At 73.6% G+C, this 56,409-nt stretch carries 51 protein-coding genes and 2 pseudogenes (1 of these 53 only partly in view); 22 read left to right on the forward strand and 31 right to left on the reverse strand.

The window, feature by feature from the left end; all coding sequences use genetic code 11:
- Together BSL84_RS33700 and BSL84_RS33705 are read left to right on the forward strand one after the other, a co-directional pair.
- Positions 1–165: the end of a DUF2267 domain-containing protein gene (locus BSL84_RS33700; protein ID WP_030032941.1), read on the forward strand. Its footprint begins 231 nt before the window's first position; only the last 165 of its 396 coding nucleotides appear in the window; the start codon falls outside the window, past its left edge; it ends in the stop codon at positions 163–165.
- Between the two features lie 68 nt (positions 166–233).
- The gene (locus BSL84_RS33705; protein WP_030032943.1) at positions 234–680 is read left to right on the forward strand and encodes a DUF2267 domain-containing protein; all 447 of its coding nucleotides are present in this window, start codon (positions 234–236) and stop codon (positions 678–680) included.
- 86 nt (positions 681–766) lie between these two features.
- On the opposite strand, the gene BSL84_RS33710 is transcribed toward BSL84_RS33705, so the two are convergent.
- From BSL84_RS33710 to BSL84_RS33720, 3 genes are all read right to left on the reverse strand, one after another.
- Complete coding sequence (locus BSL84_RS33710) at positions 767–2,218, reverse strand: amino acid permease (RefSeq protein ID WP_075969557.1); 1,452 nt, start codon at positions 2,216–2,218, stop codon at positions 767–769.
- Positions 2,219–2,404: 186 nt separating this feature from the next.
- Positions 2,405–3,145: a ferritin-like domain-containing protein gene (locus tag BSL84_RS33715; RefSeq protein WP_075969556.1), complete on the reverse strand. Its 741-nt coding sequence runs from the start codon at positions 3,143–3,145 to the stop codon at positions 2,405–2,407.
- Positions 3,146–3,243: 98 nt separating this feature from the next.
- Complete coding sequence (locus tag BSL84_RS33720) at positions 3,244–3,918, reverse strand: deoxynucleoside kinase (protein WP_030033220.1); 675 nt, start codon at positions 3,916–3,918, stop codon at positions 3,244–3,246.
- A gap of 731 nt (positions 3,919–4,649) precedes the next feature.
- Between BSL84_RS33720 and BSL84_RS33725 the strand changes: the two genes are divergently transcribed.
- Both BSL84_RS33725 and BSL84_RS33730 read left to right on the forward strand, forming a co-directional pair.
- On the forward strand, positions 4,650–4,874 hold the full coding sequence (locus BSL84_RS33725; protein WP_045324216.1) for a hypothetical protein: 225 nt from the start codon (positions 4,650–4,652) through the stop codon (positions 4,872–4,874).
- Between the two features lie 410 nt (positions 4,875–5,284).
- Positions 5,285–5,791, forward strand: a complete 507-nt coding sequence (locus BSL84_RS33730) for a hypothetical protein (protein WP_030034426.1) — start codon at positions 5,285–5,287, stop codon at positions 5,789–5,791.
- Positions 5,792–6,020: 229 nt separating this feature from the next.
- Here BSL84_RS33730 and BSL84_RS33735 read toward each other — a convergent pair whose 3' ends face one another.
- Complete coding sequence (locus BSL84_RS33735; protein WP_159393492.1) at positions 6,021–6,842, reverse strand: rhomboid-like protein; 822 nt, start codon at positions 6,840–6,842, stop codon at positions 6,021–6,023.
- Positions 6,843–7,207: 365 nt separating this feature from the next.
- Here BSL84_RS33735 and BSL84_RS33740 point away from each other — a divergent pair, with 365 nt between their 5' ends.
- Together BSL84_RS33740 and BSL84_RS33745 are read left to right on the forward strand one after the other, a co-directional pair.
- Positions 7,208–8,098: a C40 family peptidase gene (locus BSL84_RS33740; RefSeq protein ID WP_075969554.1), complete on the forward strand. Its 891-nt coding sequence runs from the start codon at positions 7,208–7,210 to the stop codon at positions 8,096–8,098.
- Positions 8,099–8,853: 755 nt separating this feature from the next.
- Positions 8,854–10,356, forward strand: coding sequence for a tyrosinase family protein (locus tag BSL84_RS33745; protein WP_075969553.1), 1,503 nt, complete (start codon positions 8,854–8,856; stop codon positions 10,354–10,356).
- Here BSL84_RS33745 and BSL84_RS33750 read toward each other — a convergent pair.
- The gene (locus tag BSL84_RS33750) at positions 10,325–10,669 is read right to left on the reverse strand and encodes a hypothetical protein (RefSeq protein ID WP_045324218.1); all 345 of its coding nucleotides are present in this window, start codon (positions 10,667–10,669) and stop codon (positions 10,325–10,327) included. The two genes, BSL84_RS33745 and BSL84_RS33750, sit on opposite strands and share 32 nt — an antisense overlap.
- Here BSL84_RS33750 and BSL84_RS37875 point away from each other — a divergent pair.
- On the forward strand, positions 10,641–11,105 hold the full coding sequence (locus tag BSL84_RS37875) for a zinc ribbon domain-containing protein (protein WP_420718773.1): 465 nt from the start codon (positions 10,641–10,643) through the stop codon (positions 11,103–11,105). The genes BSL84_RS33750 and BSL84_RS37875 overlap by 29 nt on opposite strands.
- Positions 11,106–11,152: 47 nt before the next feature.
- Here BSL84_RS37875 and BSL84_RS33760 read toward each other — a convergent pair whose 3' ends face one another.
- The 3 genes from BSL84_RS33760 to BSL84_RS33770 all read right to left on the reverse strand — a co-directional run bounded on the left by BSL84_RS33760 (position 11,153) and on the right by BSL84_RS33770 (position 16,306).
- Entirely contained in the window at positions 11,153–12,775 is a 1,623-nt protein-coding gene (locus tag BSL84_RS33760) for a sigma-70 family RNA polymerase sigma factor (RefSeq protein WP_075969552.1), read from the reverse strand.
- Between the two features lie 451 nt (positions 12,776–13,226).
- Positions 13,227–14,222: a TAXI family TRAP transporter solute-binding subunit gene (locus tag BSL84_RS33765; RefSeq protein ID WP_045323325.1), complete on the reverse strand. Its 996-nt coding sequence runs from the start codon at positions 14,220–14,222 to the stop codon at positions 13,227–13,229.
- The gene (locus BSL84_RS33770) at positions 14,219–16,306 is read right to left on the reverse strand and encodes a TRAP transporter permease (protein WP_107484882.1); all 2,088 of its coding nucleotides are present in this window, start codon (positions 16,304–16,306) and stop codon (positions 14,219–14,221) included. The genes BSL84_RS33765 and BSL84_RS33770 overlap by 4 nt, the downstream gene beginning before the upstream one ends.
- Positions 16,307–16,516: 210 nt before the next feature.
- Between BSL84_RS33770 and BSL84_RS33775 the strand changes: the two genes are divergently transcribed.
- Together BSL84_RS33775 and BSL84_RS33780 are read left to right on the forward strand one after the other, a co-directional pair.
- Complete coding sequence (locus BSL84_RS33775; protein WP_199816283.1) at positions 16,517–17,251, forward strand: response regulator transcription factor; 735 nt, start codon at positions 16,517–16,519, stop codon at positions 17,249–17,251.
- A gap of 16 nt (positions 17,252–17,267) precedes the next feature.
- On the forward strand, positions 17,268–18,692 hold the full coding sequence (locus BSL84_RS33780; RefSeq protein WP_075969551.1) for a sensor histidine kinase: 1,425 nt from the start codon (positions 17,268–17,270) through the stop codon (positions 18,690–18,692).
- 52 nt (positions 18,693–18,744) lie between these two features.
- Here BSL84_RS33780 and BSL84_RS33785 read toward each other — a convergent pair whose 3' ends face one another.
- The 3 genes from BSL84_RS33785 to BSL84_RS33795 form a co-directional block, all read right to left on the reverse strand.
- On the reverse strand, positions 18,745–19,701 hold the full coding sequence (locus tag BSL84_RS33785) for a TAXI family TRAP transporter solute-binding subunit (RefSeq protein ID WP_075969550.1): 957 nt from the start codon (positions 19,699–19,701) through the stop codon (positions 18,745–18,747).
- A gap of 120 nt (positions 19,702–19,821) precedes the next feature.
- Positions 19,822–20,805: a DUF1648 domain-containing protein gene (locus BSL84_RS33790; protein WP_075969549.1), complete on the reverse strand. Its 984-nt coding sequence runs from the start codon at positions 20,803–20,805 to the stop codon at positions 19,822–19,824.
- Positions 20,802–21,149, reverse strand: coding sequence for a GntR family transcriptional regulator (locus tag BSL84_RS33795; RefSeq protein WP_030033226.1), 348 nt, complete (start codon positions 21,147–21,149; stop codon positions 20,802–20,804). The genes BSL84_RS33790 and BSL84_RS33795 overlap by 4 nt, the downstream gene beginning before the upstream one ends.
- 103 nt (positions 21,150–21,252) lie before the next feature.
- Between BSL84_RS33795 and BSL84_RS36730 the strand changes: the two genes are divergently transcribed.
- Positions 21,253–21,426 (forward strand): hypothetical protein, encoded by a 174-nt coding sequence (locus BSL84_RS36730; protein WP_199816285.1) that lies wholly within the window; start codon positions 21,253–21,255, stop codon positions 21,424–21,426.
- A 117-nt stretch (positions 21,427–21,543) separates the two neighbouring features.
- On the forward strand, positions 21,544–21,696 hold the full coding sequence (locus BSL84_RS36735) for a DUF6126 family protein (protein WP_199816287.1): 153 nt from the start codon (positions 21,544–21,546) through the stop codon (positions 21,694–21,696).
- A 401-nt stretch (positions 21,697–22,097) separates the two neighbouring features.
- Here BSL84_RS36735 and BSL84_RS33800 read toward each other — a convergent pair whose 3' ends face one another.
- The 7 genes and pseudogenes from BSL84_RS33800 to BSL84_RS33830 form a co-directional block, all read right to left on the reverse strand.
- Positions 22,098–23,618, reverse strand: coding sequence for a potassium/proton antiporter (locus tag BSL84_RS33800; RefSeq protein WP_045323330.1), 1,521 nt, complete (start codon positions 23,616–23,618; stop codon positions 22,098–22,100).
- A 317-nt stretch (positions 23,619–23,935) separates the two neighbouring features.
- Positions 23,936–24,311: pseudogene (locus BSL84_RS33805) on the reverse strand (SLC13 family permease); the annotation flags it as partial.
- Positions 24,312–24,578: 267 nt separating this feature from the next.
- A complete protein-coding gene (locus tag BSL84_RS33810; RefSeq protein WP_030033541.1) occupies positions 24,579–24,938 on the reverse strand; it encodes an ArsR/SmtB family transcription factor in 360 nt (119 codons plus the stop codon).
- A 168-nt stretch (positions 24,939–25,106) separates the two neighbouring features.
- Positions 25,107–25,538: an STAS domain-containing protein gene (locus tag BSL84_RS33815; protein ID WP_045323331.1), complete on the reverse strand. Its 432-nt coding sequence runs from the start codon at positions 25,536–25,538 to the stop codon at positions 25,107–25,109.
- Positions 25,539–25,620: 82 nt separating this feature from the next.
- Positions 25,621–26,046 carry a pyridoxamine 5'-phosphate oxidase family protein gene (locus BSL84_RS33820; RefSeq protein WP_030029796.1) on the reverse strand — a complete coding sequence of 142 codons (426 nt, stop codon included), beginning with the start codon at positions 26,044–26,046 and terminating at the stop codon, positions 25,621–25,623.
- On the reverse strand, positions 26,043–27,704 hold the full coding sequence (locus BSL84_RS33825) for a SulP family inorganic anion transporter (protein ID WP_079273402.1): 1,662 nt from the start codon (positions 27,702–27,704) through the stop codon (positions 26,043–26,045). Before BSL84_RS33825 ends, BSL84_RS33820 begins: the two co-directional genes overlap by 4 nt.
- A gap of 74 nt (positions 27,705–27,778) precedes the next feature.
- Complete coding sequence (locus tag BSL84_RS33830; protein ID WP_030029798.1) at positions 27,779–28,126, reverse strand: ArsR/SmtB family transcription factor; 348 nt, start codon at positions 28,124–28,126, stop codon at positions 27,779–27,781.
- Positions 28,127–28,375: 249 nt separating this feature from the next.
- Between BSL84_RS33830 and BSL84_RS33835 the strand changes: the two genes are divergently transcribed.
- On the forward strand, positions 28,376–30,658 hold the full coding sequence (locus tag BSL84_RS33835) for a catalase (protein WP_075969548.1): 2,283 nt from the start codon (positions 28,376–28,378) through the stop codon (positions 30,656–30,658).
- A 425-nt stretch (positions 30,659–31,083) separates the two neighbouring features.
- Positions 31,084–31,623, forward strand: a complete 540-nt coding sequence (locus tag BSL84_RS33840; protein ID WP_075969547.1) for an RICIN domain-containing protein — start codon at positions 31,084–31,086, stop codon at positions 31,621–31,623.
- 28 nt (positions 31,624–31,651) lie between these two features.
- Here BSL84_RS33840 and BSL84_RS33845 read toward each other — a convergent pair whose 3' ends face one another.
- Together BSL84_RS33845 and BSL84_RS33850 are read right to left on the reverse strand one after the other, a co-directional pair.
- Positions 31,652–32,203, reverse strand: a complete 552-nt coding sequence (locus BSL84_RS33845; protein WP_075969546.1) for an EF-hand domain-containing protein — start codon at positions 32,201–32,203, stop codon at positions 31,652–31,654.
- Between the two features lie 71 nt (positions 32,204–32,274).
- Positions 32,275–34,587, reverse strand: coding sequence for a molybdopterin-dependent oxidoreductase (locus BSL84_RS33850; protein WP_075969545.1), 2,313 nt, complete (start codon positions 34,585–34,587; stop codon positions 32,275–32,277).
- 722 nt (positions 34,588–35,309) lie between these two features.
- Between BSL84_RS33850 and BSL84_RS33855 the strand changes: the two genes are divergently transcribed.
- The 3 genes from BSL84_RS33855 to BSL84_RS33865 all read left to right on the forward strand — a co-directional run bounded on the left by BSL84_RS33855 (position 35,310) and on the right by BSL84_RS33865 (position 38,698).
- Positions 35,310–36,572, forward strand: a complete 1,263-nt coding sequence (locus BSL84_RS33855; protein ID WP_075969544.1) for a protein-glutamine gamma-glutamyltransferase — start codon at positions 35,310–35,312, stop codon at positions 36,570–36,572.
- 164 nt (positions 36,573–36,736) lie between these two features.
- A complete protein-coding gene (locus tag BSL84_RS33860) occupies positions 36,737–37,573 on the forward strand; it encodes a helix-turn-helix transcriptional regulator (RefSeq protein ID WP_075969543.1) in 837 nt (278 codons plus the stop codon).
- A gap of 48 nt (positions 37,574–37,621) precedes the next feature.
- A complete protein-coding gene (locus tag BSL84_RS33865; protein WP_037661330.1) occupies positions 37,622–38,698 on the forward strand; it encodes a methyltransferase in 1,077 nt (358 codons plus the stop codon).
- Positions 38,699–38,771: 73 nt separating this feature from the next.
- Here BSL84_RS33865 and BSL84_RS33870 read toward each other — a convergent pair whose 3' ends face one another.
- Genes BSL84_RS33870 through BSL84_RS33880 form a run of 3 tightly spaced genes read right to left on the reverse strand, consistent with a single transcriptional unit; the run spans position 38,772 to position 41,665 of the window.
- On the reverse strand, positions 38,772–40,046 hold the full coding sequence (locus tag BSL84_RS33870) for a DUF1266 domain-containing protein (protein ID WP_075969542.1): 1,275 nt from the start codon (positions 40,044–40,046) through the stop codon (positions 38,772–38,774).
- A gap of 54 nt (positions 40,047–40,100) precedes the next feature.
- Positions 40,101–40,721 (reverse strand): ferredoxin, encoded by a 621-nt coding sequence (locus tag BSL84_RS33875; protein WP_199838690.1) that lies wholly within the window; start codon positions 40,719–40,721, stop codon positions 40,101–40,103.
- Positions 40,722–40,747: 26 nt separating this feature from the next.
- On the reverse strand, positions 40,748–41,665 hold the full coding sequence (locus BSL84_RS33880; protein ID WP_045323339.1) for a MerR family transcriptional regulator: 918 nt from the start codon (positions 41,663–41,665) through the stop codon (positions 40,748–40,750).
- A gap of 224 nt (positions 41,666–41,889) precedes the next feature.
- On the opposite strand from BSL84_RS33880, the gene BSL84_RS33885 reads away from it, so the two are divergent.
- Positions 41,890–43,599 (forward strand): carboxylesterase/lipase family protein, encoded by a 1,710-nt coding sequence (locus tag BSL84_RS33885; RefSeq protein ID WP_079273062.1) that lies wholly within the window; start codon positions 41,890–41,892, stop codon positions 43,597–43,599.
- A gap of 155 nt (positions 43,600–43,754) precedes the next feature.
- Here BSL84_RS33885 and BSL84_RS33890 read toward each other — a convergent pair whose 3' ends face one another.
- Entirely contained in the window at positions 43,755–44,615 is an 861-nt protein-coding gene (locus BSL84_RS33890) for a class I SAM-dependent methyltransferase (protein WP_075969541.1), read from the reverse strand.
- A 117-nt stretch (positions 44,616–44,732) separates the two neighbouring features.
- Between BSL84_RS33890 and BSL84_RS33895 the strand changes: the two genes are divergently transcribed.
- Positions 44,733–45,320 carry a TetR family transcriptional regulator gene (locus BSL84_RS33895; protein WP_030027604.1) on the forward strand — a complete coding sequence of 196 codons (588 nt, stop codon included), beginning with the start codon at positions 44,733–44,735 and terminating at the stop codon, positions 45,318–45,320.
- Positions 45,321–45,539: 219 nt separating this feature from the next.
- Here the strand turns inward: BSL84_RS33895 and BSL84_RS33900 are convergent, their stop codons facing one another.
- A complete protein-coding gene (locus BSL84_RS33900) occupies positions 45,540–45,914 on the reverse strand; it encodes a DUF6223 family protein (protein WP_075969540.1) in 375 nt (124 codons plus the stop codon).
- A gap of 228 nt (positions 45,915–46,142) precedes the next feature.
- On the opposite strand from BSL84_RS33900, the gene BSL84_RS33905 reads away from it, so the two are divergent.
- On the forward strand, positions 46,143–47,270 hold the full coding sequence (locus BSL84_RS33905) for a sensor histidine kinase (protein ID WP_075969539.1): 1,128 nt from the start codon (positions 46,143–46,145) through the stop codon (positions 47,268–47,270).
- On the forward strand, positions 47,267–47,935 hold the full coding sequence (locus BSL84_RS33910; RefSeq protein ID WP_075969538.1) for a response regulator: 669 nt from the start codon (positions 47,267–47,269) through the stop codon (positions 47,933–47,935). The genes BSL84_RS33905 and BSL84_RS33910 overlap by 4 nt, the downstream gene beginning before the upstream one ends.
- A 100-nt stretch (positions 47,936–48,035) precedes the next feature.
- Here BSL84_RS33910 and BSL84_RS33915 read toward each other — a convergent pair whose 3' ends face one another.
- From BSL84_RS33915 to BSL84_RS33930, 4 genes and pseudogenes are all read right to left on the reverse strand, one after another.
- Positions 48,036–49,397, reverse strand: coding sequence for an FAD-dependent oxidoreductase (locus BSL84_RS33915; RefSeq protein ID WP_075969537.1), 1,362 nt, complete (start codon positions 49,395–49,397; stop codon positions 48,036–48,038).
- Between the two features lie 71 nt (positions 49,398–49,468).
- Positions 49,469–49,678: a hypothetical protein gene (locus BSL84_RS33920; RefSeq protein ID WP_075969536.1), complete on the reverse strand. Its 210-nt coding sequence runs from the start codon at positions 49,676–49,678 to the stop codon at positions 49,469–49,471.
- An 86-nt stretch (positions 49,679–49,764) separates the two neighbouring features.
- Positions 49,765–49,950 (reverse strand): annotated as a pseudogene (locus BSL84_RS37350) (hypothetical protein); the annotation flags it as partial.
- Positions 49,951–50,124: 174 nt separating this feature from the next.
- Positions 50,125–50,865 (reverse strand): phosphate/phosphite/phosphonate ABC transporter substrate-binding protein, encoded by a 741-nt coding sequence (locus BSL84_RS33930; protein ID WP_030035760.1) that lies wholly within the window; start codon positions 50,863–50,865, stop codon positions 50,125–50,127.
- A 411-nt stretch (positions 50,866–51,276) separates the two neighbouring features.
- On the opposite strand from BSL84_RS33930, the gene BSL84_RS33935 reads away from it, so the two are divergent.
- Positions 51,277–51,645 carry an ArsR/SmtB family transcription factor gene (locus tag BSL84_RS33935; RefSeq protein ID WP_030035761.1) on the forward strand — a complete coding sequence of 123 codons (369 nt, stop codon included), beginning with the start codon at positions 51,277–51,279 and terminating at the stop codon, positions 51,643–51,645.
- Positions 51,642–52,139, forward strand: a complete 498-nt coding sequence (locus tag BSL84_RS33940; RefSeq protein WP_030035763.1) for a GNAT family N-acetyltransferase — start codon at positions 51,642–51,644, stop codon at positions 52,137–52,139. Before BSL84_RS33935 ends, BSL84_RS33940 begins: the two co-directional genes overlap by 4 nt.
- A gap of 403 nt (positions 52,140–52,542) precedes the next feature.
- On the opposite strand, the gene BSL84_RS33945 is transcribed toward BSL84_RS33940, so the two are convergent.
- Together BSL84_RS33945 and BSL84_RS33950 are read right to left on the reverse strand one after the other, a co-directional pair.
- Positions 52,543–54,207: a glycoside hydrolase family 64 protein gene (locus tag BSL84_RS33945; RefSeq protein ID WP_075969535.1), complete on the reverse strand. Its 1,665-nt coding sequence runs from the start codon at positions 54,205–54,207 to the stop codon at positions 52,543–52,545.
- 130 nt (positions 54,208–54,337) lie between these two features.
- Positions 54,338–55,612 carry a glycoside hydrolase family 16 protein gene (locus tag BSL84_RS33950; protein WP_075969534.1) on the reverse strand — a complete coding sequence of 425 codons (1,275 nt, stop codon included), beginning with the start codon at positions 55,610–55,612 and terminating at the stop codon, positions 54,338–54,340.
- Positions 55,613–56,409 lie beyond the last annotated feature (797 nt).

A 56,409-nucleotide genomic window follows, 5' to 3' on the forward strand; every position in this document is an offset into this window, starting at 1 on the left:
ACCGCGGCCTGGATCGAAGGCGCCACCGAGAAGACCGCCCTGTGGGACATCGGCGCGGTCCTGTCCACCGTCGCCGACGCGGCCGGCGACACCCTCACCCGCGAGATCCTGCTCCAGCTCCCGGTCGGCTACGACGTCCTCTTCGGCCACCCCCGGCCCACCTGACCGCCCGCCCCGCCCCGTTCCCGCCGTCCCGACGCCGGACCTTCGAAGAGAAAGGCAACCGCAGCACCATGTACGACCAGCCTCGCCCGAACCAGGCGCCGCCCGCCATGACGTTCGACCGGATGCTGGAGCGCGTGCGCTACGAAGGCGCCTACCCCACCGCCGAACGCGCCGAGGAAGCCGTCCGCGCCGTCCTGGCCGCCCTCGGCCGGCAGGTCACCGGAGACGAACGCGTCGACCTCGCCCAGGCCCTGCCCGTCGAGGCCGCCCTCGCCCTGACCGCCCAGATCCCCGGCGTCGAACAGCTCACCGGCTGGGGCTTCGTCAAGGACCTGGCCGCCCGCACCGGCACCACCCCCGCCATCGCCCGCTGGGACACCGGAGCCGTCCTCGCCGTCGTCGCCCGCCTCGCCGGACCCGACCTCCTCGCCCGGATCCTGAACCGGCTCCCCGACGGCTACGCCCTCCTCTTCGGGCAGGCACAGCTGCGCCGGCCCGAGCCCGCCGCCGCCTGACCCCGCCCCTGGCGCCCCGCCCGCCCCCCGGCGCCCCGCCCGCTCCCGGGGCGGCGGCGCCGGCCGCGGCGGGCGGGGCCACGCCGTCAGCTCCCCGTCCCCGCCCGGCCCGCCGGCTCCTCCGGGGCGGCGCCGGCCAGCTTGGAGTGGCGGTAGGAGTAGCCGAAGTAGATGACCAGCCCGAGCAGGAACCACAGCGCGAAGCGGATCCACGTCTCCACCCGCAGGTAGGTGATGAGCCAGACGGAGGCGACCACACCGATGGCCGGGGTGAACGGCATGAGCGGGGTGCGGAAGGTACGCGGCAGGTCGGGGCGCCGGTAGCGCAGCACGATGACCGCCGTACACACGACGGCGAAGGCGAGCAGGATGCCGATGTTCGTCAGCTCCGCCGCCTCCCCGATCGGGACGAGGCCGGCGATGGCCGCGGACGCCACACCGACGATCCACGTCACCCGGGTCGGCACGTGCCGGGTCGGATGCGTCTTGGCGAACCAGCGCGGCAGCAGCCCGTCGCGGCTCATGGAGAACCACACCCGCGTCACACCCAGCATGAACGTGAACATCACCGTGAGGATGCCGATGATCGCCCCGACCGCGATGACGTTCGCGAGCGCGTCCAGCCCGACCGCCTTGAACGCGGTGGAGAAACCGCTCTCCGGGTCGATCTCCGTGTAGTTCTGCATACCCGTCAGGACCAGGCAGGCGAGCACGTACAGGGCCATGGCGATCGCCAGGGAGTACAGGATCGCCCGCGGCATGTGGCGCTGGGCGTCCTTGGACTCCTCCGCCGCCGTGCTCATCGCGTCGTAGCCGAAGACCGCGAAGAAGACCGTCGCCGCACCGGTGAACGCACCCCCCACCCCGTAGGGGAAGAAGGGCGTGTAGTTGGAGGTGTCGATGTGGAAGAAGCCCACGACGATGACCAGGAGGACCACCAGCACCTTCAAGACGACCACCACCGTCTCGAACCGCGCGGCGCTCTTGATCCCCAGATTCAGCAGGTACGCGGTGAACAGGCACAGGACGGCGGCGATCAGGTCGAAGCGGTGGCCCTCACCGGTCCCCGGCGCCCCCAGCATCCAGGTCGGCAGCGCCGCGCCCGTCTCCACCAGCAGGAAGTTGAAGTAGCCCGAGATCCCGATGGCGACGACCGCCACGATGGCGGTGTACTCCAGCAGCAGGTCCCACCCGATGAACCAGCCCACCAGCTCGCCCAGGACGGCGTACCCGTAGGTGTAGGCGGAACCGGCCTTCGGGATCAGCCCGGCGAACTCCGCGTAGGAGAACGCCGCCGCGGCGCTGGCCACACCGGCGATCAGGAAGGAGACCAGCACGGCCGGGCCCGCGACACCGTTGGCGACCGTCCCCGCCAGGGTGAAGATCCCGGCGCCGATGATGCCGCCGACCCCGATCGCGGTGAGCTGCCACAGGCCCAGAGTGCGCGTGAGCTGCTCGCTGAGGGCCCCTTCCGGTTCCTCGATGTGCTCGATCGGTTTGCGGCGCAGCACTCCTTGCCCCGTGCCCAACCTGGCCATGCGCACGTCCTTTCCACAAAGGGGGGTGACGGCACGTCATCATTCCGGCGCGGGCAGCCATACGGAACGAGGCGCCCCGTACGGCGCGGCCGCCGCACGCCGGGCGGCGTCACGGGGGAAAAGTCCCCGCCCCCGGCCGCCCCCGCCGCACGGGCCGCCGCCCGCCCCCCGCCGGCCGGGCCCGGGTCAGACCTGCGCGCCCGCGCCGGCCGGCGCCGGAACCGGGCCGCCCGCCATCGCACGGGCCATCCGGCCCGAGCGGCGCAGGGTCTGCGCGACGAACGCGCCGCGGCCCACCCCCAGCTCCCGCAGGGCCGGGCCGTGGTCCACCGCGACCAGGGCGGCGGCGCCCGCCAGCAGCCCGCACCACCCGGCCGTCACGGCCTGCCGGGCGGGCCGCGGCAGCGCGGCCAGGCCCTCCCGCAGCCGCATGCAGTGGAACGGGACGTGCCGCTCCTCGTCCGCCAGGATCCGCCCCGCGACCTCGCGGACCAGAGCGTCGGCGGTCCCGTCGCGCAGGGCCCGGTAGTACCCCAGCGCCACCGCCTCGGCGACCATCAGCACCAGCAGCTCCACCCGCAGCCCGAGCAGCCGCCGCACCCGGACGAAGGCCGCGTCGCTCCAGTGCCCCTCCAGGGTCGCGGCCCCGGCCGCCGCCAGCAGCAGCTTCAGCATCCGCGCGTGGTTCTGCTCCTCGGCGACGAAGAGCCGCACCGCCTCACCGTAGAGCGGATCCCCCGCGCGATCGGCCTTGCCGCACAGCGCGGAGCCGTCACCGTCCTCCCCGACCTGAAACTTCTGGATGCTGCGCACGATCTCGGGGGACAGGCGCGCGCCCTGGCCCCACTCGGGATCGCCCAGCGCGGCCCGCCGCTCCCGCTCGGCCTCGAACTCGCGCACCCATGCCCCGTACCCAGTTTTGATCATGTTCAAGAATCTAGCGATGGTTGAGCATGTTCAAAAGTGTTGGGGTGTCATGGCCCCGTAACAGAAAGCACGCCGCCGCCCCGGGGCCGCCCGCCGTCTCAGACCCCGGCCGCCGCCCCCCGCCGGACCGCGGCCAGGGCGTTCTTGACGTCCTGCGCCACGCGGGCCGCGTCGTCGGGGTTGTGCACCACATCGGTGCGGTTCATGTCGACGACGAGGACCTCGCTGGCCGAGTAGTGCCTGTGCACCCAGTCGTCGTAGCCGGACCACAGCGTCCGGTAGTACTCCACGAGGCTCTCGTCCTGCTCGAAATCACGGCCCCGCAGGCCGATCCGGTGCAGCACCGTCTCGAAGTCCGCCTTGAGGTAGACCATCAGGTCGGGCGCCTTGCGGTACGGCAGGCCGTCGATCTCGCGCATCATCTCCCCGAGCAGCCCCTCGTAGACCTGCATCTCCAGGGAGCTGATCCGGCCCAGGCCGTGGTTGACCTTGGCGAAGTACCAGTCCTCGTAGATGGAGCGGTCCAGGACGTTGTCGCCCTGCTTGTAGGCCTCCTTGATCGCGGCGAACCGCGTCTGCAGGAAGTAGAGCTGGAGCAGGAAGGGGTAGCGCCTGGCCTGGATCTCCTCGGGGCTCGCCGTGTAGAAGAGCGGAAGGATCGGATTGTCGTCCACGCTCTCGTAGAAGACCTCGCTGCCCAGCTCCTTGGCGAGCAGCTCGGCCACGCTCGTCTTCCCGATGCCGATCATGCCTCCGACGCAGATCACTGCCATCCCTCACTTCTCCCTGGCGGTCCTATGTGCGTGGGCGTGCGGGCTGGGCATCTCACACCGCTCAGACCCGCGCCGACGGCACGCGATTCCTCTGGGAGTTCATGATCAGCGTCAGACGAATCCCCGCCCCGACGGAACGAAAAGCCCCCTGACGCGGGCCGCTCTCGTCGACCGGCCGGCCCGGCCCCTCCGCGGCCGCCACGCCGGCGGCGAGCCGCGGCCCCGCGGCCAGCCTGAATCTTAGATGACGATCCGCCCGCCCCCGCCCGTGCCGCCCGTGCGGCCGCGGCGCGGCCCGAGGACCGGCTCTGCCGTCGGGTCCGCTGCCCGGGGGCGGCGGTCTGAGCGCCGGCGCCGGGGGTTTACCGGACGTCCCCGGTCCCGGCCGGGGAGGAGGCCGGGCAGCGGGGTGTCCGGGTGCCGGGCGGACCCGGGCGGCAGCCCGTCGTGCGGGCGGGCCTGCCGCATGACGGGGAGGGAGGGCGCCATGCGGCGGGACCGCCTTTCCGAAAGCGACCCCACCACCGCAGGGGGTCCGCTTCCGGTCTCCACGCGTCTGTCCGCAGCGTCCGCCCCCAAACCCCCCGTCCTTCCGCCGTCCTGAGCCCCCGTCACCCGGGCCGCGTCCACCCGCACGGTACGGACGCGGCCGGCGCGGCCCCTTGCCCGCCGAGCGGTACGCAGGCGGGGCACCGGATGCCGGATGCGCCGGGTGCCCGCACCGTGGAGGTATGGCGGACCAGACGGAGATCGTGATCCACCCCGTGTCCCCGCAGGGCGGGCGCAAGGTCACCGTGCACGCGCTCGGCGTCGACGCCGACCTCGGCCGGGCGTACACCCCCGGGGACGTGTCGGAGCTCCTGCGCCGGGCCGGCCTGGAGGACGTGGACCTGTCCGAGGACGGCCCGATCCGCTGGGAGGGCGGCGGCCCCGAGGTGTGGACCGGCGACATCTGACACCGGCCGGCGGGCCGGCGAGGGCACGGCCCGCCCCGCCCCCCCCCGGGATCCGGGGGGTACGGCAGCGCCCGGGAGGCGGCCGTATGCCGCGCGCCGCACGAGCGGCCCCACCCCCGCGGCGCGCCCCCACGGGCAGCCCCGCCGTCAAGGCGCACGGCGGGGGCGCCCCCGGCGGACCCACCCCCAAGCCCATTCCTTAGAGTGACGGATGGTGGCTGTGCGTGTGTCCGCGGGTCGGGCGCGGAATGTTCGATCCCGAAAAGGAGGCCGCCGCGGACGCGCGACGGCCTCACCACTCGGCGAGCCGGCCGGGCACAGGCGGGAGACCCACGCGACCCGCGGTGCGAGCGGTCGACCAGGGCGCCGCCCCGTCGACGCGGCCGGCCCGCACCCACGGAAGGAAACACATGAGGAAGCTTGCTTGGGCTGCCCGGGGTACCGCCGCGGTCGCGGCCGCCCTGCTCGCCGGGGCGCTCGCGGCCCCGTCCGCACTCGCGAACGACGACCCCTCCGCCCAGGACACCCAGGCCCAGAGCGACACGTCGAGGGAGTGCTCGGTGGCACGGGACGTGAGCTCCACCGTCGTCGACTACTCCGGAGCCGGCGGCCTGTTCGAGACCGTCTTCCGCGCCGCGACCGACCGCAAGGGCCACGCCTTCCTCAACGACAGCCGCAACCCCGGCGTGTGGATCAACCTCGGCCTCCTGGCCGGGGCGCCCCGGTGCGTGTCGGGCACCGCCGTGTCGGTCACCGAGGAAGACCCCGGACACCTCTACATCACCCTCCTGGCCAGCAACGGAGTGATCCGCCAGGCCGTCTGCGCCACCACCTCCGGAACCCCCTTCACCCCGGCCAACCTTCCGGCCGCATGCGGCGTGGGCTTCACCCCCCTGTCCGACACCCCCGTCGCCTGACCCCACCGCGCCGCACGGCCCGCCGCTCCCGGCCGGCCACGGCGGGACCGGCCCCGGCGGGACCGGCGCACAGTACGCGCCGGACCCGCCGACAGGCGCCGGCCGCCGGCTGAACGGGGCCGCCGTCCCAGGACGGCGGCCCCTCGGCACGCCCCCTCGCCCCCGCCCCGGCCCGACCACCGCGCGCAGCCCGCGCGGAGCCTCGTACGGCGGTACACACACCGGCGGTTCACCCACCCGGCGGGGGCCCCTCCGCCCCAGCCGCCGCCTGCGACGCCGGCCGCGGGGCACGGCCCGCCCGCGGCCCGGCGCCGCGCGCAGCAGGACACCCACCGCCCCCACCGCCCCCACCGCCCCCGGCGCGGACCCGCCGGCGCCTGAAAGCCGGGACGGCCGCCAGCCCGAAGCCCAGGCCCGCCGCCAGGAGATGACCGACCGTGGTGAAGTCCGGCAACGGCCCGGCCACCCACTCGGCACCCCCCAGCGGCCATCCGAGAACGAAGACCGCCCACGGCGGCCGCCCCCACCGCGGCAGGGCGAGCGTGCCGACCGCCAGCACCGCCTGCGCCCCGTAGCTGACACCGAAGTCCAGGCCCTGCCGCACGGCCGGCGGATACCAGCCCTGCCGCAGCGCGACGGCGATGACGACCGCGGTGAGCAGGGTGGCCGCGACATGCCCCCCGAGGAACACCGCCATCGCCCGCGGCGCTCCCCACCGGTACTCCGCCCAGGCCAGGAAGCAGCACACCCCCAGCCCCAACGTGATCAACGTGCCCACGAACCCGGTCGAGGCGACGTCCGTGAGCGTGCCGTCGAAGAACAGCGCACTGCCCGCCAGCGCGGCCAGCGGATGATCACGCAGGTTGTCCGGACTGGTGCTGACGTAGCCCAGCACCCCGGCCGCCCGGTCCGCGGACAGCCCGCGGCCGACCCAGACATGGGTGGCCAGCAGCAGACAGACGTAGCCGAAGGTCAGGGGCGCACGGCGCGGGTACCCCCACAGGGCGCGGAACACCCGCCCAGGGGGACCCGGCGGCGACGGCAGGTTCATGTCGGGCACTCTCCAGGTCGGGTCGACAGCGGGGGGCCGGGCGGACGACGCCGACGTCTCTCCTCCGCCCCCTTGGAGGTGATGCGGTTCGCCGCGCCCGGGTTCCGGCGGCCCCGCACCCGCAGCCTGTTGACGGGGCCTCAAAGCCCGCGGCGGAGCAGGGGTTTCCCAGGCGTTTCCCCGTTGCCCGTCGCAGTGGGCGACCCGCGCCTCCTCGACACGCGAGGGCGCCGGGGGACAGTCTCGAACCGCCCGGCGGCCGACCGGTCCGTGCCCCTGCGACACGGACACCGCGACCAGCACGACGGGCACGACGGGTACGACGACCCGCGCGACACCGCGCGGCGGAAACGGGGGACCAGGCGATGACGATGCGTACAGCGGCACCGGCGGCGATGGCCGCGCTCACCCTCCTGACCGCGTGGGCGGGCGCCCACAGCGCCACCGCGGCCCCGACCGCCCCGGCGGCCCCGACGACGGCGAAGGCGGCGAAGGCGGCGAAGGCGGCCGGCACCTGCGCCGTCCTCGCCCCCGGAGCCTCCGCGGTGGCCGAGAAGGCCGTGGCGGCCGCGTGCGAACAGATCGGCGTCTGGTACACCTGGGGCGGCGGCCACGGACCACAGCCCGGACCGACCTACGGACAGGTCGACCCCAGCGACCCCGACAGCGCCCACGACCCCGAACGGCTCGGCTTCGACTGCTCGGGACTGGTCCGCTACGCCTACGCCCGCGCGGCCGGCGGCGACCCGCTGACCGGCAACGCCTACCACCAGTTCCACTCGCCGCAGGTGCGGCAGCGCTTCACCGCCGCCCAGGCGACCGGCCCGCTGCTCCCGGGCGACCTCCTGGCCTGGGGCTCCGGGGGCGCCGTCCACCACATCGCGATCTACCTGGGCGCGGGAAAGATGGTCGAGGCCCGCGAATCGGGCACCCGGATCACCGTCAGCGACGTACGCCTGGGCGGCGACTACGCCGGAGCGGTCCGCATCGCCCCGCCGGCGGCCGCACCCGGCACGTTCAGCACCTGGGGCACGGACGTGTGGACCCACCAGGAACCGTCCACCACCAGCCCGCGGGTACACCGGTTCCCCGGCCCGACCACGGTGCGCATCGAGTGCCAGAAGCACGCCGAACCGGTGACCGCCGAGGGCTACACCAACGACGCCTGGTCCTACCTGCCCGAGTACGGGGCCTGGATCACCAACATCTACATCAAGGGCGCGGCCTGGCTGGACGGCGTACGCACCTGCCCCTGACCGGCCGGCGAGCCCCCGGCCCCGCCCCCTGCCCGGGCGCCCGCCGGCGGTGCTGGTGCCGCTCGGGCAGCCGGCTGTCCGGATGCGCGCCCACAGCAGCACGTTGTCCGGCCGCCGCCCCCACCGAAGAAGCCGAACACCTCCTGGTCGGATTGGCGCCTGAAGCGGGTGAGGACGAAGAGGGTCTGCCGATCGGCCTCCACCACCGGCTTCACGCGGTGATGAACCGCCGGCCCCGGGGTCCCGGGGGAGCGGTGCCCAGCCCCCGCCGCCCGTCACCGGGGCCGCCCCCGGTCGCGGGCCGCCCGCCGCGACGGCCCCGTCCCCGCCGCCGGCTGCGCCGGGCGTGCCCGGCCGCGCAACCCGCCCCCGGCGGCGCCCCGTTCCGCCGGGCGTTCCCAACCGGTGCCCGGCCGCCGCCCCTTGCCCGCCGCGTGAGTGCCGCAGGAGCCGGATCCACCCAGGCGGACCCCGACTTCGAAAGAGCCGTTCCGGCCGCCCTTTTCCACCGCGGAGAAAAGGGAAAGGGAAACGATTTTCCGCCTGAGTTCCCAGAGGAGTCCCCCCGGCCGTAAATCGACTGCACAGATCGCACATTCAACAATTTACCCGTGCGGCCTGTTCTGCCGGTCGGCGCACCCGTCTCCAGCCTCCTGTGTCGATCGTCCATATACGCCCGGATTCGTCGCATACTTCTCGGCGACTGCGCTACCGAGTCGTCCCTGATGCCCGTCCGGAGCCCGACGGAGGAAATCATGACCCCGCCCGAGAACAGCCCGCTCGCCGAACAGGCCGTTGCGGCGCCGACTTATCTGGCAGATATCCGATTCTTCTTCCGGCCCGAAGACGTGGCGCACATGGCAGCCAAGGGAATCGAACTGGGCACCTACGACGGACTGAAGAGCAACGCCCTCTCGGTACACGCGCAGACCGCGCCGCCCAACTCGCTGATGCCCCCGGACGCGGCCGGCAAATGGAGCACCGCCCGCTCGCAGACGTTCAAGAACTGGATCGTCAACGGATGCCCCCTCGGCACAGCCGCACCCGCCGAGCCGCCCACGGACGGGCAGGCCCCCGGAACCCGGCTGCGCAAGGAAGTGACGAAGCTCGACGACGGCGAATTCGACCTGCTGGCCACGGCGTTCAGGGGCCTCATGGACCGGGCCCCGGAAGACCCCAACAGCTACTTCGCCCTGGCCGGGCAGCACGGCCTGCCGGACAGCTGGTGCCTGCACCACCAGGACCGCTACAACCCCTGGCACCGGGAGTACCTGCGCGTCTTCGAAGACGCCCTGCGCTCCGTCCCGGGCTGCGAGGAGGTCACCCTTCCCTACTGGGACATCTCCACGGAGCTGCCGCAGCGGCTGCAACAGCCACCCTTCGACGCCTACGTCCTCCCGGCCGACCCCGGCGCCACCGTGACACCGCCGGTGACCGGGTTCTTCCCGTACACCACCCAGCGCTATCCCGCCGCCCAGATCGCGCAGAACGTCGCGGACTTCGAGGTCCTGGAAGACATCGCCACGTCGTTGACCCAGTCCCTGTGGGGCGCGTACAACGTCAACGGATACCAGGACTTCTCGATCCAGGCCCACGACAGCGGCCACGGATCGATCGGACCGACGATGGGCACCCAGGAAGTCGCCTCCTACGACCCGGTGTTCTGGTTCTTCCACTGCAACCTCGACCGCCTCTGGCTGAGCTGGCAGACCCGGGTCTCCGCGACCACGCTGACCGGCTTCCGCTCCACACTGGGGGAGAACACCGACTGGCTGACGGCGCCGTTCAACGCACTGCCTCCGTTTGGCACGACCGCGGACCAGACCGTCGAAACCGAGGCCTCCTACGACCGGCTGGAACTCCTCAGCCCCGTGGAGGGCCCGCTGGAGAACCTCACCGGAAGCATCGACGCCATCCACCCCTTCACGTTCCGCAGCGCCAGCCCGGTCTCGGTGCGGGTGAAGGGGATCCACCGGCTCGACATCCCCGGGTCGTTCGTCGTCACCCTGCTCGCCGACGGGGAGCCGGTCGCCAAGCGCTTCTTCTTCCAACCGGTCAACCCGCCGGGCTGCGCGAACTGCGTCGAGCACGGCATCGTCAACATCGACTTCAGGATGACACCACAGCGGCTGCTCGACCGGACGCTGTCGGTCCGTATCGATGTGCCCGGGCACGCCGACGAGATCGGCACGGCCTTCCCCCTCGCACGAGCCGGCAACCCCACCATCAACGCCCGCCTGCTGGTGGAGGAGGCGTAGGGCGCGCGTCGAGCGCGGCCAGGCCCTCGCTCCACCGCACCCGCCGCTCCTCGGCGGTCTGCTCCCACCACGGCGTGCCGCGCTCACCCAGCGCCACCTTGGCCGTCTGGACCCGGGCGCGGGCGGCGCGCTCGGCCCGCCGGTCCTGCGCGCGCCGGGCGGCGGCCACCGCCCGCCGGGCCGCCATGAGGTGGACCCGCAGACGGGCACCGACCGCTTCGGGCAGGAGCGGATCGGTGGCACGCCAGCGGCGGCCGCCGATGACGACGTGATGCCCGTCGGCTGTGCTGACGGGCCGGGGTTTCGACGTCACCGCAGGCACCTGCCCGCATCCGCCGCCCCCATACCCCCGGACCCCGCCACCCCCGCCCTCACCGGGCGGCCGACGCCACTTTGACGACACCCCCCAACGGGCCGCGCGCCAGGCCTCGGCGAACAACTCGTGCGCCGGGACCGGCCCCCGCAGGCGCAGGAACGGCATCTCCGGCCTGACGATCCTGCACGCCAAGGCTGAAAGCGCCGGACGGGAAGTGATCGCCGTGGACCCCCGCAACACTTCCCGGACGTGCCCCGATTGCGGACACGTCGCGGCGGAGAACCGGCCCACACAGGAGAAGTTCCACTGCGCCGGATGCGGCCACCAGGCCCACGCCGACCACGTCGGGGCACTCAACGTCCTACGGGCCGGGCTGGCCCGTCGCCAAGAAACAAGCTTGACGAGAAGCCCCCGCATCGATGCGGGGGAGTAGTCACGACCCGATCCTGCCACGCCCCTGTGACACCCCCGCCGCGTCCCTCACTTCAGGGCGAAGAGCAGACTGGCGGAGGGGCAGTCGTCAGGCAGGTGGACCAACTGCGAGCCCGGCCGCGGCGGGTCGGCCCTCGTCCGGTTCCGCGGGCCCAGCAGATGGCCGGCGGAGCCGCCGTGCCCCGCCGTCGCCGCGAACCGGACGCGGTAGGCGCCCGGCCGTGCGTCCGGTTCGAACCGCCACAGTTGCGCGGCGCCCTGCGCGCCGCTGCGGCAGGCGCCCAGGGCGACCCCGGCGCCGCCCCCGCCGGCGGACCCTTCCAGACAGGTGCCGGTCTCGGCGTTGCGGAGCTGGAAGGTGTTCTGCCGGGCCGGGAGCCGCTGCCAGGTCTGGGCCGGCTTCCCGGTGCACTTCTCCAACTGCACCGGGCCGTTCGGGCCGGCGCCGAGACCGACGCACAGCCTGGAGCCCACGTTGACCAGGGCGGTGCCGCCGCCCGGCGCCGGCGACGCCACCGCCCCCGGCGAGGCGGAAGCGGAGCGGGTGGGGGAGGGGGTGGGGGTGGCGGGCGGTGCGGCGGTCGCGGACACCGCCGACCCGATGGCCACGACCGGAGCGGCCTGCGGGAGGGCGTCCTGCGCCGTCACGGCCGGGGCCGGGGCCGGGGCGGGGGAGGGGGCAGAGCCGTCGCCGGGGTGGGCCGGCAGCAGGGCGACCACGACGGCCGCCGCCCCCGCGACGGCCGCCGCCGCGGCCGACCACCTGACGCCGCCGGCCCCGGGGCGTGGTGCGAACGTCCCGTCCGGCGTGGCCGCGGCAGCCGGCTGCATGCCGTCCCCGCCCCCGGCCGACAGGAACGAGGCCGGGCTCCACAGCAGGATCCCGCCCAGCAGCAGCACGCCCAGACGGCCGTCGACGGCCCGCAGCTCCCGCTCGGCGCGGGCGCAGCCCTCGCACCGCTGGAGATGGCGGCCCAGGTCCCGGGGGCGGCGCCGGCCCGGCCGGCACAGCACGGCGGCGAGCTGCCCCCCGTAGTGGCGGCACTCCTCGCTCGCGGCCCGCTCCAGATGGGCACGCACGTACGCCTCCCGCAGCCCCTCCCGGGCCCGCGCCAGCAGCGAGCCGACGCCACTGGCCGAGATCCCCAGGCGGGCGGCGGTCTCCTCCACCGCCTCCTGCTCGACCACGCGGTGCCACAGCACGGCCTGCCACCGCTCCGGCAGCGACCGGTAGGCCCGCAGGACCAGCGACGCCTCCTCCGCGCGGAAGACGGCCTCCTCGGCGTCCGGGCCGTCGGACAGGCCCGCGGCCCATTCCCCGAAGTCGTCGGAGAGCCGCGTACGGGCCCCCTCCCGCGCCCAGGCGGCCGCCAGCCGGCGCACACAGGCCAGCAGGTACGGCCGCCAGGCGTGCTCGGGTCCGGCCCCCCGGGCCACGGCCCGGTAGGTCTGCGCGAAGGCCTCGGCGGCCAGGTCCTGCGCGGTGGCCAGGTCCCGGCAGCAGGTACGGGCGTAGGCGAGCACCGGGGGATGGTGGCGGGCGAAGATCTCCCCCATCACGTCGCTGACCCCCGTGTCGGGTTCCGAGGTGTACTCACGCAGCAGGGCGCAGAGCTCCCCGTCGCTGAGGCTTCGCAGATGCTGCCGGCGGGCAGTGCCCGGATCGCTCAACCCATGCTCCTGTGTGACGTGCTGACGTCCCGGAAGACGGATTCCGGGTGGGGCGGGACGGTACGCCCGAACCGGAATCCGCTCAAGTGCCCGACCCCGCCGGCCTGCGGGCAGACCCGCCCCCCCCCGGGAGGATCCCGCCAGCCGCAGGACCGCCCGGACCGCCCGGCGTGGTGCAGGCGGGTACGGCCCACCGCCGTAGGACCTCCACGACGTGCCGGCGCGCCCAGCTCACGCTGTGGGGCGTTCGACGAGGGTCAACTGGCTGCGCAGGGGAGCCGGCTGCGACTGGCATGCCTCCCGGGGGAGAGATGCTTCACCGGGGTGACGCGCGCCGCGCCGGGGGCCGGCCGATGCGCGGCCAGGGCGGGGGCGGGCGGCACGACCGTGCCGCCCGCCCCCGCCCTGGATGGCCCCCCGACCTGTGGTGCGTGTGACCGGACAGGCCGCGTCAGGGCTTCTGGGCGAGGGCCTTCAGCGCGGTGCGGGCACCGGCGTTCAGGGGGACGGGCGCGACGGCATCGGCCCGGGAGGGCTCGATCTCCTTCGCGGCCGCGTTCACCTTCTCCAGATCGCCCTTCTTCTCGTACAGCAGGTGGACGATCTTCTCGGCGAGTTCGGGGTCGAAGCCCTTCTTGACGAGCAGGACGTTCGGCACCGCGATCGTGGGGACGTCCTGCGGCTGGTGGTAGGCGGCCGCGGGGATGGCGGCCTTCTGGTAGACGTCGCCGTACTGCTGGTTCAGCGACGGCAGTTGGGCGGTGACGTCCAGGAAGCGGACCTCGTCCTTGAGGCTGGTGGTGAGGTCGGTGATGCCGCCGGTGGGCAGGCCCCCCGACCAGAACAGCGCCTGCACGGTGCCGTCCTTCATGGCGTCCACGGACTCCGCGAGTCCCAGGCGCTCGGCCGTGACGTCCGTGGGGGCCAGGCCGGCGGCCTTCAGCAGCCGGTGGGCGATGACCTCGGTGCCGGAGCCGGGCGCCCCGGTGGAGACGCGCTTGCCCTTCATGTCCTGGAGGGACTTGATACCGGAGTCCGCCCGGACCAGGACCTGGGTGTAGTTGGGGTAGAGCCGGGTCAGGGCCTCGATCTGCTGCGGCGAGGAGAACGACTCCCTGCCGTTGACGGCGTCGCCGGCGGTGTCCGCCAGGGAGAAGGCGATGTCGTAGGTGCCGGCCCCCAGCCCCTGGATGTTCTGCACGGACGCACCCGTGGTGGTGGCGGTGGCCCGGTAGCCGTCGAGGTCGTCGGAGATCAGCTTCGCCAGGCCGCCGCCGATCTGGTAGTAGACGCCCGTGGTGGGGCCGGTCGCGATCGTCAGACGCCCTCCCTTGCCGCTGCCGGCGCCCGCGCCCTGGGTCTGCTTCCCGCCACCGCAGGCGGTGACGGCCAGAGCGGCCACGAGGGCGGCGACGGCCAGGCGCGGGGCCCGGATCCGGTACTTCATGACAGTCGTCCTTCCGTGAGGGTGGGCGCCGTGCAGATCTCGTCGGCGGGAGCAGGCGCACGGCTGGGATGCCGGCGCAGCACGAGATGCACCCCGACCGCGCAGGCGAGTGCCACGAGACCGGCGGTGATCGCGACAGGTTCGAGATAGAGCAGGCAGAGCGCGGCGACGGCGCACAGCACCCGCTCCACGGGCCCCGCCGGGCCGGCGATCCGGCCGCCGGTGGCCGCGGCCAGCGCCGCGACCGCCAGGGCGGACACGGCAGTGGTCCACACGATGCCCCACAGGCTCCCCGTGCCCAGGAGCCGGCCGCCGTTGTCGGTCAGCACGAACGCGAACGGCACCAGGAACGCCGGAAGGGAGTACTTCCAGGTCGCCACCATGGTCCGCATCGGATGGCCGCCGGTGACGGCGGCGGCGGCCGCCGCCGCCAGCGCCGTCGGCGGGCTCACCTCCGACAGCACCGCGTAGTAGAAGATGAACATGTACGCCTCATGGGTGGCCACCCCCAGCGACAGCAGCGCCGGCGCGATGATCACTGCGGCGATGATGAAGGAGGCGGTGACGGGAACCGCCAGGCCCAGCAGGGACACCGACAGCGCCGCGAAGAGGACCGTCACCACCAGCTGCACCGTGGCGTTGTCGCCGAACACCGCGGCCGCGTCGACGATGACCGACGCCAGGTTCAGCCCGAGCCCGGTCTGGGTCACCACCGCGACGATGATGCCCGCGGCGGCACAGGTGGCGACCACCGGCAGCACCGACCTGATGCCCTCGACGAGCGCCGCGTACAGCCGGCGCGGCGTCATCCGGTGCCGGGCGTCGAGGAAGGACAGCAGGAACTGCAGGACCGTCGCGTAGGCCACCGCCTTGAACGGGGGCAGCCCCATCGCCATGAAACCGACGATCATGAAGAGCGACAGGAAGTGGTAGCCGAACCGGCCCAGCAGCCGCAGCGCCGAGACGCCCCCCTCCTCCCCGGCCACCGGCCGCGTCCGGTGCCTGCGGGAGTCGATCTCCACCGCCAGCAGGATGCCCAGGTAGTACAGGAGCGTCGGCACCATCGCGTACAGCAGCACGGTGAGATAGCTCTGCCGCAGGTAGTCGGCGATGATGAACGCCGCGGCGCCCAGGGTGGGCGGGGAGAGGATCGCGCCGATCCCCGCCGCCGCCAGCACCCCGCCGCCCTGCTCCCTGGTGTAGCCGGCCCGCCGCAGGACCGGCCAGGCCACCGACCCCAGGCTGACGGCGGTGGCCGTACCCGAACCGGAGACCGTGCCGAGGAGGAAGCCGGCCGCCGTCACGGTGCGGCCGGGCGCGCTGCGCGACCCGCGGAACGCCGCGAAGGACAGGTCGATGAAGAACCTCCCCGCACCGGAAGCCTCCAGCACCGCCCCGAAGATGGTGAACAGCACGATGTAGGTGGCGGCCACGTTCAGCGGCACCCCGTACACACCGTCGGTGCCCATGAAGAAGTGGGCCGCGATCGCGTCGACGTCGAAGCCGCCGTGCGCCAGCGACCAGTCGTAGGGCAGCAGCCCGCCGTAGTACGCGTAGAGGAGGAACGCCGCACAGAACGCCGGCAGGACCCAGCCGGTGGTGCGCCGGCACGCCTCCAGGACGAGCACGATGAGCACGATCCCGGCCACCACGTCCAGGGAGGTGGGCAGCTGCCGCCGCTCGATGAACGCGTCGAACCCCAGCAGCGGATACACGCACACCGCGAGCGCCGCCGCCGCGAGCAGCCAGTCCGCCCACCCCGGGTCGTCCCCGCGGGCGGCCCCCTCGCCGGGCCCGCGGCCACGGCGCCACGGCAGCAGCACCGCCGGCACCCGCACGGTCCCGCGATGGGTCAGGAACACCAGCGGAAGCGTCGCGGCGAGGAACACCGTCAGGTAGTACTGCCCGCCCTTGGCCACCGGGAAGAAGACCACCCAGAACGCGAACACCGACATCGCGGCACACACCGCGGACACCGGCCCCGCCACCCGCGGGGAAAGCCTGCGCGCCGGCCGCTCCTGCTCGAACTCGGCCACCAGCTCCTCGGCCGTACGCTGCCGCGGCTCGGAAGGCGACTCAGCCATGCTCATCCCTGCCATCCCGGGGTCGGTGCCTGCCTCTGCCCCCGACGGTGGCAGCCGTGACGAGCCGGAAACAGGAAATGCCCGCGGTCTTAACCTGGGTTTAGGGTTCGCCCGCGGCGGGCGCTCCTTAAGCTCGTATCCGTTCCTGCGGCCCCGGCACGCGTGCCCTCCAGGGCGCGGGCCCGGCGTATGAGGATCCGGGAGACGGCCTTGCGCATACTGCTGGTGGAGGACGACGACCGCGTGGCGGACGCCCTGGCGGGCGCCCTGCGCCGCAACGGCTACGAGGTACGGCGCGCGGCCAGCGCCGCCGACGCGCTGGCCGCACCCGCCGTCGACCTGGTCCTCCTCGACCTCGGCCTGCCCGACCGGGACGGCATCGAGGTCTGCCGGGAACTACGCGCCCGCGACGCCGTCCCCGTGATCGCGGTGACCGCCCGGGGAGCCGAACCCGACCGCGTACGGGGCCTGCGCAGCGGCGCCGACGACTACGTGGTGAAACCCTTCGGGACCGCCGAACTGCTCGCCCGGATCGAGGCGGTCCTGCGCCGCAGCGTGAGCCGGCGCGCCCACGACCACCGGACACTGAACCTGGGCGCCCTCACCGTCTGCCTCGGACAGCGCACCGTCACCCTGGACGGCCGCCCCATCGCCCTGACCCGCAAGGAATTCGACATCCTCGCCGTCCTGGTCCGCGCCGACGGCGCCGCCGTACCCCGCGAGCGCATCCTCGTGGAGGTGTGGCAGTCCACCTACGACGGCATGTCGCGCACCCTCGACGTCCATGTGGCCACCCTGCGCGGCAAACTCGGCCCGGCGGGAGCCCTGGTACGCACCGTACGCGGCTTCGGCTACCGGCTCGCCACCACCACCGACACCGCTGCCACCACCACCATCACCACCGCCGGCGCCGGTCCCGGCCCGGCCACGCCGGCCGGCGGCTGAGGATACGAGACACCGGATGCGCCGCCGGCTCCTCGTCATCGTCTTCGCCCTGGTGGCGGGCCTGATCACCGCACTCAGCCTGCCCCTGGTCCGGGCCACCGCCGAGCGCACCGTCCAGACCTCCTTCATCGGACGCGCCGAGGACGGAGCCTGGTTCGCCGACCTGGCCGCCACCGCCCTGGAGACAGGACGCACCGGCCGGCTGAAAGCCGCCGCCGAACGCTACGGCGAGCTCTACGACGCACAGATCGCGGTGGTCGACGCGGACAGCGAGACCGTCCTGGCATCCGCCCCCGTCGACCTCACCCGACCCGGCATACGCTCAGCACTGCTCCACGCCCTCGCCGACCGGCCCGCACAGCGCCCCGGCGTGGTGTGGCCGTGGGACGACCGCCCCTTCGTCCTGGCCGAGCCCGTCAAACGCGACGGCCGGATCCTCGGCGCCGTACTGATCGTCTCGCCCACCGACCGCGTACGATCCGAGATCGCCGACCACCTGACCCTCCTGGTGATCGCCAGCCTCGCCGCCCTCGCCGCCATGCTCGTCGCGATCGCCGCTCCGGTGGTCCGCTGGGTCCTGCACCCGGTACACGACCTGGACCGGGCCACCCACGAGGTCGCCTCGGGACAGCTGAAGACACGGGTCTCCGAGCGGGCCGGAGCACCCGAACTGCGCCGCCTCGCCTACAGCTTCAACGTGATGGCGGACAGCATGCACGCCTCCCGGGAGCAGCAGCGGGCCTTCGTGGCCCAGGCCTCCCACCAGCTCCGCAACCCGCTGACCGCGCTGCGGCTGCGGGTGGAGAACCTCGAAGAGTTCGTCACCGACGCCCGCGGCCTGCGCGAGTTGAACCTCGCCGTGGAGGAGACCGGCCGGTTCGGCGAGATCCTCGACGGCCTCCTGCAGATGGCCAGAGCCGAGGCGTCCGAGGCCGAACGCACCCCCGTCGACGTCTCGGCGGTCGTCGCGCACCGGGTCGATGCCTGGCAGGCGGCCTACGACGCCGGGAACGTACCGCTCACGACCCGGATCCCCGACGGGGTGGGCGCCCTGTCCCTGCCCGACTGCCTCGACCACGCACTGGACACCCTGCTCGACAACGCCCTCAAGTTCGGCGACGGCACACCCGTGACCGTGACCGTCACCCGGCCCCCGCACGGGGGCGGCGCCGACGGGCCGGACAGCGCGGTGGAGGTGACGGTACGCGACGGCGGCCGCGGACTGACCGACGAGGAACTCGCCCTCGCGGGCGGCCGGTTCTGGCGCAGCACCCGGCACCAGAACGTCCGGGGCACCGGACTGGGCCTCGCCCTCACCCGGATGCTGGTGGAGGCGGGCGGCGGCGAACTGCACCTGGCGGCAGCCGAACCGCAGGGCCTGGCCGCGACGGTCCGGCTCCCGGCCGCCCCCCTCCCGCCGGCCGCCGCACTCCGGCCCTGAAGCGTCACGGCCCGCAAGCGTCACGGCCCGGAAGCGTCCCGGCCCTGAGGCATCACGGATGCGACTGGCGGTACCAGCGGGCGGCACCCGGGTGCAGGTCCAGCGGATGGCTGGCGATCGCGGTGCGGCGGTCCAGACGGCGGGCCTCCGGATGGGCCCGTATCAGCTGCGGCTGCCCCTCGAACAGCAGCCGGGTCAGCCAGTACGCCTGCGCGTCCGGCATGTCCCGCCGCACCACCAGGAAGTTCGGCACGCTCACCGTGGTCACCGCGCTCTGCGCGCCGTAGACGACCGCAGGCACCGTGGTCTGGGTGTACAGCTCGCCGTAGGCCCGGGTCAGCGGCGGGACCACCTCGGCGAGGTCCACCAGACGGACCGGGGTCGACCGGCGCAGCTCGGTGATCGCCGCGGTGGGCAGGCCCCCGCTCCAGAAGAACGCGTCGATGCGCCCCTCGGCGAGGGCACGCGTCGACTCGCGGACGTCGAGCCGCTGGGTGGTGACGTCCTCGTCCCCCGAGAGCCCGGCGACCTCCAGGATGCGCTCGGCGGTCAGGGTGGTCCCCGAGCCCTCGGAGCCCACCGAGACCCGCGCCCCGCGCAGCTCCTTCACGCTGTGCACCGGGCTGTCCGCGCGGACCACGAGCTGCACGTAGTTGTCGTAGAGCGCCGCGAGGGCCACCACGGGCGACCGCCCGGAGAAGGGCGGGCGCCCGGCGACCGCGTCCGCGGCCGAATCCGCCAGGGCGAACGCCACCTGCGCCTTGCCCTGGTCCACCAAGTCCAGGTTCTCCACGCTGCCACCGGTGTGCAGAGCCCGGCCGGACACGTCCGGCAGGCGCTCGACGAGGCCCGCGTACCCGGCACCGTACTCCGCGTAGACACCGCCCTGGTTGCCGGTGGCCACCGTGACCACCCCGGACAGGCGGGTCGGCTCGTCGGCGCCGGTGCACCCCGCGAGCGGCGCCGCGAGGGCCAGCACGGCGCCCAGCAGGAGGCGGGCCAACCGCATGGACACCTCCTTCGACCCGGGAGGCAGGATCGGCCTTCCGGCCGGCCCGTACGACAGGGCCGGACCACGCGTCAGCCTATCGGCGGGGCGGGCGCCGGTCGACGCCCGGAAAGGAGCCCGTCATCCGGGCCGCCCGGCACGGAGGGCGTTGAGGAGCGCCGCCCCCCGCTCGGCGTCGTCGACGCTCACGGCGAACTCGGCTCCCGTGCGGGGGCGGACGACCAGGCACTCGCCGGCCCGGAGCATCACGGTGGCGCCCGCGCCACTGAGCCGGTACCCCCAGCCGCCGACCTGGGCGGGAGTGCGCGACTCGGCGCGGGCGGACTCGATGTCCTGCGGCGTCCAGCGCCGCACCGGCCACCCGAGCGGCCCGAAGGCCACCTCCAGGCCCTTCTCCGACACGCGGGCCTGCACGGAGCCGAAGGCCCAGGTCACGACCGAGGCGAGCGCGAAGGGGGCGACGACCGCCCCCTGCATGCCGGTGAGCAGGCCGCAGGCCGCGGCGAGGACGGCCGCCAGCGCCGCGACGCCGGTGACGGCCGCGACCAGGTGCAGCCAGGGGTTGGCGGCGCGGGAGAGCCAGACGAAGCGCTCCCCGGCCGGGATCACCATGGCCGCGCCCGCGCCCACGCCGGTTCCGGCGGCCGGGGAGGGCCGTTCGCCGCGCCGCCCGGCGAGCCGGCCCAGTACGCCGGCGGCCAGCGCGACCACGGACGTCAGGACCACCCCCGCACCCACGGAACCCGCCTCCCGCCAGTCGGCGCGGTCCAGGTTCGCGCGGACTGCCGAGGCCTGGAGGCCCGCCATGAAGACGCCCGTGAACGCCAGCGCCGCACCGGCCCACGACGGGGCCGGCGCGGCCGCGCGCCGCGTCGTGAGGACGGTGGCGCACGCCGACCCCGCCCATACGAGGGCTGGGAACACGGAAGCCGCCCACAGCGGCATCGACCCGTCGGGCGCCTCGCCGCCCCAGTGCGTGGCCACCCGCTCCGGCAGCCGCCCGCTCACGGCCAGGGGCAGCGCGGCCAGCAGCGCGAAGACGCCGGCGATCCACACGGCCGCCCCCCACCCGGCGCCGTCCGGTCGCTTCCCACAGCCGGTCACGCGAGCCCCCTGATCATCTCGATGAGATCGTTCCTGCCATAGCCCAGCCGTGCCGCCTCGGCCACCAGCGCGGAGGCCCGCTCCAGCAGCTCGGAGCGCTGTCCCGCGCCCTGGGCCACGGTGACCCCCCGGCCCCGGCGGAACTCCAGCACCCCCTCGTCCCGCAGGGCCCGCAGCCCGCGCAGCACGGTGTTGGCGTTCACCCCCAGCGCCAGGGACAGCTCCCGGGCCGACGGCAGCCGGTCTCCCGGCGCGCACTCCCCTTCGGCGACGGCGCGCCGGACGGCTCCCGCCACCTGCTCGTGGAGGGGCCGGCTGTCCGTGGTGTCCAGTCTCAGCAGCATGATGCCAATGAAAGTAGCACCAAGTGCTTCATGGAGGCATCCGCTAGACTTGCAGAGTTATGCAATTTGCCAGTTCTGTATCCAGTGGACGGGGGGTCGGGACGTGTCCGGGTTCGAGGAAGCGGCACTGGAACGTGTCCGCAGGGCACAGGACCGTCTCCAGGCCGCGCGGGAGGCCCGCGACGCCTTCGAGGAGGCGCAGGCCGCGGAGGAGCTGGAGGACGCCCTGCGGGTGGCCCGCGACCACGGCGTGGCCGCCGGCGGGGACAGCCGGTGAAGCCGGCGGCACCGAGGCCGGGCAGGTCGCCCGCCGTCGCCTACGCCGGCGGGCACGGCATACAGGTGCGCGTCCGCCCCTGCGCCCCCACTCATCGACCCGAGACGGAAGAACATCATGACGGATGACACCCGCGCCGAAGAGTCGGCTCACGAGAAGTGGAAGGAGAAGGGCGTCGCACTGCGCGCCTTCTTCTACATCTTCGGCACCCACGTGTTCGCCGGGTTCATCTGGCTGCTGTTCTACCTGGGCCGGCACGCCCAGAAGTGACCACGGCCCGGCCCGCCGGCGCGGGGCAGCGGTCCCGCCCCCGGAGCGGCGCCGGTGACACCCTGTCAGCCAAGGCGGTGACCTGCGGCGAACCGGTCCCGCGCCCCATCCTCACGCCGGGGGGCGGCAGTTGTCCATCCGTGTCGGCACCGAACCCCTGGCCACCTGGATCGGCAGGCGCCGCACCCCGCCGGAGCCGGCCGCCCTGGCCGCCGTACCGGCCCGGCCGGGAAGCCGCGAGGACCTCCCGACGCAGGCGCAGGGCCCGGCCGGCCGCGCCCGAGCCACGACGCCCGGGGCGGCGGCCGGCCGGAGAACCGTGCCCGCCGCCCGCCGCCCGCCGCCCCGCCCGCCGGCCGGCCGTCGCCCGGCCGCCGCCCCCGGCGTCGGCCGCCTGTACCTCACTCCGGCCCGCCCGCGGCGGGTTCGGACCTGCCGTGTTCGCCGAGCCAGCGGGCGAGCTTGCCCCGGCGGCCGACCGCGCGCAGCCGCCGCTCGGTGGCCTGCCGGGTGGCCGCGGTGGTGACCAGGAGCAGTTCGTCGCCGGCCGCGAGGACCGTGTCGGGCCCGGGGACCTGGGTGACGCCGTCACGGACCAGGAGGGTGACCACCGCCGGAGGAGGCAGCCGCAGCTCGAAGACGGCGACGCCGTGCAGGCGCGAGCCGGGCGGAACGGAGACGGTCAGCAGGTCGGCGTCGAGGACGTCCAGGGGCGCGCTCTCCACCTGGACCTCCCGCACGGCCCCGGGCCGGGTGATGCGCAGAAGGCGGGCGACGGCGGGCAGGGTGGGGCCCTGGACGAGGGTGAAGACCACCACGAGGACGAAGACGATGTTGAGCAGGTGGCGGGCGCCCTCGACCGCCGCGACGATCGGGAACGTGGCCAGCACGATCGGCACCGCCCCGCGCAGCCCCGCCCAGGAGATGAAGACCTGCTCCCGCCACGGGGTGCGGAAGGGCAGCAGGCAGGCGGCGACCGAGACCGGCCGGGCGACCAGCAGCAGGACCAGGCCGACCGCGAGGGCGGGCAGGATCGCCGAGGGCAGCTCGCCGGGGTCGACGAGCAGCCCGAGCATGACGAACAGGCCGATCTGGGCGAGCCATCCGGTGCCCTCGGCGAAGGAGCGGGTCGCCGCCCGGTGCGGCAGGCGCGAGTTGCCCAGGACCAGCCCGGCCAGATAGGCGGCGATGATCCCGCTGGCGTTGACGAGACCGCCGGCGGCGAAGGCGATGATCCCGAACCCGACGGTGGCCAGCGGATACAGCCCGGTGGCCGGCAGCGCGATGTGCCGCAGCGCGGCCACCCCGGCCCGGCCCACGGCCAGGCCCAGCAGCCCGCCGGCGACCAGCTGGTAGACGACGCTGCCGAGGATCGCCACAGGGCCGGGCAGCTCGGCGGCGGCGGTGGAGAAGACCAGGACCAGGATGATCGTCGGAGCGTCGTTGAACCCCGACTCCGCCTCCAGCAGACCGGTGGTCCTGCGCGGAAGCGGCAGGGAGCGCAGAACGGCGAAGACCGCGGCGGCGTCGGTGGAGGAGACGATCGCACCCAGCAGCAGGGCCAGATGCCAGTCCATGCCGAGCAGGAAGTGGGCCCCCGCACCCGTGACCGCCACCGACACCGCGACACCCGCCGTGGCCAGTACGCCGGCAGGCGCGAGCCGACGCCTGACGTCGGGCCAGCGGGTGCTCAGACCGCCCTCGACGAGGATGACCGCGAGGCCCGCGCTGCCCAGGGACTGGGCGAGCTGCGCGTCGTCGAACTCGATACCGATCACGTCCTCGCCCGCGATCACACCGACGGCGAGGAAGAGCAGCAGGCTCGGCAGGCCGAGCCGGTGCGCCGCCCGGGCGGCCGCGATGCTGGCCATGAGGACGACGCCGCCCACCAGCAGCACCAGGTACAGCTGCTGCAGCGTCACAGCGCGCTCCCCTCTTCCGGGCGCCCGAGCCGGCCTCCGGCCGCCTCGTGCGGATCATGCCGGGCCCGCGGCGCCCGGCACCGCGCCCCGCCGCGCCGCCTACGGCCGCCGGCGCCCCGCACACCCCCCTCCTCCGCCCGCCGTCCACGGCCTCAGGGCCCGCGCCGGCACAGGGGCCGCCGGCGGCCGGCGTCGAGGAGGTCCACCGCAAGGGCGGCCAGGACCAGGCCGGCCGCGAGCAGGAGCCCGTGCGGCACCAGCGCCCCGGTGGCCACGGCGGCGACGGCCAGGACCGTCGCCGACCAGGGGCAGGCCATCACCTCGGCGATCAGCAGGACGGTGGTGACGTTGTCCAGCCACGCCGAGAGGAACGCGGTGACGAGGATCAGCAGCACCATCAGCCGGTACGGGCGGCCGCGCGACCGTTTGGCGGCCCCAGAACGCCACGAACTCGAACAGCCCGGTGCGTCTGAGGACGGCGACGGCCAGCATCATGCCCAGGAGCAGGAAGACGACGTTCCAGTCGATCCCCGCGACCTCGGAGAAGAAGGCGTGCTCGGGACCGGTCGCCCCGATGGGCAGCATGACGACCGCACCGCCCAGGGCCGCGGCGACCCGGTGGACCTTCTCCGTGGCGATCAGTACGGAGACGGCCGCGAACACCGCCGCCGCCGGCCACGCGGTGACACTCACGGCGGCCCCGCCCAGCCGGTGCCGAGGAGACGCGGGGGCAGGCGGCGGGGTCGTCATCGGCGCGGCTCCGTTCACAGGTGCTGCCGTGAGCACCCGCACCCCTCAGGGGCCGCCCCCGACCGGAGGGTGCTCCAGTACACCCACCATCGCCTGCCGCCCCGGCCCGCCGCATCGGGGCCGGCACCCATCTTCAGGCCGCGGCCGCCACCCCGGGGCACCCGAGGGCGGGACCGGAGCCGCGGACCAGGCCCCCGCCGGACGCCCCCCTCAGGTGCGGCCGGCCCGGAGGTCGGCCAGGAGCTCGGCCTGGCCCTCCAGGACACCGGAGAGGATGCTGCGGGCGACCCGCAGGAGCTCGGCGACCTGCGAATCGGTCAGCGAGTAGTACACGTTCGAGCCCTCCCGGCGGGTGACCACCAGGTTGGCCTTGCGCAGCACGGCCAGCTGCTGGGAGAGGCTGGCCGCCTCCACCCCGACCTCCGGCAGCATCTCGGCGACCGCGTGCTCGCGTACCGACAGCAGTTCCAGGACGCGGATGCGGACCGGGTGCCCCAGCGTTTTGAAGAACTCCGACTTCAGCTGGTACAGCGGCGTGCTCGCCTGCGTGGCCCTGCCCTGACTGCCCATCTCATCCACCCGGAACCGCTCCTTCGCGGGGGCGTCCGTCCGCCCCTTCCTCACACCTGCGACCTCTGTGACCTCCACAATTGCAGATCCCTGCAACTCGCGGGCACCCTGGCCGGCACCCGCCGCGCCGCCCCGGCCGCCCGCGCGGGCCCGCCCGCCGGCCGGGCCTCAGACGAGGGCGGGCCCCGCGGGGCCCTGCCGGACGGGCCAGTCGTCGGTGCTCCAGTGCCTGCCCGCCCCGTCCCCGTCCCCGCCCGCGCCCTGCGCCCCGTGGGCGGCCAGGGCCGCGCCGAGGTCGCAGTGGACCGGTACGGGCGGACAGGCGGCGTCCGGGACGAGGGAGCCGTCCGCGGGGATCGCCGCGAGTTCGAGGCGGCGCCCGTTGTCGGCGAGGCGCCGGGCGGCCTGGGCGACGGCGATCTGCCCGCCGGCGGACCAGCCCAGCAGCCCCGTCAGGTCGAGGATGACCGGGCCGGTGCCCCGGGCCAGCGCCCAGCCGATCGCGCCGCTGAACCGGTCGGTGGCGTCCGCGCCGAGATACCCGGCCAGGGACAGTACGCCCAGCCGTGGTCCGGTGGTGTAGCGCCATTCGATCGTCATCGTCGTGTCCTCGGCTTGTCGGTGGTCTCGTGGGCGGTACGCCGTCGGTCTCCTGGGCGGTACGCCGTCCCGGCCGGCGCGTTCACCGGCCCGCCTCGGCCACGGTGCGGGCCAGGCGGAATCCGGACACCTGCTGGGGGTGCAGGCGCAGCAGGGTGTCGTGCGGGCCGTGGGCCCAGCCGGGCAGGGTGCGCCGGTAGTGGGCGGCCTCGTCCGGGTCGCAGATGACGTCCGCCGGGCCGTGGGCGCTGACCGTCCAGCCGGTCCCGGCCGGGCCGCGGATCTCGTCCACCTGGTAGGTCAGCATCGCCCGGCCGGGGACGGCCGCGGCCTGCACGGGGGCGCGGACGACCAGGCGCCCGTACTCCATCACGTGGGCGGCGGGCCGGACGACGGCCAGGTCCCGCTGCACGTAGACGAGCCGGCCCTGGGCGGAGCCTTCGAGGAGCCACAGGGCCTCGGTGCCGGACACCTCGAACATGATGCGGCGGTCGGCGGGGACGGTCATCGTGCGGCCTTCCGGAAGCGGTGCGGTCGGTGATCGGGCGGGAGCAGGGGGAGCAGGCCCGCCCGCTCCAGGTGTTCGCGGGCGCCGGCGATCGCCTCGGGGGTGGTGGCGTACTCGCGGCCCTGCGGGCGCAGCAGCTCCAGGGCGCCGACGGCGTCGAGGGCCTGGCGCTGGCCGGGCCGGATGCCGGAGGCCAGGACGGTGATGCCGCGCCGGTTCAGCTTCTCCACCGCGTCCTTGAGGACGAGGGCGCCGGTGGCGTCCAGGGTGGTCACCCGCGACATGCGCAGGATGACCACCCTGACGTCGCAGACCTCGGAGAGTTCGAGGAGGAAGCGGTGCGCGCCGGCGAAGAAGAGGGGACCGTCGATGCGGTAGGCGACGATGTGCTCGGCCAGCAGGGCGTGTTCCTCGTCGCTGTGCTCGCCGGGCAGGTCCGGGCGGAGGTCGACCTGCTCCATCCGGGCCTGGCCCGCCACCGCCTTCAGGGCGAGGGCGCCTGCGACGACCAGCCCGATGATCACCGCGTACACGAGGTCGAGGGCCAGGGTGGCGGCGGCGGTGAGGGCGAGCACGGCGGCGTCGGAGCGGGTCGCCTTCGCCATCGCGCGCAGGGAGGCGACCTCCACCATGCGCACCGCGGTCGCCAGCAGTACGCCGGCCAGCGCGGCGAGGGGGATCTTCGAGACCAGCGGCGCCGCGGCGAACACGATCACCGCGAGGACGGCGGCATGGGTGAGCGCGGCCAGGCGGGAGGAGGCGCCGGTGCGGACGTTGACGGCCGTGCGCGCGATGGCGGCGGTGGCGGGAACGCCGCCGAACAGGGGAGCGGCCAGGTTGGCGACGCCCTGCCCGAACAGCTCCCTGTCCGGGTCGTGCCGCTGTCCCACCGTCATCCCGTCCGCGACCGTCGCCGACAGCAGCGACTCCAGCGCGGCGAGTGCCGCGACCGCGACCGCCGGGGCGAGCAGCGAGCCGAGGGCGGAGGCGTCGAGGAAGGCCAGGGAGGGGGCGGGCAGCCCGGAGGGCAGGTCCCCGATCGGGGCCGCCGCCTCCAGGCGGAAGACCTGTGCGACCACGGTGGCCGCGACCACCGCGACGATGGAGAACGGGACCGCCGGCTTCCACCGGGCGCCCGCCAGCATCACCGCCGCGACCCCGGCCGAGAGGCCGACCGCGGTCAGGTTGGGGGACGCCGCGCCCTCCGCGAGCGCCCGCCACGCCACCGCCACCACGTTCTCGCCCTCGGGCCTGTCGACCCCGAGCGCGGCGGGTATCTGCTGCAGGCCGATGACGCAGGCGATCCCGAGGGTGAACCCCTCCACCACCGGCGCCGGCACGTAGCGCATGTACCGCCCGGCCCGCAGCAGCGCCAGGCCGATCAGGAGCACGCCGGCCATCAGGCCGACGGTCAGGACACCGCCGGGCCCGTACCGGGCGACGATCGGCACCAGGACCACGGTCATCGCACCGGTCGGACCGGACACCTGGAGGTTCGACCCGCCCAGCAGCGCGGCGAGCGCGCCGGCGACCACCGCGGTGGCGAGCCCCGCCTCGGCGCCGAGCCCGGAGGAGACACCGAAGCCGAGCGCGAGGGGGAGCGCGACGATCGCCACGGTCAGCCCGGCCAGGAGGTCCCGGCGGGGGCTGCGGCCCATCGCCGCGAAGTCGGCCCGGTCCGGCAGCAGCGAGCGGACCCGCCCGAGCGCGGAAGCCCAGAAGGCGTGCACGCTCACGAGAGCGCGGCCCCGGCCCCGGACTCGCGCAGCTCCTCCAGCAGCTCGCTCTGCCCGGTCAGGACCTCGGTCAGGATCCGCCGCGCCGCCGCCATCAACTGCGCGACGTCCCCGCCCGCCAGCTCGTAGACGACCGTCGCGCCGTTGCGGGTGGAGGTGACGATCCCCGAACGGCGCAGGACCGCGAGCTGCTGCGACAGCGCGGACGGCTCGATCTCGATCGCCGCCAGCAGGCTCCGCACCGGCATCGGACCGTCCTGCAGCAGCTCCAGAACCCTTATCCGCACCGGGTGCCCGAGCATCCTGAAGAACTCGGCCTTGGCCTGGTACAGCGGAACCGGCACGGTCTCGCACCCTTCTCACCACCCCGAGCGGGGCGCACGCCTGGCGCCGTGCCCGCGGCTACCTGCGAACACAGCCAACACAGCATCTATGAAATTGCAGAATTCTGCAATTTGCAGATTGCCCTGCTCCCGCGGAGCGGCCCGGCGCCGGGGGCCGCACACCCATCCGCTTTGTCGACAAAGCGCTGTTTGAGAGGTATGGGACGGGGTCACACGTGTATCGCCCGACCCCTACGCCCTGGAGACGCGATGCCCGAGAAGAACCCGTTGAAAGCCGTCACCGACAAGATCGCCGACGCCGTGCAGGGGGGAGGAACCGGACACGGTCCCGAAGAGGGGATCCCGGGCAAGCCGGCCTCCGTCTCCCCGCAGCTGACCGAACCGGTCCAGCCCGTCGAGCCGCTGCCGCCGAAGAAGGACCAGAGGGGCCCGGAGACCGTCAGCCCGACCGGGCAGCCCACCGGCGACGAGCAGGCCCGCACGGCCCAGAGCGGCGCCTACCTCACCACCGCCCAGGGCACCCGCCTTTACGACACCGACCACTCGCTCAAGGCCGGCCCGCGCGGACCGGTACTGCTGCAGGACCACCACCTGCGCGAAAAACTCATGCACTTCGACCACGAGCGCATCCCCGAGCGCGTGGTCCACGCCCGCGGCGCGGCCGCGCACGGCGTCTTCCAGTCCTACGGCACCGGCGCGGCCGTCTCCAAGGCCGCGTTCCTCGCCGCCGACGCCGAGACCCCCGTCTTCGTACGGTTCTCCACCGTCCTCGGCTCCCGCGGCTCCGCCGACACGGTGCGCGACACCCGCGGCTTCGCCACGAAGTTCTACACCGAGGAAGGCGTCTTCGACCTGGTCGGCAACAACATCCCGGTCTTCTTCATCCAGGACGCGATCAAGTTCCCCGACATCATCCACGCCGGCAAACCGCACCCCGACCGGGAGATCCCGCAGGCGCAGAGCGCCCACGACACCTTCTGGGACTTCGTCTCCCTGCACACCGAAGCCACCCACCACACCCTGTGGAACATGTCCGACCGGGGCATCCCGCGCTCCTACCGCATGATGGAGGGCTTCGGCGTCCACACCTTCCGCCTGGTCAACGCCCAGGGCACCACCACACTGGTGAAGTTCCACTGGAAGCCCAAACTGGGCGTGCACTCCCTGGTGTGGGAGGAGGCCCAGATCCTCGGAGGCGTCGATCCCGACTTCCACCGGCGCGACCTGGCCGACGCCATCGAGTCGGGCGCGTACCCCCAGTGGGAACTGGGCATCCAGACCTTCCCCGACACCCCCGAGCAGACCTTCGAAGGCATCGACCTCCTCGACCCCACGAAGATCGTTCCCGAAGAGCTGGCACCGGTGAAGCCGCTCGGCCTGATGACCCTGAACGCCAACCCGTCCAACTTCTTCGCCGAGACCGAACAGGTCGCCTTCCACACCGGCCACCTCGTCCCCGGCATCGACCCGACCGACGACCCGCTGCTGGCCGGACGCATGTTCTCCTACCTCGACACCCAGATCACCCGGCTCGGCGGCCCCAACTTCCCCCAACTGCCCATCAACCGCACCCACGCGCCCGTCAACGACATGCTCCGCGACGGCATGCACCAGAGCGCCGTCCACCGCGGCACGGCCCCCTACCACCCCAACAGCCTCGACGGCGGCTGCCCCTTCTTCGCCGGCGCCGACACCGGCGCCTTCATCGAGGTCCCCGTCGAACTCCCGGCCGCACGCAAGGTCCGCGAGGCACCCGCCTCCTTCGACGACCACTTCTCCCAACCACGGCTGTTCTGGCTGAGCATGAGCGCCGTGGAACGCGAACACATCATCGCCGCCTACACCTTCGAACTGTCCAGGTGCTACGAGCAGGCCGTCAGGGAACGGGTCCTGCAGACACTCGCCAACATCGACAGCCGGCTGTGCGCCGAGGTCGCCGCCGGACTGGGACTGCCCGCACCGGCCGCCACCGAACCCCTCGCGGACCCCCGCCCCAGCCCGCGCCTGTCCCAGATCGGCCAGACCTGGCCACTGGACGGGCGGACCGTCGGCATCGTCACCGACCCCGCCGGCGACCTGGCCGGCGTGGCCGAGGTCCGCCAGGCCGTCCTCGACGCCGGCATGGTGCCGCTGGTGGTCGCCCCCACCGGCGGACGCCTGGCCGGCGCCGCAGACCCGGTGACCGTGCAGCGCACCTACGCGGCCGCGCGATCGGTCGAGTTCGACGCACTGCTGTTCGCCGGCGTCCCCGCGGCCGGAGCGGACGCCTACGGCGCCCGCGACGCGAAGGCGGGCGACCCCCGGCCCGCCACCGCCGACCCCCGCGTCCTGGCCCTGCTCGCCGAGGCGTACCGGCACGGCAAGGCCGTCGGAGGCTGGAACGGCGCGGACCGCCTCTTCGAAGCGGCCGGCATCCACAACGGAGACGCAGGCGTCGTCCTCGCCGACAACGGCCCCGCCGCCCTGCGCCGGCTCACCGAAGAGATGGCCGCCCACCGTGCCTGGACCCGCTTCCCCGCCCCGTCGGCCTGACCCCGGGCACCACCCGACCCCGGGCGCCGGCCCCCACCGGCCGGCGCCCGGAGCCGCAGCCGTCCGGGCCACGGGGCGCCCCGGCCGCCATCCGAGCCCGGAGGCGGCCGGAGGCCCCGCCGGCCACTGCTGCACATCGGACGGTTCAGGTCATTCTCCGAACTGGCGCTCCAGGGAGGGAGAGAGAGTCGGGCCGGGCGCGGCAGGTGCTCCGGTTCACCACACGCGGCACCCGTGGGGTGATCGGCGCGCCCGCGGTGCTTCTTCCGGTTGACCGGCCGGCGCAGGCGCCCGGGCCGGCGGGCGCCCGCTCCCGCGCTGGCCGGTGCCTGGCCGGTGCCTGTCCGGCCGGTGGCCGCACCGCCATAGCCTGTGGCCGCGTGCCGTACCCGGCGGTGCGCCCGCCCACGCGAGGAGAGATGTCCATGCCGTCCGTGCGCTCGTTGGTCCTTGGTACCGCTGTGGCAGTCGGCACGGTGGCCGCGACGGCGACCCTGGTGGTCGCACCCGCACAGGCGGATTCCGGGAAGTCGCCGGCCGCCGCGGCCGTGGCGACGCGCAGCCACTGGATGAACCTGGGCACCGGCAAGTGCCTCGACGTCCGGGGCGGGTCGATCTCGGACGCGGCGGTCATCCAGCAGTTCAGCTGCAAGCAGGAGCTGCACCAGGAGTTCTGGACGGACCCGCTCATCGGCGAGCCGTACACCTTCCTCACCCCGGGGCACGCGACCGTCATGTGTCTGCAGCCGACCAGCGCGGGCGCCGGGGCCACGATCGTCCAGAGGGCCTGCAACTACAGCGACGGCCAGAAGTGGGAGTTCACCTGGCAGAACGGAGGCGCCCTGATCAAGAACAAGGCCACCGGACTCTGCCTCGCCGACGCCGCCATGCCCAACGGCAGCCGCCGGGAGGTCCGGCAGCTTCCCTGCACCGGAGAGGCCGGCCAGCTCTGGGTCAACCGGTAACCCGCGGGCCGCGCCGCGCCGGGGGCCGTCAGCCGGCGAGCCTGCCGAACAGGTGGTTGGCAGGGGCGTCGGGGTCGTCGCCGTAGAAGAACTCCGTGACCGCCTGGTGGAATTCGGCGCGGTCCAGCGTGCCGGAGCCGTCGAGGTCGAGGGCGGCGAAGACCGCGGCGCAGTCCTCGCCGGGAACGCCGGCCACCGCGTCGAACATCTGCCGGAACTCCGCCTGGTCGATCCTGCCGTCCCCGTTGAGGTCGACGAGGTCGAAGAAGCAGTCGGTCACCGGCTGGACCTGCTGCGGGTACAGGGCGGGGTCGGTCAGGACCCGCCTGAACCCCTCGGTCATCTCCCGCAGGTCCACCTTCCCGTCACCGTCCTGGTCCATCGGGGCGATCACGTTCGCCCAGAACCCGTCCATCCCCTCGGTGAGCAGGCGGGCCGCCGCGGAGTCCGGTGCGGTACCGCGGGCGGCGATGTAGCGCTCGCTCATCATCCGGACGTCCCGCCGGGTGATGAACCCGTCGCCGTCGACGTCGGCGCCCCTGAACCACTGGCCGTACTTGAGATTCTGAAGTGCAGTCACGATCGCGCACAGTATTCACGCCGTCACGCAACACGCAAACGGGCGGGTGGAGGGATGCCCGGTGTTCGGCGTCAGTGTTCGACTTCGGGCGGGGTGAAGGCGCGCACATCGGGAAGGGGGCCGGTGTAGGGCTCGACGTCGACCAGCGCACTGAGGGCGCTCGGCCCCTGGGACAGGCGCGAGCACGGCCGGTCCGCCGTCAGGACGTTCGGATTGCCGTGGCGGTCCAGTGTTCCGCTCAGCCCCGGCCGGACCGGATCCCACCACGCTCCGGTGGGCAGTTGCACGACCCCCGGCATGACGTCGTCCGACAGGACCGCGCCCGCAAGGCAGCTGCCCCGGTCGTTGTGGACGCGTACGACCATGCCGCTCTCGATGCCGCGGACGGCGGCGTCCGACGGGTTGAGCGTCACCGGCTCACGGCCGCGGATCTTCGTGCCGAGGCTGTGGCCGCCGTTGTCGTACTGGCTGTGCAGGCGTGCAGCGGGCTGGTTCGAGATCAGATGCAGCGGGAACCGCTCCGACAGACCGCCGCGGAGCCACTCGGCCGGTTCGAACCACATCGGATGCCCGGCGCAGTCGTCGTAGCCGAACGAGTCGATCTCCTCGGAGAAGATCTCGATCCGGCCCGACGGCGTCGGCAGGGGGAACCGCTGCGGATCCGAGCGGAGCGCCTCGAAGCTGCCGGGGAACGGCCCCTCCAGCGGCGGCAGTTCGACGCCGGCGGAGCTTCGCCAGAACTCGTCGAAGCCCGGCAGCACGCCACCGTCGCCGAGTCCGGCCCGCGTCTGCTCGTAGAGGTGCCGGACCCATTCGATCTCGGAGCGCGACTGCGTGAACTCCTTCCCGTACCCGAGCCGGGAGGCCAGGTCGGTGAAGATACGGTGGTCGGTGCGCGACTCGCCCGCCGGCTCGCGGACTTTCGGCATCGCGACGAGGTGGGGGTCGCAGAATCCGGCGGCGAAGTCGTCGCGCTCCAGGCTCGTGGCGACGGGCAGGACGATGTCCGCGAACTTGGCCGTGGTGTTCCACCACGCCTCGTGCACCACCACCGTGTCAGGGGTCTGCCAGGCCCGCGCCAGCCGGTGCAGGTCCTGGTGGTGGTGGAACGGATTCCCCCCGCACCAGTAGACCAGGCGCAGTTCGGGCAGCGTGAGGCGCCGGCCGTCGTAGTCGATGGTCCTGCCCGGGTGCAGCAGGGTGTCGGCGATCCTCGCGACGGGGATGAAATCCGCGACGGGGTTGGGAACCCCGGGGAACGCCGCCACGACGGGCCGGCCCCGCGCGACGCCGGTCGCGTCCATCGTCGCGTACCCCGCGCCCCAGCCGCACCCCGACCGGCCCATCGAGCCCGCCATCGCGGCCAGCACGACGGACATCCAGATCGGCTGCTCACCGTGGTCCGCCCGCTGCACCGCGTAGTTGACCATGATGAGGGAACGCTGCTCGGTGAGGCGGCGGGCGAGGCCGGTGATCGTGTCGCGGCCGATGCCCGTGATCCCCGCCGCCCACGCGGCGTCCTTGACGACGCCGTCGATCTCGCCGAGCACGTAGGAGGCGAAGCGGTCGAAGCCGACGCAGCACCGGCGAAGGAAGTCCTCGTCGTGCCACCCGTTGACCAGCATCGTGTGCGCGATGCCCAGCATCGCGGCGGTGTCGGTGTTGGGGACGACCGGCAGCCATTCGGCGTCGAGGAAGCCGGCTGCGTCGCTGCGGACGGGGCTGACGTTCACGAACCGCACCCCCGCCTCACGGCACCGCCGCTGCAGGTCCCGCGTCCGGTGCCGCGCCAGCCCGCCCGGGTTGACCTGGCTGTTCTTCAGGGCCAGCCCCCCGAAGGCCACCACCAGCTCACAGTTCTCGGCGATCTCGTCCCACATCGGCATCCGGGACTGGTAGCTCCACGGGTGCCCGCCGATCACATGCGGGAGGATGACCTCCAACGCCGCGGTGCTGTACGTGTTGCGGGAGTCGGTGTATCCCCCGCCCAGCGCCAGGAACCGGTGGAGCTGGGCCTGCGCGCCGTGGAAGGCGCCCGCACTCGCCCAGCCGTAGGACCCGCCGAACACCGCGCCGTCCCCGTGCCGCGCCCGCACCCGGCGCAGCTCATCGCTCACCAGGGTGATCGCGTCGTCCCAGCTCACCTCGACGAACGCGTCCGCGCCCCGGGCCGTGTCCCGGACGCGCGGCAGACCGTCCAGCCAGCCCTTGCGGACCGCCGGCCGCAGCACGCGAGCGCTGTCGTCGGCGGCCGCCACCATGCCCGGGCCGATGGGGGACGGCGCGGGGTCGTCACCCCTGGGCTCGATGCGCACCAACCGGCCGGATTCGACCACCGCGATGTAACTGCCCCAGTGCGTCGCCACCGACAAGCGTCGCTCCACCGTGCATCCACTCCGTCCCTGGGCTCTGCGCTGCTCGGACGACGGCCGGCCGACGGCCCGCGGCACGGAGGCTTCCCCCCTGGCCTCCCGCCCAACCCCGCCGCCGCGCCCACGGCCCCCCCACCCCGCGCCGGGTTGAATCGCCGCCGTCGCCGAGGCCACCGCCCCGAGCGGGCGTTACCGGCCGTTCTCCACACGGCGACGGCCCGTGACGGAGCCGGAACGGGCGGTGAACCGACCAGGGCCCGAAGAGGGGAGTGGCGAAGACTGCGCGGTCCGCCACAGCGGCCGGCGGACGCCCCGACAGGAACCCCGCACGCCCCGGCCGGAGTTCCCGCATCCGTTTCCCCGCCGGCGCACGGCAATTCCCCGGCCCGGCCGAGCGCCGCCCCCCGCACCATTTCACGGGGCCTATCGGGGCGGCCGGCACCGGTGACGCCGCGAGACGCTGCGGCAGGAGGCGGAAGAACCCGCAAGAACCCCGCGACCGCACCTGCCGGCGGCGGGCAGCCACGCGCATGGCCGCGCATGACCGAATACCACCCCATCGGACGGCTGGCCGGTTCTGTAGCCGCCGTGTTGTCGGGCAATCGGCGCCAGGACATGATCACTTCTCGCGCCGCCTGACGCACCGTCGGCTCGGGCGCCTCCTTTTCTGCCGCCGCGCAGGAAATTCACGCTCCGTCATACGAGTTTTCACCGCAAAGGAACCTCGGACTTCCATGTACAAACGCTCTGGATTTCTCGCCCTCGCCACCGCGGGCATGGTGCTGTGCACCGCCGGTCTCGCCCCCTCCGTCAGCCAGGCAGCCGGCGCCGCCCCCGTCCGCGGCGACGGGAAGGGCTCCTACGCCGAGACGAACGGCCTGACGGCGGAAGACATCAGGCTCATCAACACACTGAACGAGAAGGCCCTGGACCTGGGCCGGCCGGACAAGACCGCGGGGGAGGGCCTGCCGAACGCCACCGCGTCCCTGCGGCCCTCCGCCGCGGCCGGCGGCCGGGTGACGCCGCCCGCCGAGCCCCTGGACCGCATGCCCGACCCGTACCGCGCCCACGGAGACAGGGCCACCACCGGCATCAGCAACTACATACGCAAGTGGCAGCAGGCCTACAGCCACCGCGACGGCCAGGCACGGCAGATGACCGGGCAGCAGCGAGAACAGCTCTCCTACGGGTGCGTCGGCGTCACCTGGGTCAATTCAGGCCCCTATCCGACGAACAGACTGGCCTTCGCGTCCTTCGACGAGGACAAGCACAAGAACGCTCTGGAGAACACCAGCCCCCGGCCGGGCGAGACGCGGGCCGAGTTCGAGGGGCGCATCGCCAAGCAGAGCTTCGACGAGGCAAAGGGATTCAACCGCGCCCGTGACGTGGCAGCCGTCATGAACAAGGCACTGGAAAACTCCCACGACGAGAACGCCTACCTGAACAACCTCAAGGCGGAGCTCACGAAGAAGAACGACGCTCTCGCCGGCGAGGACAGCCGCTCCAACTTCTACGCGGCTCTGCGGAACACCCCCTCCTTCTGGGACAGCAGCGGGGGCGACCGCGACCCGTCCAAGATGAAGGCCGTCATCTACTCGAAGCACTTCTGGAGCGGACAGGACCCCTGGAGCCCCGCCGACAAGAGGAAGTACGGCGACCCCGACGCCTTCCGCCCCGACCGGGCCACCGGCCTCGTCGACATGTCGAAGGACAGGAACACCTCACGCAGCCCCGCCAAGCCCGGCGAAGGCTACGTCAACTTCGACTACGGCTGGTTCGGGGACCAGAAGGAAGCAAACCCTGACCACACCATATGGACCCACGCCAACCACTACCACTCGCCGGAAGGCGGCATGGGGCCCATGCAGGTCTACGAGAGCAAGTTCCGCAGCTGGTCCGCCGGATACACCGACTTCGACCGCGGAACCTACGTCATCACCTTCATACCCAAGAGCTGGAACACCGCACCGGCCAAGGTGAAGCAGGGCTGGCCGTAGGAAACCCCCGGCCCGTGCACCACCACCCGCCGGCCGTGCGGCCCAGAGGCAGCGCCCTGGGACCGCACGGCCGGCGGCCCGCGCCAGGACCCGGGCCGGGCCGCGGAACCGCCGCGGAACTTTCGTCCAAGACAAGCGCCCGCGATCCGGGCGAACCTGGACCCATGCCCAGAGACGACACCGGGGACACACCCCAGCAGCGCCGCACCGCCCACCCCCGCTGGGAGGTCGCCCGCCTCCCGCACGGAACCTCCCTCGACGGCGTACGGATGGCCGGCTACCGGGACCGCACCGGCGGCAGGCTGGACATGCGGGTACTGCCCCAGCCCGTCGTGGTCGTCGTCATCGGGCTCGGCACCGGCCCGATCACGGTGGAGAGCGCCTGCGGACACCGGCGGCCGCTGCCGGGCCTCGTCGCCTCCCTCTCACCCCGTCCGGCCCGCATCAGCGGCGACGGCGTCGAATGCGTCGAGGTGGCGTTGCCACCCCCGGCCGCCTACGCCCTGCTGGGCGTACCCCCACGCGAACTGGACGGCTCCATCACCGGACTCGACGACCTGTGGGGGCACCCCGCCCGGCGGCTGCGCGAGCAGTTGGCCGACACACCCTCCTGGCAGGAACGCCTCGCGCTCACCGACCGATTCCTCAGACGGCGGGCCGCACAGGCCCCGCCCATGGCAGCCGAGGTCACCGCCGCCTGGCACGCCATCGTCGCCGGCCGCGGCCGCGTACGCGTCGGCGACCTCGCCGTGTCCTGCGGATGGAGCCGCAAGCGGCTCCGGGCCAGGTTCAGCGCCCAGGTCGGCCTGACCCCCAAGCGCGCCGCCATGCTGGTCCGCTTCGACCACGCCGCCCGGGCGCTCCTCGCCGGCGAACGCGCCGACGACGTCGCCATGGCATGCGGATACGCCGACCAGCCCCATCTCCACCGCGACATCCAGGCCCTCGCCGGCTGCACACCCCGTGCCCTGGCCGGCCTGACCGCGTCCACCCAGCCCTGACCGGCCCTGCCGGCGACCGGCCGATCCGAACGAAGGAGACCCACACCAGTGACGAACACCAAGGACCGGGCAGCACAGACAGCGGCAGGACGGGAGCTCATCGCCCGCCTCACGTTCGGGAGCATGGCCGCGCACACCCTGCGCGCGGCAGCCCGCCTGGAGGTCGCCCGACTCATCGGCGACCGGCCCGGCACAGCCGCCCAGGTGGCCGCCGCGGCCGGAACCGCGCACCAGCCCATGACCCGCCTGCTGCGCGCCCTGACCGCCCTCGGCCTCCTCACCCAGCACACCCCCGACACGTTCTCGCTGACCCCGGCGGGCGCGCTCCTCGACCCCGCCCACCCCGACTCCCTCACGTCGTTCGTCCGCACCTTCACCGATCCGGCGATCGTGCGCGCCTGGGAGCACCTGGACCACAGCGTCCGTACGGGAGACACCACGTTCGACTCCGTCTTCGGCACCGACTTCTTCAGCCATCTCGCCCGCCACCCGGAGCTGTCCGCGGACTTCAACACGGCCATGAGCCAGGCCACCTCCGAGACCGCCGCCGTCCTGCCGAGAGCCTTCGACTTCAGCCGGTCCACCTCCGTCACGGACGTCGGCGGAGGCAACGGCACCCTCCTGGCCGCCGTCCTCGACGCCCACCCGCACCTGACCGGCGTGGTCTTCGACACCGCCGACGGCCTCGCGGACGCGGCGGGGACACTGGCCCGGCACGGGCTGCGCGACCGCTGCTCCCTCACCGCCGGGGACTTCTTCCAGTCGGTCCCGCACGGCTCGGACGTCTACCTCGTCAAAAGCATCCTGCACGACTGGACGGACGCCCAGGCGGTCACGATCCTGCGCCACTGCCGGCAGGCACTGCCGCCCGCAGGCACCGTTTTGATCGTGGAGCCCGTACTGCCCGAGGCCGTCGGCGCGCAGGACGAGGGCACCTACCTGAGCGACCTCAACATGATGGTGAACGTCGGCGGCAGGGAACGCACCCGCGCGGACTTCGAGGAGGTGTGCCGCCGGGCGGCCCTGCGCGTCACGTCGGTCACCCCTCTCGCCGGCGCCGCCCCGTACTCCCTGATCGAGGCCGTCGCCCACGAGGCCCCTGCCGGCGCCGAACCGCCGCGCTAGGGTCTGTATCGAGTTGCCCCGCGACGCCGCGGGGCAACTCGATACAGACCCTAGGAGGCGCCCGGGCAGCTCCTCACTTCCAGGCGAGCGTGCGCCACGGGCTGGCCGGGTCCGAGGTCAGGACACGGTGGGTGGCCAGGACCGTCTCGTACCACTCGCCGAACTCCTCCTCGTCGAAGTGGAGGCAGCGGCCCAGGACGTAGGCGGCGGAGAAGTCCTCCCACGAGCGGTAGTTGACCTGCACGAGGCGCCCGGCCCGGACCACGGCCGCCTCCGCCTCCTGCAGCGAGCACAGCCGGGCGGCGAGCCCCCAGCGGGCCATGCCCGAGGCCCGGCCGTAGTCCCAGGCCTCGACGCTCCGCACAAAACCCCCCTCGGGCAGCAGGCCGTCGGCACGGAACCGCGCCTCGTAGCGGGCGATACGGCCGATCAGCCGCTTGAGACCGGTCACCTGCCCCTCCAGCTCCTCCGCGCTGACGGCGCTGTCCGGGGTGACGCCGTCCGCACCCAGGCGGGGCTCGGCGGAGGCCTCGGCCCGCCGGCGCACCACGGTCGCCGCGGCCCGGCGCCAGTGGTCGATGTCGACGGGCCCCGCGAAGTCCAGCGCCATGGAGCGGCGAAGCTGCAGGACGAACTCCCACGGTCCGCTGACCATTCCGGCGCGCAGCAGCTGTTCCTGGGTCTCCTGCCACTCCGTACGGGTGGTGACGCCCCACCAGTGTTCCAGCGTGTGCTTCTCGGCGCGGTAGCCGCAGCCGTGGTAGGCCATCGAATTCCAGTAGCGCCCGTTGCGCACGTTGATGTGCGCGCCGACCGCGAGACCGAAGGCGACGGGGCCGGTGCGGGGGCCGCCCACCTCCAGGGTGTGGACGACGTCCCGGGCCAGCCCCGGCCGTTCGACCGGGGCGGAGTGACGCTGCCACAGGGCGCGCCCCTGCGGCCCGGCCGGCAGGACGCCCTCGCAGGGGCTGCCGGGGTTGACGACGAGGTAGGGCGGGTCGTCCTGGTTCCACACTTGCGCGAACCAGCCCAGGTCGTAGCAGTTGTAGACCGGGTCGGCGACCGGCGGCGGCAGCATCCCGCCGGTGTAGACGGCCAGGCACATGCTCTGCGTCTGCGGGTTCCAGTACGGGTGGAAGCGGGTGCTGCCCGCGCTCGCGTCGGTGTACGCCCGCGACTGCATCATGTACAGGTCCGCGCGGGCGACGAGGTCGTAGTACGCGGGCCAGTCGCCGCGCGCCTTCGCCTCGTACAGCCCCCGCTCGACCGCGCTCGGTGCCTGCCATCCCGGCGCCGACGCCGCCGGACCGGGCAGGACCCCTTCCTCGTGACCCGCTGCCAGACTCATGGGCAAAACCCTAAGGCCCGGCCCCACACGCCCCGCACGCCGGGCGCGGGCCGCCTACCCCCTGCGCCGGGCCTCGCGCGGGGAGAGGGCCGGGAGGGGTTCGCCGGGACCGGCCGGGCGGCCTTCGGACAGCCAGAAGAGGTAGTGGCGGAGGTCCTGCGCGAGGCCTTCGTCGATGTACGCGACGTACTCCCGTGCCCCGCCGGCCGCCTCGCGCTCGCCCGCCCCGTCCGAGACCGACCACCTCCGGTGAAGGGCGGCGGCCCACTCCCGCACCCGTCCCCGCTCCCGCCACCAGTCGCCAACGAGCTCCGCAGTCCAGTGGTCGTCACCGTCGCAGGCGTATCCGCCCATCGGGTCCTGCGCGGCGGCGCCCAGCAGGGCCAGCGCCTGCGCCGGGTCCCGGGGCTGGCGGTAGACGAACTCGGCGCCCCACTCGTCGTCGTAGAGCACGTGCGCGGGGGCGATCAGCCGGCCCGTCCAGCAGTTGTCGGTCCCGGCCCCGTAGAACGGCCCCGGCACGTTGCGCCAGTCGCGTTCCGCCCAGCGCTCGGGGCGGGGGTTCCACCAGCCGCCGCGGTGTTCCGGGGCGGGCCGCCACGTTCCGCCGTCCGGCGCGGGCAGCGGCCCGCTCTCCGCCGCGCGGACGGACGGCAGCGGATCCCAGTAGCTCATGGGTCCGCATCCTGTCAGACGGTCCCTCAGCCGTCGGTCGCGGCGATCGACATCGACAGTCCGTCGGTGAGCCACCGGTGCGCCACGGTCATGTTCAGGACGCGGCCGGCCGTGACGGTGCCGACCAGGGCCCAGTACCGCTCCAGGCGGGGGTCGAAGCCGGACGACCGCGACACCAGCCCGTGCAGGTGCGCGCGGAAGGCGGGGGTGTCCGACTCGCGCCGGGCTCGCGCGTGGGCGGACACGAACGCGTCCACCGCGTCGCCGGCGCCCGGCGGCAGGCCCCGGGCCAGAGCGGCGGCCGTCAGCGCGGCGGCTTCGTCGACCTCCGCGTAGAAGGCCGGCCCGTCGCGCATCTCCTCGTCGTGGTCCTGGGTCCAACGGGTGAAGCCGGGCGTGGAGATGAGCAGGTGCAGCTCGGCGTAGGCCAGGGCCGTGGCGGGCACGGGGTCCTGCGGCGGGGCGGGGGCCAGCATGGCGACCATCATGTCGAGCCGGGGCCTGGGCAGGGCCGCGGACAGCTCGCGATACCAGTGGTCGGTGAGCGTGCGGTGCGCCTCCGGGAGCCGCTGCACGCGGGAGAGTATCTCCAGGCGCCGCAGCCTCTCCTCACCCGGGCAGTCGTCCAGCGACTTCAACGTGGCCTCCCGCCACCGCAGTTCCACCAGCCGTTCCTGCACCGCTGCCAGCTCGCCCGCCACCAGTTCGCCGAGCGAGCGCTCTCCCGTGACGACCCGCGTGATCGTCGCGATCGGGGTGTCCAGCGCCCGCAGGCGCCTGATGAGCGCGATCCGCTCGAACGCCTCGGGACCGTAGCGCCGGTGGCCGCCGGAGCTACGGGAGGCAACGGGCAGCAGACCGCTGTCGGAGTAGTAGCGGAGCGTTTTGACGGCAAGGCCCGTCCGGGCCGCGAGCTCACCGATGCTCCACGTGTCGTGCGTCACAGTCCCTTGAACCTCCAGTGCGCGGGAGGTTCTAGCGTAGGGAGCGCTGACGGGCCGGTCCGCACCGTTCTCCCAGCTCAGATCTGCTTCCGGCCCGCCCGGACCGGTGTGGCGCGTCGTGGCCGCGTACCCCCGCGTGCCACCGCGCACCGCCTCGCGCTGCCGCGTGCCACCGCGTCCCTGTGCCGTCCCCACCCCTCCCCGACCCCAGAACGGCGGTACCCATGCCCCTGCCCCTGCCCCCGACGGCACCGCGCCGCCCGTACGCGAGAGCCGGACTCCGCGCGGCCCTCCTGCCCCTGCTGTGCGCGGCCGCACTGGTGCCGGCCACCGCCGTACCCGCCGCCGGCGCCGGCCCCGCGTCTCCCGACGCCGGCCGGCAGGACCGTACGGTCGTACGGACGGAGCAGGGCCTGGTACGCGGCGTGTCCCACGACGCGTACACCACCTTCGACGGCATCCCCTACGCCGCGCCGCCCACCGGACCGCTGCGCTGGCGCGCCCCCGTGCCCGCCGCCGCCTGGCAGGGCGTCCGGGACGCCACGAAGCCGGCTCAGCGCTGTGTGCAGATGCCGGTCCCCGGGGCGGACGGCGCGGGCAAGGTCGCCGGCTCGGAGGACTGCCTCTACCTCAACGTCACGGTGCCGGCGGCGAAGCCGGCCGCGAAGAAGCGCCCGGTGCTGGTGTGGATGCACGGCGGCGCGTTCCTGGGCGGCTCCGGCAGTGACTACACCGCCGAGCGACTGGCGGCCCAGGGCGACGCCGTCGTCGTGACGGTCAACTACCGGCTGGGGATCTTCGGCTACTTCGGCCACCCCGGGCTGGGCGCCGCCCCGCCGTTCGGCCTGGCGGACCAGCAGGCCGCCCTGCGCTGGGTGCGGGCGAACGCCGCGCGCTTCGGCGGCGATCCGGGCAGCGTCACGCTCTTCGGCGAGTCCGCGGGCGCCCTCGGCATCTGCGCACACCTCACCTCCCCGACGGCCGCCGGACTCTTCCAGCGGGCCGTCCTCCAGAGCGGTTCCTGCCTCACCTCCTTCCCGGCCGGCGCGCTCGCCCCCGGAACACCGGCGTACGAGCCGTTCGCCCCCCAGGCCGACGTCCAGAAGGCCGGCGCGGAAGCCGCCCGGCAACTGGGCTGCACCGACGGCGGCAGGGACGAGGTCCTGGCATGCCTGCGCGCCCAGGGCACCGACCGCCTCGCCACCGCGCAGCTGATGCAGTCCTTCAACCGGCCCGCCTACGGCAACGGCCTGCTGCCCGCGGCACCCGCCCAGGCGCTGACGTCGGGCCGCTTCCACCGCCTGCCGGTCATCCTGGGCACCAACCGCGACGAGATGCGGATGTTCACCGGCCTGTCGCTCGCCGCGTTCCCCATCCGCACCGAGGACGACTACCGGGCCCGCCTGGCGGAGGCCTTCGGCGCCGCGGCCCCGGCCGTCGAGGCGCGCTACCCGGCAGCACGCCACCCCTCTCCCGCCCTGGCCTGGGCGGCGGCACTGACCGACCGGTCCTTCACCTGCACCACACTGGCCGCCGGCCGGGCCATCACGGCGCACGCCCCCCGACTCCCCGTCTACGGCTACCAGTTCAACGACCGGGACGCTCCCGCCCTCGCCGGCCTGCCGGCGAACCCGGACTTCCCCTACGGCGCGGCGCACGGCTTCGAGATGCCCTACCTGTTCACCTCCTTCCCCACCGAACGACCGCTCGACGACAGCCGGCGCGCCCTGTCGGACCGGATGATCGGCTACTGGGCGAACTTCGCCCGCACCGGCAACCCCAACACCCCCGGCGCCCCGCGCTGGCCCGCCCTGCGCGCCTCCTCACCCCACACCCCGACGGTGCAGTCGCTGGCTCCGGGACCGGGCGGAATCCATCCCGTCGACGCGTACTCCGCACACCAGTGCTCGTTCTGGGACAGCCGGCCCCGATGAACCACCTGTCCGCCCGCCCGCCCGTCTTCAAGGCGGGCGGGGCCCGGGCCTGCGTACGGCCGGGGGCCCCGCGTACGGGCGCGGAGTGGGCGTGCGTACGGGCCGCGGGCCTGCGTACGGGCCGGGGCCCCTGCCCTGCCGCGGCTGCGGTCAGCTCAGCTCCGTGCCGCCGCCTCGCCGCGCACGGCGGTGACCAGCCAGGAACTGCTCCGCAGCCACACCCCGCCGTCCGCTTCATGACGCTCCAGAGCGGCCGTCAGCCCCCGGCGCGCCGCGTCCTGCCGGGCCTCGCTCACCTGGTCGAGCACATGCCGTCCGGGACCGGAGTCCAGCAGGAACGCCGCGGCGTCCGCCGCGTCCGCGCCCCACTTCCCCGCCGCCTCGACGCGCCGCACCCCGACCCCGTCGAACCCGCCCGCGGTGAGCAGGCCGCGGATGCGGCCGGGATCGGTGAGGGAGAACATGCCGGGGGCGCCGGCCTTTCCGAAGCCGCCGAGCGGCAGGACGTCGCCGAGGGAGGCCAGTGCGGCGAGCCACTCGTTGGCCTCGGCCTCGGCCGCGCAGACGAAGGCCAGCCGGCCGCCGGGGCGCAGCGCCCGGTGGAGGTTGGCGAACGCGGCGACCGGATCGGTGAAGAAGGTCATGCCGTACCGGCTGATGACCGCATCGAACCCCTCGGCTTCCAGCGGGTGGACCTGGGCGTCGCCCTGGACGAAGGCGGCGTTCGCGACCCCTTCGCGCTCGGCGCTCTCGCGGGCCCTGGCGAGCATCGGATCCGACAGGTCCAGGCCGAGCGCCCGGCCGCGTACGGCGCGCCGGGCGGCGAGGCGGGTGGTGCGGCCGGCTCCGCAGCCGACGTCCAGGACGGTGTCGGTCCCGCGGATGGCCGCGGCGTCCAGGAGGGGCTGGTTGAAGCCGTCGTTGACGGCGTCCCAGCGCTCCTGGCTGCGGGCCCACTGCGCGCCCTCGTATCCGTTCCAGGCCTCGGCCTGCGCGGTGTTGGCGAAGTGCCCCATGGGTGAACTCCCTCCCGCCGGGGCGCGGAAAGACGCCCCGACCCCTAGTATGGGCAAGTGCCCAAACAGTATGGGCGAGCGCCCATACTTGCAACGGGCCGAGTGGAAGGGGCTGTTGTGTCACCTCGTGGAGTGGCGATCCCGGACCTGCGCGAGCGGCTGTTCGCGGCCGCCGAACGGGTCGTGGCCCGAGACGGCGCCGCCGCCCTGACCAGCCGCGCGGTCACCGCGGAGGCCGACTGCGCCAAGGGCGTCCTGCACACCCACTTCGCCGGCCTGGACGAGTTCGTCGCCGAACTGGTCCTCGACCGCTTCGCCCGCAGCGCCCGCCAGGCCGAGGCCCTGCGGGCCCACGTGGGACAGGCCACGGTCGCGGAGAACCTCCAGAAGGTCGTCGGGGCACTGTTGGACTCCCTGCCCCCCGCGGTCGTCGGCCTGGCGATGACCCGCCCCGCGGCCGCCTCCCACACCCGCGAGGGCTTCCGGTCCGGCGCGCCCGCGTTCGACGCGATCCAGCACGCCGTCACCGCCTACCTCCAGGCGGAACAGCACGCCGGCCGGATCCCCGCAGGCAGCGACACCGCCACCATCGCCCTCGCGCTCGTCGGCACCACCCACCACCTGCTGATGACCCGCAGCCCCGGACCGGCCGCCGAAACCGAGGCGACCACGCAGCGGCTGCTGGCCGTACTCCTCGGCAACTGAACACCCCCGCCGACACACGCCCGCATGAACCGCCCGCCCGCAGGCGGACCCCGTCCGCCCGGACCCGGCGCCCGGACCCGGCGCCCGTACCCGCCCGCCCGTACCCGCCCGCCCGGACCCGCGGTCCCGGACCCGGCGCCCGTACCCGCCCGCCCGCCCCGACCAGGGCCGGCCCGCCCGTCCCGACCCGGGGGCCCCGGCCCGCCCGTCCGGGCCGCGTCAAGCGCCCATCCGATCGGCGGACCGGCCGGCGCCGCGGCCGCGCCCCAGAGCCCGACGGCCGAGGAGTACGGCGCCCAGCCCCAGCGGGACGGCCACGACGGCGCCGACCAGCCCGTTGCCGGTGCCGGGCCCGCCGCGGGCGGTGGCCAGATGCAACACCGCCAGCACCATGCCGACCACCCCCACCGCGACGGCCGCCATCGCGCCGGTGCGCGCCCCGCCGGCCCCGACCCGGCGGCCGGCACGCGCCAGGACCGACCAGCCGATGGCCACCCCGAGCGCCCCCGCTCCGAGGGCCAGGTTCGCCCCGGTACGCCCGTCCCCGACGATCCCGCCCTCGGCGGCCGCCACCAGTACGGCTGAAACGCCCATGCCGCTCTCCTCCTTCTCCGTCGCCACGTCCGACCGACGTGCCCTGAGAGCATGCGCCCCGGCCCTCCCGCCGGTCGTCCACCGGACGCGGTCACTTCCCGCTGCCACCCGCGCCGCACCCGCATACCGCGAACGCGGCAGACGGCACGCGCGTACCGCACCCGCGGTAGCCGCCACCTCGTCCACAGGCCGGATCCGCCCACGACCACACCCGGCTACGGTGCCCCCATGGACAAAGGGCGGTTCACCGTCCCGGCCGGCGCCACCGACTGGGCGATCGCCGCGGGCGTGGCGGCACTGCTGCTGGGCACGGGGCTCTCCGGGCCCCACCCGGCCGGGAGCCGCGAGCTGCTCGGCTCCGCGCTGCTGGCGCTCGGCGGGCTGGCCCTGGCCGCACGCCGCCGCACGCCGCTCGCGGTACTGGCCGCCACCGGGCTGTGCGCGGCGGGATCCCTGGCATCCGGCTTCGACGTGCTCGCCGTCCCCTACCTGGTCGCCGTCTACGGCTCGGTACGCGCCGGGCACCGCCGCATCACACTGGCCGCCTCCGCGGGCCTGGTGGCCGTACTCCACCTCACCGCCCTCGTCCTCCACGACGGGCCCGCCCGCGAGGCCCTGGCACAGGCCCGGAGCACCCTTGAACTCGCCTGGCTGATCGCCGCGTTCGCCGCCGGAGAGGCGGTGCGGCAGGCCGAACGGCGCGCGGACGAAGCCGAACGCACCCGGGAGGAGACCGCCCGCCGCCGGGCCGACGAGGAGCGGCTGCGCATCGCCCGGGAACTGCACGACTCGCTCACCCACCAGATCTCGGTGATCAAGGTGCAGTCCGAGGTCGCCGTCCACGTGGCCCGGCGCCGCGGCGAGCAGGTGCCACAGGCCCTGCTCGCCATCCAGGAAGCCGGCCGGGAGGCGAGCCGGGAGCTGCGCGCGACCCTCCAGGCGCTGCGCGACGACGACACCACCCCGCCGCACGGACTCGACCACATCCCCCACCTGGTGAAACGGTTCCGGACCACCGGCCTGGAGACGACACTGACGATAGAAGGACACCCGCACACCGTGCCGGCCGCGGTGAGCCGCACCGCCTACCGGATCGTCCAGGAGTCGCTCACCAACGTCGCCCGGCACGCCGCGGCCACCACAGCCTCGGTGCTCATCGACTACCGGCCCGGCGCTCTCACCATCCGCGTCGACGACAACGGAAAGGCCGCCGCGCAGCCCGCACCGACGCCCGGCCTCGGCCTGCTCGGCATGCGCGAACGCGTCACGGCCCTGGGCGGCCGCCTGCACACCGAACCGCGCCGCGAGGGCGGCTTCACCGTCCAGGCCGCACTCCCCACGAACGGAGCCTCGTGATCCGCGTCCTGCTCGTCGACGACCAGCCGCTCATCCGCAGCGGCTTCCGCGCACTGCTCGACCTGGAGGACGACATCGAGGTGGTGGCCGAAGCCGCCGACGGCCGGGAGGCCCTGGCACTCGTCAAGGAGCGGCTGCCCGACGTCGCGCTCATGGACGTCCAGATGCCCCTCATGGACGGCATCGAAGCGACCCGGCGCATCGCAGCCGACCCGGCCCTCGCCGACGTGCACGTCGTCATGCTCACCAACTACGGCATGGACGAGTACGTCCTGGAAGCACTGCGCGCCGGCGCCGCCGGCTTCCTGGTCAAGGACATCCTGCCGGAGGACTTCCTGCACGCCGTACGCGTCGCCGCCCGCGGTGACGCCCTGCTCGCGCCCACCATCACCCGCAGACTCATCGACCGCTACGTCACCCAGCCACCGCCCGCCCGCACCGGCGGCGGCAGCGGGCTGAAGGAGCTGACGGACCGCGAACGCGAGGCCGTCGCCCTGGCCGCGCAGGGCCTGTCCAACGACGAGATCGCCGACCGGCTCCTCATCAGCCCCGCCACCGCCAAAACCCACGTCAACCGCGCCATGACCAAGGTCCACGCCCGCGACCGCGCCCAACTCGTGGTCCTCGCCTACGAATCCGGCCTGGTGACCCCCCGCACCCGATAGCACAGGCGAAGCACCCGGCTGCTCCCGATCACCACGTCAGCGTCGCCGCGACCGGACCCCCGTCCCGGCCGCGGCCACGCCGCTGTGAAGACCGCTCGCTTCAGCGGCCGTCGGCGCAGGCGGGAGCGGCGCCGATGGTGAGGGCGGCCGGGGCCGCGCAGCACCCGCCGCCGGTCTCCGCCGCGGCGGGCTCGTCGAAGAGGCCCGCGCCGCCGCACACGCCGGTCTCCGGGAGGGCGAGTTCGACGCGTTCGGCGGCTTCGTGGTCGCCGGCGAGGTGTGCGGCGACGGAGCGGACCTGCTCGTAGCCGGTCATGGCCAGGAAGGTCGGGGCGCGGCCGTAGGACTTCATGCCGACGAGGTAGAGGTCCTTCTCCGGGTGGGAGAGCTCGGCCCGGCCGTGGGGGTAGACGGTGCCGCAGGAGTGCTGGTTGGGGTCGATCAGCGGCGCGAGGGCGACCGGCGCCTGGAGGCGTTCGTCGAGTCCGAGGCGCAGCTCGTCGAGGAAGGCCAGGTCGGGGCGGAAGCCGGTCAGCACGATGACCTCGTCCACGGCGTCCAGGCGGCGTCCGTCCTCGCCGACCAGGACCAGGCGGCCGCCGGCGTCCCGCTCGAAGGCGTCGGTACGGAATCCGGTGACCGCGTCGGCGTAGCCGCCGTCCACCGCGGCCTTCGCGGCCAGGCCGAGGGCGCCGCGGGCGGGCAGCTGGTCGGCCTCGCCGCCGCCGAAGGTGGAACCGGAGATCCCGCGGCGCAGGATCCACGTCGCGTGCGTGCCGGCCCCGTCGCCGGACTGGGCGAGGTCGGCGAGGTAGGCCAGCGCGGTGAAGGCGGAGGCGCCGGAGCCGATGACGGCGGTGCGCCTGCCCGCGTAGCGGGCCCGCACGGCGGGGTCCTTCAGGTCGGGGACGCGGTAGGTGATCCGGTCGGCGGCCGCCTTCTCGCCGAGGGCGGCGAGGCCGTCGGCGCCGGCGGGGCCGGGGGTGGACCAGGTGCCGGAGGCGTCGATGACGGCGCGGGCGAAGAGCCGCTCCTCACGGCCGTCGCCGGTTTCGGTGTGGACCACGAACGGCTGGGTGTCGCGGCCGGCGTCGACGATGCGGTCCCGGCCCGCCCGGGAGACGCCGGTGACGCGGGCGCCGTAGCGGACCCGGTCGCCGAGGGTGTCGGCGAGGGGCTGGAGGTAGCGGACGGCCCAGTCGCCGCCGGTGGGGTAGGCGGCCGGGTCGGGCTTCACCCAGCCGGCCTGCGCGAGGAGCTTCTCGGCGGCCGGGTCGACGACTTCGCCCCAGGTGGAGAACAGGCGCACGTGCGACCACTCGCGGGTCGCGGTCCCGGCGTGGGGGCCGGCTTCGAGGACGAGGAAGTCCAGGCCGCGCTCGTCGAGGTGGGCGGCGGCGGCCAGGCCGGCGGGGCCGGCCCCGATCACGACGACGGGCAGCCCGGTGGTGGTCTCGCTCATGAAGTGTCTCCGATGTTCAGCGGCAGGCAGGCAGGCAGGCGGGCAGGCAGGCAGGGGAGGGGCGGGGTGGGTCAGCAGCAGCCGGCGCCGTCGGCGCCGGCCTCCCGCCTGGCCTGCGGGCCGCAGCAGGCGCCGGCCGCGTCCGCGTCCTCGCTGGTGCCGCAGCACGGGGAGGACACGGCGGGATCCGCCTCGGCGACGGGCCGGACGGGGACCGGGCCGCAGCAGGAAGCCGCGGTCCCGGCGCCGTCGGGGGTGGTGGGGGTGCCCTGCTCGTCCATGACGACTCCTGGTGTTTCGATGTCCGTCTATGTCTTACGTGATCAGCATGACGCCTGCATCGACAGACGTCAACATAGACGTTCATCTAATTATTGGGAGAAGGTGGCGGCCCGCTGTCCGACTCGGCCCGTAGGGCCATCGGTTCGGGCGGTTCGGTGTCGTCGCCCTCGACGACTGCTGCGATCTGACGGGCGGCCTCGGCGGGTGTGAGGTGCGTGGTGTCGACGACCTCGGCCTCGGCGTGCAACCACGTGCGGGCCGCCTCGGTGTAGGCGCGAGCGGGGCGAGCGCGTCGACGGGCGCCCCGCTGGACTGCAGCGACGCCCGGCCGGCCGGGATCTGGGCGCACAGCGGGGGAGGCCCGCGGGATCCGGCGTCGGCGAGGCCCGCGCAGGGCCGCACCTCCCCCGGAGGGGGCGCAGTCAGCGCCGCTGCCGTCCGGGATTCAAGCGATTGCCTCCTCGGTGATCCGGAGAGTCTCCTCGACCGCCGCGGCGTCGTAGGGAGCGAACCCGGAGAAGAGGACAGACTCGTTCTTTGCCGATCTGTAGTTCAGCAAGAAATCTCGGACGGTCGTGCGCAACTGAAGTGAGGCCTCTTTGCCGGCGATGAACAGAGGTGTCGGCAGGTGGTCTCTCCGGGCGATCGTACGAGTCGTTTCAGCGTAGGCCGGTTCTTTCAGCCACACGTCTTCCTGAATGAACGTCGCGTCCGCCGAACCTGCCACGACCGCCTCCACCTGCCCCTCGTAAGGCGGCGTGATGACGAGTTCACCGAAGAACTCATCGATACGGCCTCCCAGGTCATGGACCAGCAGCATGGGCGCAAGAAAGCTCGTCGTGCAGAAGCGGTGCGCTATGGCCAGCCGCTTGCCGCGAAGATCTCGGGCATCGGTAACCCCGCTACCCGCCGGGACGATGAGCACGCTCGGGATGCCGGTGGTGCCGTCCGCCGCGTAGACGGCGCTGGCGATCGGCTCGTACACGGGGTCGGCGCGCAGGTGGAAATAGTTGAGTACGGGAAGATACGAGAACGTCGCCATATGCTCTTCGAGCTGCTTGGTCAGCGGAGCCATGTCGCCGTGATATCCGCAGGCGCGAATGCTGTGATCCTCAAGGAAAACGGACCATTCCGGGGAATCGACCTCCAGCCTCAGATTCGCATCGTACAAGAATGTCGCGGTCATCGATCCTCCCGTGAAGTGCGAGAGCCACCATCCAGTCTCACCCCTCGCGAAAAGGCCTGCAGGGCGTTGACGGCTCCGGCCTGCTCGCCCGGTTCCCGAGTGCAGGCCCGGCCCCGCTCGACCGCCGGCCCCGTGTCCGCGGCCCCCGGCCACGGCCGCGTACCCGCCCACCGGCAACAGTCACCTGGGTTGCGCGTGCCACGATCACGAGCGGCCGGCCGTCCTGGGGAAGGCGGTGTAGAAGCCGCGCACGTCGTTCTGTTGCCCCAGCAGGCCGCGCGGCGGGTACAGCCGGAACCGCTCAGCCGTCGGCCCGGTAGGCCACCGCATTGGCCGACGGGTGAACGGGCACCGCTGATGGCTTTCCGCCACCACCAGTACGACTGGTTCGACATGTGTCAACATAGACACATGTCGAACGTGAAGGTCCTGCCGCTGCTGGATCCCGACGCCGTCGCGTGCTGCCCTCCGCTGACCGAGCGCCCCATGTCCGCGGACGAGGCCGAGGCCGCCGCGAAGATGTTCAAGGCCCTCGGCGACCCGGTCCGCCTGCGCCTGTTCTCCGCCGTCGCCTCCCACGAGGGCGGAGAGGCATGCGTGTGCGACATCTCCGACGTCGGCGTCTCCCAGCCGACCGTCTCCCACCACCTCAAGAAGCTCAAGGAAGCCGGCCTGCTGTCCTCCGAGCGCCGCGGAACGTGGGTGTACTACCGCGTCGAGCCTGCCGTCCTCTCCGCCATGGGCGCGCTCCTGGCCGGCGCCGCGAAGGCGGCGGTGTGAGCCAGGTGCGGATCGAGGCGCTGCTGCCTGAGCACGCCGATCAGGTCCTGGCGATCTACCAGGCCGGGATCGACGAGGGCAACGCCACCTTCGAGACGCGGGCGCCTGAGTGGACGGCGTTCGACAAGGGCAGGCTGTCCCAGCACCGCTTCGCCGCCCTCGATGGCGACGGGCGGGTGCTGGGGTGGGTGGCGGCGAGCGCGGTCTCGGACCGCTGCGCGTACGCGGGCGTGGTCGAGCACTCCGTGTACGTCCACCCCGACGCCCGCGGCCGCGGCGTCGCCCGCGCCTTGCTGGACGCCCTGATCGCCTCCACCGAAGCCGCCGGGATCTGGACCATCCAGTCCGGAATCTTCCCCGAGAACACCGCCAGCCTCGCCCTCCACCAGCGCGCCGGCTTCCGCGTCATCGGCACCCGCGAACGCATCGGCCGCCACCACGGCACGTGGCGGGACGTGATCCTGCTGGAACGCCGCAGCACACTCGTGGAGTGAACGACCAGCGGACGACCCACGCGTCCTCGACAACGGCCACCGGCTGACGGGGGTAGACGCCCAAGGACGTCGAGGCCGCCGGCAGGACGGCCTCGAACACCGCACGGGCCGGACAGGCGACGACATGGGCGCCCGCCCCCTGGTGCACCAGCGAGGGCGGCACCCCGGACATCAGCCCGGGGCTGAGCCGGCGGACGCCGGGCTGTTCGATCTGTGCAGCCTGTGCAGTCTCCGCAGCCTGCCGACCGCCGGGGCGTGCTCCGCGCCGACGGGCCAGTCGGCGGCGGCGCGCCGGAGCCGACCAACTCCGGGTCGAGTTCACCGACATCGACTACTCCGACGTCTCCTTCTGCCCCCCGCCGGCAAGCCCGGGCCGACCGGCACCCGCACATGAGCACCCCGGCTAGGCGAAGGAGAACCAGTTGACGTTGACGAAGTCGGAGGACTGGCCGCTGTCGAAGGTCAGATAGACGTCGTGGGTTCCGGTGGTGCGGCGGATGTCGGCCGGGACGGTGCGCCAGGCCTGCCAGCCGCCGGTGTTGGCGACGGCGAAGCTGCCGACCGGGGTGGCCGTGGGGCTGCCGAGGCGGACCTGGACCAGGCCGCTGACTCCGCCGGCGGCCCCCGAGGCGACGCGGGCGTCGAAGCGGGTGGCGCCGGTGGAGCCGAAGGCGACGGCCGAGAACTTGAGCCAGTCGCCGTTGGACAGATGGCCGACGGCGGACCCGCCGCCGCTGTCGGAGCAGGACTCGACCTGTGCTCCGGACTGGGCACTGAACGCTTCGGCCTGGATGGTGGTGAAGGCGCCGACCCCGCCGCCCGGACCGGTGGCGGTCGGCGTCGGGGCCGGTGTGCCGCCGCCGGCCACACCGCCGACCGTGATGGTCCAGCGGCCGGGGGAGCCGGACTGCACCTTGCCCTCGAAGTCGACTCCGGCGGGGTGCACGTCGTCGTACGGGAAGGCGTACCCGAGATGGTCGGGGGTGGTGTCGTGCAGGATGCGGGAGTAGTGGTTGGTGCGCGGCCGGGTGTAGAAGGCGGCGGGATTCTCGCCGGTCGGCTGGTGGGGGTTGTCCAGCAGGGTGGTGCGGTTGAAGGCGGCGGCGAGCCGTGCGCTGAGATTGCCCATCAGGTCGTTGCCCGTGGTGAAGGGCGCGTCGCTGCAGGAGAAGATCGAAAGGGTGGACGGCTTGGCGAAGCCGCCGACTCCGGGGAAGGCGAGGACATCGCCGTTCACCCGGCCGGTGACGGTCCCCCAGGTGAACTGGGTGTCGACACGCAGGTCGGTGGAGCGGTACTTGTTCCACACCTCGTCCACGTAGCTGTCGAAGTAACCGCGGAACAAGGCGTTGTTGCCGCGGATCGCCAGATTGGGGCTGAGTACGCGCACGTCGCGGCCGCCCGCGGTCACGATCAGCCGGCTCCAGTCGCTGCCGTCGGCGGCGGACTGGGCCCGCAGCGCGGCGGCGACCCGGGACAGTCCGTCGGCGGGCAGCCCGCGCACCGTCTGGGTGCCCTGGCCGGTCTCCAGTTGGAAGGCGATCGGCAGCGAGACCATGTCGACGAACGTGATGTTGGCGTACAACTGGTCGCTGTTGAAGGTGAATTCGCAGAAGTCGTGAGCGACGTTCGCGTTGGGGTCGGTGGGGTTGCTCACCGACGGCAGGGCCAGACCGCCGCCGCGGTTCACCAGGAAGGTCAGCTTCGCGCCGACGGAGAAGTAGATACGGCCGCTGTCCAGGCGCGGCAGCGTCACCCTCCGCGCTCCGGCGCCGGACGCGTTCAGCTCGATGGCACAGTCGACCCCGAGCGGGGTCTGGTCGTTGGCCGGAGCCGGCGGGTGGTACAGGCTGGAGCCGTTGGCCTGGATGAAGGCCCAGGCGCCGCCGGCCGCGGGGTCCCGGCCGAGCACATAGGCGTACACCGTGTTGCTGCCGGTGGTGTTCACCAGGTCCAGGGGGAGCGTGGCGGCGGTGGTCGCGTTGGCGCCCATCTCCAGCCAGGCTGCCGCGGCGGGTACGGCCAGGGCCAGGCCCCCCGTCACGGCGAGGAGCTTTCTGCGGGACATGGTGCGTTGGTGGCGAGCCGTCACGGTGGGGGTCCGTTCTTCGTGAGGTCGGGCGGGGGAGCGGCCGGACGCAGGGGCGGGGGAGAAGGGGGGAGAAGGTGGGAGAAGGGAGCGGGGCGGGGCCGGTGGGTCAGCCGACCGTCCACTTCTGGTTGGCGCCGCCGGTGCAGGTCCAGGTCTGCAACCGGGTTCCGTCGGCGGAGGAGTTGCCCTTGGCGTCCAGGCACTTGCCCGCACCGGTGTTGGTGAGGTCACGGGCGGCGGTGTACGTCCACTTCTGGGCGTTGGTGCCGTTGCAGGTGTAGAGCTGGACGACGGCCCCGTCGGCGGTGGAGCCGCCCGCGACGTCCAGGCACTTGCCGAGGGCGCGGACGGTGCCGTCACCCCCGATGGTCCACTGCTGGGCCGGACTGCCGGTGCAGTCGTGCAGCTGGATGGGGGTGCGGTCGGCGTCGGAGCCGCCGGCGACGTCGACGCACATGCCGCCGATGCCACGGATCGGGCGTGCGGCGGGGGCGTCGGCGGAGGAGGCACGGACGTAGTCGACGGTCATCGTCTGCGGAAAGGACGTGGAGGCGTCCGGGCTGCCGGGCCAGTCCCCACCGACCGCCAGGTTGAGGATGACGAAGAACGGGTGGTCGAAGACCCACTTGTTGCCGCCGATGCCGGCCGGCGTGAGCGTCTTGTACGTGGTGCCGTCCACCGACCAGACGAGGGAGTTGGGGCTCCAGTCGACGGCGAACACGTGGAAGTCGTCGGCGAAGGCACGGCCACCGGGCAGGTTGTACGCGGCGCCGATGCCGCCCGCTCCGGAGTAGCCGGGGCCGTGCACCGTGCCGTGCACGGTGTTGGGTTCGCGGCCGATGTTCTCCATGATGTCGATCTCGCCGCTGCCCGGCCAGCCCACGCTGCCGAGGTCGTTGCCGAGCATCCAGAAGGCGGGCCAGATGCCCTGACCGCGCGGGATCTTGATGCGGGCCTCGAAGCGCCCGTACGCCTGGGTGAAGGTCTTGGCGGTGTTCAGCCGGGCCGAGGTGTACTGGCACTGCCCGTACCAGCAGCCGAGGCCGGCGTCGGTGTTCTTCCGCGCGGTGATGACGAGGTTGCCCTGGCCGTCCAGCGCGGCGTTCGAGGTGCTGTTGGTGTAGTACTGCAGCTCGTGGTTGCCGAAGCCCGAACCGCCGGTCTCAAGCGTCCACTTGGCGGCGTCAGGAGCGCGGCCGGCCGGGCCGTCGAACTCGTCGGACCAGGTCTGCGCGACAACCGAGGCGCCGGCGGTCGCGGCACCGGCGGGCGGGGCGACCGAACGCGTGAAGGACATGAGCACCGCCGCGACCAGGGCGGCGGTCACGAGGAGCACCACTCCGCCGAGAGAGCGGCGACGTGCGCGATGAGCAGCAGCCATGGGCATGCTTCCTTGTCTGGACGGAGGAGGGGGGACCGGGACCAGGCCGGGCGAGCCGTGAAGAACGACGGGTGGGTTCGAGAGCGCTCTCAAGCGTGACGCAATGTCACCCGAGACAGCGAGTATTACGGAGGGGTAACCGTCATGGCAACGTCAGACGCCACCCCTCGCACGCCCCTGAACTGCGGTTTTCTCCTTGCGGCCTTCGGCTTAACGATCCCTTAAGGCTGGCTTGATGCAGAGATGTGTGAAGAGAAGGGTGTCTCAGAACTCGCGCGATCACCGGCCGTATGGCCGCCGCAGGTCCTCCGCCGGCCCCGTACGAAAAGCCGGGTGACAGGGCGGCAGGTCCTTGCGGGTGCTCGCGCCCGGCGCCGCGCCGAACTGCGCCTCGACGGCCAGGGTTCAGGGTCAGGCGGTGTGAGACCCTCGTCGCGCCGATCTACTTCCGCCTCGTGTTCACCGACCGGTCGACGAGACCACCGCCGACCGTGCGCAGCACGGGGGCAGTTGGGGCGCTCGCGCCGCCGGTCGGACGGCTCCACTGCGCCCGGACACAGCCACGGCACGGCAGGTCGCCGGGCATCTCACCGCAGCCCCGCCCGGACCCGTGGACGGGGGCGAAGTTCTCGGCGACGCGGGGGAGTCGCGACGTTGACACCACCCCCGTCCACCCCGCCCGGGTGAGCCAGCGAAGAAATGCGTGCGGTGGTGCGCCGGAGTGCGTGAAGCGACCCATAACCGCGTGACGGAACCGTACGGGCCGGCGCCTCACCCCGCGACGGCCCACATGGCTG

This window comes from Streptomyces sp. TN58, assembly GCF_001941845.1.
Classification (GTDB): domain Bacteria; phylum Actinomycetota; class Actinomycetes; order Streptomycetales; family Streptomycetaceae; genus Streptomyces.

Excerpts from the sequence above, each read along its gene's own strand:
- BSL84_RS33705 (WP_030032943.1), top strand. The coding sequence starts at position 234 with ATGTACGACCAGCCTCGCCCGAACCAGGCGCCGCCCGCCATGACGTTC.
- BSL84_RS33710 (WP_075969557.1), bottom strand. The coding sequence starts at position 2,218 with ATGGCCAGGTTGGGCACGGGGCAAGGAGTGCTGCGCCGCAAACCGATC.
- BSL84_RS33715 (WP_075969556.1), bottom strand. The coding sequence starts at position 3,145 with ATGATCAAAACTGGGTACGGGGCATGGGTGCGCGAGTTCGAGGCCGAG.
- BSL84_RS33720 (WP_030033220.1), bottom strand. The coding sequence starts at position 3,918 with ATGGCAGTGATCTGCGTCGGAGGCATGATCGGCATCGGGAAGACGAGC.
- BSL84_RS33725 (WP_045324216.1), top strand. The coding sequence starts at position 4,650 with ATGGCGGACCAGACGGAGATCGTGATCCACCCCGTGTCCCCGCAGGGC.
- BSL84_RS33730 (WP_030034426.1), top strand. The coding sequence starts at position 5,285 with ATGAGGAAGCTTGCTTGGGCTGCCCGGGGTACCGCCGCGGTCGCGGCC.
- BSL84_RS33735 (WP_159393492.1), bottom strand. The coding sequence starts at position 6,842 with ATGAACCTGCCGTCGCCGCCGGGTCCCCCTGGGCGGGTGTTCCGCGCC.
- BSL84_RS33740 (WP_075969554.1), top strand. The coding sequence starts at position 7,208 with ATGACGATGCGTACAGCGGCACCGGCGGCGATGGCCGCGCTCACCCTC.
- BSL84_RS33745 (WP_075969553.1), top strand. The coding sequence starts at position 8,854 with ATGACCCCGCCCGAGAACAGCCCGCTCGCCGAACAGGCCGTTGCGGCG.
- BSL84_RS33765 (WP_045323325.1), bottom strand. The coding sequence starts at position 14,222 with ATGAAGTACCGGATCCGGGCCCCGCGCCTGGCCGTCGCCGCCCTCGTG.
- BSL84_RS33770 (WP_107484882.1), bottom strand. The coding sequence starts at position 16,306 with ATGGCTGAGTCGCCTTCCGAGCCGCGGCAGCGTACGGCCGAGGAGCTG.
- BSL84_RS33780 (WP_075969551.1), top strand. The coding sequence starts at position 17,268 with ATGCGCCGCCGGCTCCTCGTCATCGTCTTCGCCCTGGTGGCGGGCCTG.
- BSL84_RS33785 (WP_075969550.1), bottom strand. The coding sequence starts at position 19,701 with ATGCGGTTGGCCCGCCTCCTGCTGGGCGCCGTGCTGGCCCTCGCGGCG.
- BSL84_RS33795 (WP_030033226.1), bottom strand. The coding sequence starts at position 21,149 with ATGCTGCTGAGACTGGACACCACGGACAGCCGGCCCCTCCACGAGCAG.
- BSL84_RS36735 (WP_199816287.1), top strand. The coding sequence starts at position 21,544 with ATGACGGATGACACCCGCGCCGAAGAGTCGGCTCACGAGAAGTGGAAG.
- BSL84_RS33810 (WP_030033541.1), bottom strand. The coding sequence starts at position 24,938 with ATGGGCAGTCAGGGCAGGGCCACGCAGGCGAGCACGCCGCTGTACCAG.
- BSL84_RS33815 (WP_045323331.1), bottom strand. The coding sequence starts at position 25,538 with ATGACGATCGAATGGCGCTACACCACCGGACCACGGCTGGGCGTACTG.
- BSL84_RS33820 (WP_030029796.1), bottom strand. The coding sequence starts at position 26,046 with ATGACCGTCCCCGCCGACCGCCGCATCATGTTCGAGGTGTCCGGCACC.
- BSL84_RS33825 (WP_079273402.1), bottom strand. The coding sequence starts at position 27,704 with ATGGGCCGCAGCCCCCGCCGGGACCTCCTGGCCGGGCTGACCGTGGCG.
- BSL84_RS33835 (WP_075969548.1), top strand. The coding sequence starts at position 28,376 with ATGCCCGAGAAGAACCCGTTGAAAGCCGTCACCGACAAGATCGCCGAC.
- BSL84_RS33840 (WP_075969547.1), top strand. The coding sequence starts at position 31,084 with ATGCCGTCCGTGCGCTCGTTGGTCCTTGGTACCGCTGTGGCAGTCGGC.
- BSL84_RS33855 (WP_075969544.1), top strand. The coding sequence starts at position 35,310 with ATGTACAAACGCTCTGGATTTCTCGCCCTCGCCACCGCGGGCATGGTG.
- BSL84_RS33860 (WP_075969543.1), top strand. The coding sequence starts at position 36,737 with ATGCCCAGAGACGACACCGGGGACACACCCCAGCAGCGCCGCACCGCC.
- BSL84_RS33870 (WP_075969542.1), bottom strand. The coding sequence starts at position 40,046 with ATGAGTCTGGCAGCGGGTCACGAGGAAGGGGTCCTGCCCGGTCCGGCG.
- BSL84_RS33875 (WP_199838690.1), bottom strand. The coding sequence starts at position 40,721 with ATGAGCTACTGGGATCCGCTGCCGTCCGTCCGCGCGGCGGAGAGCGGG.
- BSL84_RS33885 (WP_079273062.1), top strand. The coding sequence starts at position 41,890 with ATGCCCCTGCCCCTGCCCCCGACGGCACCGCGCCGCCCGTACGCGAGA.
- BSL84_RS33890 (WP_075969541.1), bottom strand. The coding sequence starts at position 44,615 with ATGGGGCACTTCGCCAACACCGCGCAGGCCGAGGCCTGGAACGGATAC.
- BSL84_RS33900 (WP_075969540.1), bottom strand. The coding sequence starts at position 45,914 with ATGGGCGTTTCAGCCGTACTGGTGGCGGCCGCCGAGGGCGGGATCGTC.
- BSL84_RS33905 (WP_075969539.1), top strand. The coding sequence starts at position 46,143 with ATGGACAAAGGGCGGTTCACCGTCCCGGCCGGCGCCACCGACTGGGCG.
- BSL84_RS33915 (WP_075969537.1), bottom strand. The coding sequence starts at position 49,397 with ATGAGCGAGACCACCACCGGGCTGCCCGTCGTCGTGATCGGGGCCGGC.
- BSL84_RS33920 (WP_075969536.1), bottom strand. The coding sequence starts at position 49,678 with ATGGACGAGCAGGGCACCCCCACCACCCCCGACGGCGCCGGGACCGCG.
- BSL84_RS33930 (WP_030035760.1), bottom strand. The coding sequence starts at position 50,865 with ATGACCGCGACATTCTTGTACGATGCGAATCTGAGGCTGGAGGTCGAT.
- BSL84_RS33935 (WP_030035761.1), top strand. The coding sequence starts at position 51,277 with ATGTCGAACGTGAAGGTCCTGCCGCTGCTGGATCCCGACGCCGTCGCG.
- BSL84_RS33945 (WP_075969535.1), bottom strand. The coding sequence starts at position 54,207 with ATGTCCCGCAGAAAGCTCCTCGCCGTGACGGGGGGCCTGGCCCTGGCC.
- BSL84_RS33950 (WP_075969534.1), bottom strand. The coding sequence starts at position 55,612 with ATGGCTGCTGCTCATCGCGCACGTCGCCGCTCTCTCGGCGGAGTGGTG.